Source organism: Fictibacillus sp. S7, from assembly GCF_004127935.1.
GTDB classification, from domain to species: domain Bacteria; phylum Bacillota; class Bacilli; order Bacillales; family Fictibacillaceae; genus Fictibacillus_C; species Fictibacillus_C enclensis.
In genome coordinates this window covers 474514-530867 of record NZ_QJKL01000001.1, presented here as the reverse complement: position 1 = coordinate 530867, position 56354 = coordinate 474514, and the positions used below count along the sequence as shown (strand labels likewise).

Annotated in this window: 66 protein-coding genes and 1 riboswitch (2 of these 67 only partly in view); of the genes, 12 read left to right on the top strand and 54 right to left on the bottom strand. The window is 45.9% G+C overall.

Annotated features, from left to right (window positions below):
- From resB to DMO16_RS02700, 11 genes are all read right to left on the bottom strand, one after another.
- Positions 1-620, bottom strand: the start of a protein-coding gene (gene resB / locus DMO16_RS02750; protein ID WP_129475211.1) for a cytochrome c biogenesis protein ResB. Its footprint begins 994 nt before the window's first position; only the first 620 of its 1614 coding nucleotides appear in the window; the start codon lies at positions 618-620; its stop codon lies off the left edge, out of view.
- A gap of 14 nt (positions 621-634) precedes the next feature.
- A complete protein-coding gene (gene resA, locus DMO16_RS02745) occupies positions 635-1162 on the bottom strand; it encodes a thiol-disulfide oxidoreductase ResA (RefSeq protein ID WP_061970767.1) in 528 nt (175 codons plus the stop codon).
- Between the two features lie 58 nt (positions 1163-1220).
- Complete coding sequence (locus DMO16_RS02740; RefSeq protein WP_061970769.1) at positions 1221-1970, bottom strand: pseudouridine synthase; 750 nt, start codon at positions 1968-1970, stop codon at positions 1221-1223.
- A gap of 113 nt (positions 1971-2083) precedes the next feature.
- A complete protein-coding gene (locus DMO16_RS02735) occupies positions 2084-2614 on the bottom strand; it encodes a spore maturation protein (protein WP_061970771.1) in 531 nt (176 codons plus the stop codon).
- Positions 2615-2617: 3 nt separating this feature from the next.
- On the bottom strand, positions 2618-3211 hold the full coding sequence (locus DMO16_RS02730) for a nucleoside recognition domain-containing protein (protein WP_129475209.1): 594 nt from the start codon (positions 3209-3211) through the stop codon (positions 2618-2620).
- On the bottom strand, positions 3204-4373 hold the full coding sequence (locus DMO16_RS02725) for a D-alanyl-D-alanine carboxypeptidase family protein (RefSeq protein WP_241840422.1): 1170 nt from the start codon (positions 4371-4373) through the stop codon (positions 3204-3206). Before DMO16_RS02725 ends, DMO16_RS02730 begins: the two co-directional genes overlap by 8 nt.
- Positions 4374-4447: 74 nt before the next feature.
- On the bottom strand, positions 4448-5005 hold the full coding sequence (locus DMO16_RS02720) for an isoprenylcysteine carboxyl methyltransferase family protein (RefSeq protein ID WP_061970777.1): 558 nt from the start codon (positions 5003-5005) through the stop codon (positions 4448-4450).
- 16 nt (positions 5006-5021) lie between these two features.
- Positions 5022-6110 (bottom strand): type III polyketide synthase, encoded by a 1089-nt coding sequence (locus DMO16_RS02715; RefSeq protein ID WP_129475207.1) that lies wholly within the window; start codon positions 6108-6110, stop codon positions 5022-5024.
- Positions 6111-6193: 83 nt separating this feature from the next.
- Entirely contained in the window at positions 6194-6583 is a 390-nt protein-coding gene (locus DMO16_RS02710) for a hypothetical protein (protein ID WP_129475205.1), read from the bottom strand.
- A gap of 15 nt (positions 6584-6598) precedes the next feature.
- Entirely contained in the window at positions 6599-7186 is a 588-nt protein-coding gene (scpB, locus tag DMO16_RS02705; protein WP_061970783.1) for an SMC-Scp complex subunit ScpB, read from the bottom strand.
- A complete protein-coding gene (locus DMO16_RS02700; RefSeq protein ID WP_129475203.1) occupies positions 7183-7935 on the bottom strand; it encodes a segregation/condensation protein A in 753 nt (250 codons plus the stop codon). Before DMO16_RS02700 ends, scpB begins: the two co-directional genes overlap by 4 nt.
- Before the next feature lie 126 nt (positions 7936-8061).
- Here DMO16_RS02700 and DMO16_RS02695 point away from each other — a divergent pair, with 126 nt between their 5' ends.
- Positions 8062-8580, top strand: a complete 519-nt coding sequence (locus DMO16_RS02695; RefSeq protein WP_129475201.1) for a DUF309 domain-containing protein — start codon at positions 8062-8064, stop codon at positions 8578-8580.
- Positions 8581-8631: 51 nt separating this feature from the next.
- On the opposite strand, the gene DMO16_RS02690 is transcribed toward DMO16_RS02695, so the two are convergent.
- The 23 genes from DMO16_RS02690 to DMO16_RS02580 all read right to left on the bottom strand — a co-directional run bounded on the left by DMO16_RS02690 (position 8632) and on the right by DMO16_RS02580 (position 27547).
- Positions 8632-9066, bottom strand: a complete 435-nt coding sequence (locus DMO16_RS02690; RefSeq protein WP_061970789.1) for a peptidylprolyl isomerase — start codon at positions 9064-9066, stop codon at positions 8632-8634.
- A 72-nt stretch (positions 9067-9138) separates the two neighbouring features.
- Positions 9139-10464, bottom strand: coding sequence for a diaminopimelate decarboxylase (gene lysA, locus DMO16_RS02685; protein ID WP_129480288.1), 1326 nt, complete (start codon positions 10462-10464; stop codon positions 9139-9141).
- A 103-nt stretch (positions 10465-10567) separates the two neighbouring features.
- Positions 10568-10746: riboswitch (Lysine riboswitch) on the bottom strand.
- Between the two features lie 69 nt (positions 10747-10815).
- Entirely contained in the window at positions 10816-12297 is a 1482-nt protein-coding gene (locus DMO16_RS02680) for a spore germination protein (RefSeq protein WP_061970792.1), read from the bottom strand.
- Complete coding sequence (locus DMO16_RS02675; RefSeq protein WP_074440493.1) at positions 12257-12856, bottom strand: stage V sporulation protein AE; 600 nt, start codon at positions 12854-12856, stop codon at positions 12257-12259. The genes DMO16_RS02680 and DMO16_RS02675 overlap by 41 nt, the downstream gene beginning before the upstream one ends.
- A 5-nt stretch (positions 12857-12861) precedes the next feature.
- Positions 12862-13212, bottom strand: coding sequence for a stage V sporulation protein AE (gene spoVAE / locus DMO16_RS02670; RefSeq protein ID WP_061970794.1), 351 nt, complete (start codon positions 13210-13212; stop codon positions 12862-12864).
- Positions 13212-14231, bottom strand: coding sequence for a stage V sporulation protein AD (gene spoVAD / locus DMO16_RS02665; RefSeq protein WP_061970796.1), 1020 nt, complete (start codon positions 14229-14231; stop codon positions 13212-13214). The genes spoVAE and spoVAD overlap by 1 nt, the downstream gene beginning before the upstream one ends.
- Positions 14232-14244: 13 nt before the next feature.
- The gene (spoVAC, locus tag DMO16_RS02660; protein WP_061970798.1) at positions 14245-14700 is read right to left on the bottom strand and encodes a stage V sporulation protein AC; all 456 of its coding nucleotides are present in this window, start codon (positions 14698-14700) and stop codon (positions 14245-14247) included.
- Positions 14701-14720: 20 nt separating this feature from the next.
- Positions 14721-15143 (bottom strand): stage V sporulation protein AB, encoded by a 423-nt coding sequence (locus DMO16_RS02655; protein WP_061970800.1) that lies wholly within the window; start codon positions 15141-15143, stop codon positions 14721-14723.
- Positions 15133-15756, bottom strand: a complete 624-nt coding sequence (locus tag DMO16_RS02650; protein ID WP_061970802.1) for a stage V sporulation protein AA — start codon at positions 15754-15756, stop codon at positions 15133-15135. The genes DMO16_RS02655 and DMO16_RS02650 overlap by 11 nt, the downstream gene beginning before the upstream one ends.
- Before the next feature lie 144 nt (positions 15757-15900).
- A complete protein-coding gene (sigF, locus tag DMO16_RS02645) occupies positions 15901-16659 on the bottom strand; it encodes an RNA polymerase sporulation sigma factor SigF (protein WP_061970804.1) in 759 nt (252 codons plus the stop codon).
- A gap of 12 nt (positions 16660-16671) precedes the next feature.
- A complete protein-coding gene (gene spoIIAB / locus DMO16_RS02640) occupies positions 16672-17112 on the bottom strand; it encodes an anti-sigma F factor (protein WP_061970806.1) in 441 nt (146 codons plus the stop codon).
- A 2-nt stretch (positions 17113-17114) separates the two neighbouring features.
- Positions 17115-17465, bottom strand: coding sequence for an anti-sigma F factor antagonist (spoIIAA, locus tag DMO16_RS02635; protein WP_061970808.1), 351 nt, complete (start codon positions 17463-17465; stop codon positions 17115-17117).
- Between the two features lie 110 nt (positions 17466-17575).
- Positions 17576-18739, bottom strand: a complete 1164-nt coding sequence (locus tag DMO16_RS02630) for a D-alanyl-D-alanine carboxypeptidase family protein (RefSeq protein WP_129475199.1) — start codon at positions 18737-18739, stop codon at positions 17576-17578.
- A 139-nt stretch (positions 18740-18878) separates the two neighbouring features.
- On the bottom strand, positions 18879-20180 hold the full coding sequence (locus DMO16_RS02625) for a pyrimidine-nucleoside phosphorylase (protein ID WP_061970812.1): 1302 nt from the start codon (positions 20178-20180) through the stop codon (positions 18879-18881).
- Positions 20181-20261: 81 nt separating this feature from the next.
- The gene (locus DMO16_RS02620; protein ID WP_061970814.1) at positions 20262-21092 is read right to left on the bottom strand and encodes a purine-nucleoside phosphorylase; all 831 of its coding nucleotides are present in this window, start codon (positions 21090-21092) and stop codon (positions 20262-20264) included.
- Positions 21093-21106: 14 nt separating this feature from the next.
- Complete coding sequence (locus DMO16_RS02615) at positions 21107-21925, bottom strand: purine-nucleoside phosphorylase (RefSeq protein WP_129475197.1); 819 nt, start codon at positions 21923-21925, stop codon at positions 21107-21109.
- Between the two features lie 11 nt (positions 21926-21936).
- Positions 21937-23121, bottom strand: a complete 1185-nt coding sequence (deoB, locus tag DMO16_RS02610) for a phosphopentomutase (protein WP_129475195.1) — start codon at positions 23119-23121, stop codon at positions 21937-21939.
- A 115-nt stretch (positions 23122-23236) separates the two neighbouring features.
- On the bottom strand, positions 23237-24127 hold the full coding sequence (xerD, locus tag DMO16_RS02605) for a site-specific tyrosine recombinase XerD (RefSeq protein ID WP_061970821.1): 891 nt from the start codon (positions 24125-24127) through the stop codon (positions 23237-23239).
- An 11-nt stretch (positions 24128-24138) separates the two neighbouring features.
- Positions 24139-24378, bottom strand: a complete 240-nt coding sequence (locus DMO16_RS02600; protein WP_061970823.1) for a YqzK family protein — start codon at positions 24376-24378, stop codon at positions 24139-24141.
- Positions 24379-24520: 142 nt separating this feature from the next.
- Positions 24521-24985 carry a Fur family transcriptional regulator gene (locus DMO16_RS02595; RefSeq protein WP_061970825.1) on the bottom strand — a complete coding sequence of 155 codons (465 nt, stop codon included), beginning with the start codon at positions 24983-24985 and terminating at the stop codon, positions 24521-24523.
- A 118-nt stretch (positions 24986-25103) separates the two neighbouring features.
- Complete coding sequence (gene spoIIM / locus DMO16_RS02590; RefSeq protein ID WP_061970827.1) at positions 25104-25742, bottom strand: stage II sporulation protein M; 639 nt, start codon at positions 25740-25742, stop codon at positions 25104-25106.
- Positions 25743-25812: 70 nt separating this feature from the next.
- Positions 25813-27000 (bottom strand): endonuclease Q family protein, encoded by a 1188-nt coding sequence (locus DMO16_RS02585; RefSeq protein ID WP_061970829.1) that lies wholly within the window; start codon positions 26998-27000, stop codon positions 25813-25815.
- Complete coding sequence (locus DMO16_RS02580) at positions 26993-27547, bottom strand: NUDIX hydrolase (RefSeq protein ID WP_061970831.1); 555 nt, start codon at positions 27545-27547, stop codon at positions 26993-26995. The genes DMO16_RS02585 and DMO16_RS02580 overlap by 8 nt, the downstream gene beginning before the upstream one ends.
- 90 nt (positions 27548-27637) lie before the next feature.
- On the opposite strand from DMO16_RS02580, the gene mciZ reads away from it, so the two are divergent.
- Both mciZ and DMO16_RS02570 read left to right on the top strand, forming a co-directional pair.
- Positions 27638-27775 (top strand): Z-ring formation inhibitor MciZ, encoded by a 138-nt coding sequence (gene mciZ / locus DMO16_RS02575; protein ID WP_074440495.1) that lies wholly within the window; start codon positions 27638-27640, stop codon positions 27773-27775.
- A gap of 82 nt (positions 27776-27857) precedes the next feature.
- A complete protein-coding gene (locus DMO16_RS02570) occupies positions 27858-28775 on the top strand; it encodes an aldo/keto reductase (protein WP_061970833.1) in 918 nt (305 codons plus the stop codon).
- Between the two features lie 194 nt (positions 28776-28969).
- On the opposite strand, the gene DMO16_RS02565 is transcribed toward DMO16_RS02570, so the two are convergent.
- From DMO16_RS02565 to DMO16_RS02550, 4 genes are read right to left on the bottom strand one after another with little or no spacing between them, the layout of a single operon-like run.
- On the bottom strand, positions 28970-30154 hold the full coding sequence (locus DMO16_RS02565; RefSeq protein WP_129475193.1) for a thiolase family protein: 1185 nt from the start codon (positions 30152-30154) through the stop codon (positions 28970-28972).
- A gap of 24 nt (positions 30155-30178) precedes the next feature.
- A complete protein-coding gene (locus tag DMO16_RS02560; protein WP_129475191.1) occupies positions 30179-30829 on the bottom strand; it encodes a CoA transferase subunit B in 651 nt (216 codons plus the stop codon).
- Between the two features lie 22 nt (positions 30830-30851).
- Positions 30852-31541, bottom strand: a complete 690-nt coding sequence (locus DMO16_RS02555) for a CoA transferase subunit A (protein ID WP_129475189.1) — start codon at positions 31539-31541, stop codon at positions 30852-30854.
- 15 nt (positions 31542-31556) lie between these two features.
- Entirely contained in the window at positions 31557-32753 is a 1197-nt protein-coding gene (locus tag DMO16_RS02550; protein WP_129475187.1) for an acetyl-CoA C-acetyltransferase, read from the bottom strand.
- 138 nt (positions 32754-32891) lie between these two features.
- On the opposite strand from DMO16_RS02550, the gene DMO16_RS02545 reads away from it, so the two are divergent.
- Positions 32892-33806, top strand: coding sequence for a hydroxymethylglutaryl-CoA lyase (locus tag DMO16_RS02545; protein WP_061970843.1), 915 nt, complete (start codon positions 32892-32894; stop codon positions 33804-33806).
- Here the strand turns inward: DMO16_RS02545 and DMO16_RS02540 are convergent.
- Both DMO16_RS02540 and DMO16_RS02535 read right to left on the bottom strand, forming a co-directional pair.
- Positions 33803-34138, bottom strand: a complete 336-nt coding sequence (locus tag DMO16_RS02540) for an iron-sulfur cluster biosynthesis family protein (RefSeq protein ID WP_061970845.1) — start codon at positions 34136-34138, stop codon at positions 33803-33805. The two genes, DMO16_RS02545 and DMO16_RS02540, sit on opposite strands and share 4 nt — an antisense overlap.
- On the bottom strand, positions 34135-34695 hold the full coding sequence (locus DMO16_RS02535; protein WP_129475185.1) for a PadR family transcriptional regulator: 561 nt from the start codon (positions 34693-34695) through the stop codon (positions 34135-34137). The genes DMO16_RS02540 and DMO16_RS02535 overlap by 4 nt, the downstream gene beginning before the upstream one ends.
- 153 nt (positions 34696-34848) lie before the next feature.
- Between DMO16_RS02535 and DMO16_RS02530 the strand changes: the two genes are divergently transcribed.
- Entirely contained in the window at positions 34849-38052 is a 3204-nt protein-coding gene (locus tag DMO16_RS02530; protein ID WP_129475183.1) for an efflux RND transporter permease subunit, read from the top strand.
- A gap of 81 nt (positions 38053-38133) precedes the next feature.
- A protein-coding gene (locus DMO16_RS02525) for an IS3 family transposase (RefSeq protein ID WP_129474832.1) occupies positions 38134-39482 on the top strand; the annotation gives its coding sequence in 2 pieces (ribosomal slippage) (positions 38134-38593 and positions 38593-39482; 1350 coding nt in all).
- A gap of 98 nt (positions 39483-39580) precedes the next feature.
- On the opposite strand, the gene DMO16_RS02520 is transcribed toward DMO16_RS02525, so the two are convergent.
- Entirely contained in the window at positions 39581-40174 is a 594-nt protein-coding gene (locus DMO16_RS02520) for a DedA family protein (RefSeq protein ID WP_061970851.1), read from the bottom strand.
- Between the two features lie 136 nt (positions 40175-40310).
- Between DMO16_RS02520 and DMO16_RS02515 the strand changes: the two genes are divergently transcribed.
- Positions 40311-40595: an HPr family phosphocarrier protein gene (locus DMO16_RS02515; protein WP_129475181.1), complete on the top strand. Its 285-nt coding sequence runs from the start codon at positions 40311-40313 to the stop codon at positions 40593-40595.
- A 46-nt stretch (positions 40596-40641) separates the two neighbouring features.
- Here DMO16_RS02515 and DMO16_RS02510 read toward each other — a convergent pair whose 3' ends face one another.
- On the bottom strand, positions 40642-41268 hold the full coding sequence (locus DMO16_RS02510) for a TVP38/TMEM64 family protein (RefSeq protein WP_061971680.1): 627 nt from the start codon (positions 41266-41268) through the stop codon (positions 40642-40644).
- A 171-nt stretch (positions 41269-41439) separates the two neighbouring features.
- Here DMO16_RS02510 and DMO16_RS24105 point away from each other — a divergent pair, with 171 nt between their 5' ends.
- Complete coding sequence (locus DMO16_RS24105; protein ID WP_061970856.1) at positions 41440-41685, top strand: HPr family phosphocarrier protein; 246 nt, start codon at positions 41440-41442, stop codon at positions 41683-41685.
- A gap of 67 nt (positions 41686-41752) precedes the next feature.
- Here DMO16_RS24105 and DMO16_RS02500 read toward each other — a convergent pair whose 3' ends face one another.
- Together DMO16_RS02500 and DMO16_RS02495 are read right to left on the bottom strand one after the other, a co-directional pair.
- A complete protein-coding gene (locus tag DMO16_RS02500; RefSeq protein WP_129475179.1) occupies positions 41753-42088 on the bottom strand; it encodes a YolD-like family protein in 336 nt (111 codons plus the stop codon).
- Between the two features lie 21 nt (positions 42089-42109).
- Positions 42110-43369 (bottom strand): DNA polymerase thumb domain-containing protein, encoded by a 1260-nt coding sequence (locus DMO16_RS02495; RefSeq protein WP_129475177.1) that lies wholly within the window; start codon positions 43367-43369, stop codon positions 42110-42112.
- A 176-nt stretch (positions 43370-43545) separates the two neighbouring features.
- Here DMO16_RS02495 and DMO16_RS02490 point away from each other — a divergent pair, with 176 nt between their 5' ends.
- Positions 43546-43731: a hypothetical protein gene (locus tag DMO16_RS02490; protein ID WP_129475175.1), complete on the top strand. Its 186-nt coding sequence runs from the start codon at positions 43546-43548 to the stop codon at positions 43729-43731.
- A 44-nt stretch (positions 43732-43775) separates the two neighbouring features.
- Here DMO16_RS02490 and DMO16_RS02485 read toward each other — a convergent pair whose 3' ends face one another.
- From DMO16_RS02485 to DMO16_RS02470, 4 genes are all read right to left on the bottom strand, one after another.
- Positions 43776-44522, bottom strand: a complete 747-nt coding sequence (locus DMO16_RS02485; protein WP_129475173.1) for an HAD-IIB family hydrolase — start codon at positions 44520-44522, stop codon at positions 43776-43778.
- Positions 44485-45729 carry a glycosyltransferase gene (locus DMO16_RS02480; RefSeq protein ID WP_129475170.1) on the bottom strand — a complete coding sequence of 415 codons (1245 nt, stop codon included), beginning with the start codon at positions 45727-45729 and terminating at the stop codon, positions 44485-44487. The genes DMO16_RS02485 and DMO16_RS02480 overlap by 38 nt, the downstream gene beginning before the upstream one ends.
- 209 nt (positions 45730-45938) lie before the next feature.
- Positions 45939-46727, bottom strand: a complete 789-nt coding sequence (locus DMO16_RS02475; RefSeq protein WP_129475168.1) for an SDR family NAD(P)-dependent oxidoreductase — start codon at positions 46725-46727, stop codon at positions 45939-45941.
- Positions 46728-46738: 11 nt separating this feature from the next.
- Entirely contained in the window at positions 46739-47695 is a 957-nt protein-coding gene (locus DMO16_RS02470; RefSeq protein ID WP_129475166.1) for an MBL fold metallo-hydrolase, read from the bottom strand.
- 406 nt (positions 47696-48101) lie between these two features.
- Here DMO16_RS02470 and proC point away from each other — a divergent pair, with 406 nt between their 5' ends.
- The 3 genes from proC (at position 48102) to DMO16_RS02460 (ending at position 50025) form a co-directional block, all read left to right on the top strand.
- Positions 48102-48950: a pyrroline-5-carboxylate reductase gene (proC, locus tag DMO16_RS02465; protein ID WP_129475164.1), complete on the top strand. Its 849-nt coding sequence runs from the start codon at positions 48102-48104 to the stop codon at positions 48948-48950.
- Positions 48951-49008: 58 nt separating this feature from the next.
- Positions 49009-49167, top strand: coding sequence for a hypothetical protein (locus tag DMO16_RS24100; protein ID WP_156412564.1), 159 nt, complete (start codon positions 49009-49011; stop codon positions 49165-49167).
- Between the two features lie 99 nt (positions 49168-49266).
- The gene (locus DMO16_RS02460; protein WP_129475162.1) at positions 49267-50025 is read left to right on the top strand and encodes a glycerophosphodiester phosphodiesterase; all 759 of its coding nucleotides are present in this window, start codon (positions 49267-49269) and stop codon (positions 50023-50025) included.
- 40 nt (positions 50026-50065) lie between these two features.
- Here the strand turns inward: DMO16_RS02460 and rnz are convergent, their stop codons facing one another.
- The 6 genes from rnz to DMO16_RS02430 form a co-directional block, all read right to left on the bottom strand.
- Entirely contained in the window at positions 50066-51016 is a 951-nt protein-coding gene (gene rnz, locus DMO16_RS02455; protein ID WP_129475160.1) for a ribonuclease Z, read from the bottom strand.
- Positions 51017-51019: 3 nt separating this feature from the next.
- A complete protein-coding gene (locus tag DMO16_RS02450; RefSeq protein WP_061970880.1) occupies positions 51020-51673 on the bottom strand; it encodes a phosphatase PAP2 family protein in 654 nt (217 codons plus the stop codon).
- A gap of 44 nt (positions 51674-51717) precedes the next feature.
- Positions 51718-52908, bottom strand: coding sequence for a DNA polymerase IV (locus tag DMO16_RS02445; protein WP_061970883.1), 1191 nt, complete (start codon positions 52906-52908; stop codon positions 51718-51720).
- 111 nt (positions 52909-53019) lie between these two features.
- Complete coding sequence (locus DMO16_RS02440; RefSeq protein WP_061970885.1) at positions 53020-53526, bottom strand: winged helix DNA-binding protein; 507 nt, start codon at positions 53524-53526, stop codon at positions 53020-53022.
- Between the two features lie 156 nt (positions 53527-53682).
- Positions 53683-54804 (bottom strand): tripeptidase T, encoded by a 1122-nt coding sequence (locus DMO16_RS02435; protein WP_129475158.1) that lies wholly within the window; start codon positions 54802-54804, stop codon positions 53683-53685.
- 15 nt (positions 54805-54819) lie between these two features.
- Positions 54820-56354, bottom strand: the 3' portion of a protein-coding gene (locus tag DMO16_RS02430) for an acyl-CoA carboxylase subunit beta (RefSeq protein ID WP_061970890.1). Its footprint extends 16 nt past the window's final position; the window shows 1535 of its 1551 coding nt (coding positions 17-1551); its start codon lies beyond the right edge, outside the window; the stop codon is at positions 54820-54822.

Genomic DNA, 56354 nt, shown 5'->3' with positions numbered 1-56354 from the left:
GAAAAACGATTTTTCTCAGCAAGGATATTGCCGTTGTCTTCCTTGATTTTATAATGTTTCTTCGCCAGCACACGTTTCACACGGTCCATGGAAATTCCGCTGTCGGACACGGCAAAAAGCCTCTGTCTTTTCATAAAGCTCTCATGCCTGGTCACCAGCTGGTATTTAAGGGCTCTGTAGAGAGGAAACCCACGGTCAATGCTCACAATAATGAGCGAGATGCCAAGCGCTGCAAGCAGCAAAAGAAACCACCAGGAACCATAAAGATTATGAAAACCCAGCAAATAGAAAATCTGGCCCGGTGTTCCGTATTCCTCTTTGTAATAAGTTGTCGGGTCCACATTAGGTGGTATGTACATTTCTTGCGGAAAGATGGTCCCAATCGCTGCAGCAATTAAAATCACAATAATGATCCAAATTCCCACTTTAACGGATGAAAAGAAATTCCAAATTTTATCAACGATCGTTTTATTGTAGGTTTGAGAACGCACGGCGCTTCCCTCATACCTCATGTTGATCAATTCGCGCGAATTTTCATTGGTTAACGGCTTTCCGCACGATTCACAGATTTCGGTTCCGAACGGATTGCTATGGCCGCATTCACATTTGATTGTTTTCAATTTTGCACACCCCGTTACGGCTTGATTTTTTCCATATACGATTTAATGGTCTCATTCGATAACGACTCACTCGTTATTTCGATGACTTTTCCGTTTTTGTCCACCAGGAACGTGGTTGGGATTGGCCCAATGCCATACGCTTTGGTGACTTCCCTGGATCCATCAAGTGGAATAGGAAAAGACAAATGAAAGCGGTCAGCAAAATTCTTAACAGAAACGCGGGATTCCCCCACATTAACGGCGAGAATCTCTACTCCCTGCTTCTTATAATTTCTGTATTCCTTTTGCATATACGGCATTTCCCTCTGACAAGGCTTGCACCAGGTTCCCCAAAAATTCAGGAATACACCCTTTCCTTTGTAATCTGAAAGCTGTACCTTGTTTCCCTGTAGATCCGTCAACTCAAAATCGGGTGCTTGATCTCCTTTTTGAACACTGCCGCTTTTATCGTTAAATACATTATTATATAGGGTGTAGCCTACCGCAACGGCAACGATGACAAGGAGAATCGAACGAAACACCAGTCTTTGCTTTTTCTTCACGTGCGACGCTCCCATCTTCTGCTTCTAGGTTTCCATCTTAACTATAACGCCTTGTATTTTAGTTATGGCCCCTCTTTTTTGACGGTTGTGTGACAGCTTGGTTTCGCAGTTGCTTCACTTCATGAGGCGTCAGCTCTCTAAATTCCCCTGGATTTAGGCCTTTCACGTCCAAAAAAGCATACCGTTCCCTTTTCAGCTTCAGGACCGGATGCCCAATGGCTTCAAACATTCGCCGTACTTGACGGTTTCTTCCCTCATGGATAGTGAGCTCAATAATAGCCGTCTGCTTTTTCTTGTCTCCCGAAAGGAATTTAACCCTTGCCGGAGCCGTTTTTCCGTCATCCAGCATGATTCCTCTTTCAAGCTTTTTCAGAACTTCCCGTTCCGGAATTCCTTTTATCTTTGCAATATAGGTTTTATCCACTTTATATTTCGGGTGCATCAACTCATTGGCAAATGTACCGTCATTGGTCATAATCAGGACACCAGATGTATCATAATCCAGCCGTCCGACAGGAAAGATCCGCTCCTCGACGATATCTTGAAAATAATCGGAAACCACCTTTCTTCCTTTATCATCCGAAACTGCCGTAATCACTCCAGATGGCTTGTACATTAAAAAGTAAACCGATTGTTCCCTTTCGATTTGCACGCCATTAACTTCAATCCGGTCTTTTCCTGTAACTTTTGTCCCAAGCTCCCGGACAACGGTTCCGTTGACTTTAACTTTTCCTTCCGTGATTAACTCTTCTGCTTTTCTTCTTGATGTAATGCCGCTTTGGGCAATTACCTTTTGTAAACGTTCCATGATTTCACCTCTTTTAACATCATACTCTCTCGCCTTCCATTTCACAAGGTCGCAACAGAAAAGCCGGTTTATAAACAAAAACACACCGGATGTTTGGTTCCATCCAGTGTGTTCTATGAAAATACGAGACTGACAACCACAATTGAAGCGATAAAACCGACAAGATCAGCCAGCAAACCAACCTTCAGAGCATAGCCCATTTTCCGGATGCCCACCGCCCCAAAATAGACGGTCAACACGTAAAAGGTTGTATCGGTGCTCCCTTGAATCGTTGAAGCAAGCCGGCCAACAAAGGAGTCAGGGCCATGGGAAGCGATCAAATCAGATGTCATGCCAAGCGCCCCGCTTCCGGAAATGGTTCGCATCAGCCCGAGTGGAACAACTTCCCCAGGTACATGCATCCAATCAAACAGCGGCTTTCCAAAATCGAGAAGGAGATCAAGCGCTCCTGAAGCCCGGAAAACGGATATCGAAACGAGCATGCCGACCAAATATGGAATCATAGAGACAGCAAGAGAAAAACCTTCTTTTCCACCTTCCACGAAGGCTTCATAGGTTGGCACCTTCTTGCAGGTGCCGTATAGCAGAATGAATCCGATCAAAAAAGGAATAAACCAGATGGAAAATGAATTTATGAAACTCATACTCTATTTTTTCCCCTTCCGGACGGACCTGTAATAGAAAAAGCGGTCAATAGAAAGTGAGAACACGGTGGAGACAGCCGTAGCCATCAGTGTTGTCCCTACTATGTCCGTAGGGTTTTGCGAGCCGTAGTTCATCCGGATGGCAATAATAGTCGTAGGAATGAGCGTAATGCTCGAAGTGTTAATCGCCAGCAGGGTAATCATGGAGCGGCTCGCTTCGTTTTTCCCCCCGTTTAATAATTTCAGCTGTTCCATAGCCTTGATGCCCATAGGAGTAGCAGCATTCCCAAGGCCAAAGAGGTTTGCGACCATATTGGATAATATATAGCCAAGCGCCGGATGGCCTTCTGGCACATCTGGAAAAAGCCGTTTAACGAGCGGGCGGAACAAAAGAGCCAAAAACTCCAGCAGCCCGCCCTTTTCCGCAATTTTCATCAATCCCAGCCAGAAAACAAGGATACTGATCATGCCCAGACTGATGGTGACTGCTTCCTGTGCGCTTTTAAAAACGGCTGCATTCACCTTATCCACATTGCCGCTGAAAATCGCGACAATAAACCCGGTCACCATCATCCCCACCCAGATGTAATTAACCATGACGAGTACCTCCGTTTATCGCGAACAATGAGGCAACCATCTGTTTAAACACATTCCAGATACTCCTGTCTTCCTTCACCAGGCCTTTCCCTTCATAAAACAAAGGAAGATTACCAATGATTTGGTCTCCAAGCATCACCTTCATTTTGCCAATTGGTTTAGGCACTGCTCCCTTTTTCCATTTTCCTCCTTTTGGCGGCTGATACAGATTCACCGATTTTTGGATCTCCCTTTTCTCCCCCTTCATCAAGGGGTAATTGAGGTCCCTTGCCGCTTCAATTTTATTTTCATACGCTTTAAGCTTAATCCCGTCTACAACCCCTTTTTTAACGAGGCTGGTCAGCTTGAACGTCCGGTACCCCCAGTTAAACATGGCAGCGTGATCTTCCCAGTCATTGGGATCATTCAACGTAACGGCGATCAGCCCCATGTCGTCCTTTTTGGCGGTGGATACAAGGGTGCGTTTAGCAAGCTTTGTATAGCCCGTTTTTCCGCCAGTGGAATAGGGGTACAGCTTCAGCATTTTATTTTTATTCCTCCAAACCCGTTCCCATTTCTCGCCTTCTTGTGGCGACCGGTACATAACAGAGGAGGAAATCTCCCTGAACTTTTCATTTTCCATCGCATACCGGGTAAGCAGCGCCATATCATAGGCGGAGGAATAATGGTCATCGTGGTCATCAAGACCATGCGGATTTCTGAACAGGGTGTTCTTCATTCCGATTTCACGGGCTTTTTGATTCATCAGATAAACGAACCCATCCATACTGCCGCCCACATATTCGGCGATGGCCACAGCTGAATCATTGCCTGAACGGAGAATCAATCCATATACGAGATCATTCAGGGAAATATGCTCCCCCAGTTTTAAATAGAGAGAAGAACCTTCCGTCCGTGTCGCCCTATCACTGATGGTGACACGGTCAGATAGCTTGCCCGATTCAATGGCAAGGATCGCTGTCATGATCTTGGTAATGCTTGCAATGCGCATGGGACGGTGTTCATTGCGGGCATAAAGAATCCTTCCTGATTCCTGTTCCATTAAAATAGCGGCCCTAGCTGATACACCAGGCCCTGCAGCTTTTACTTGAGGAAGCATGCAGGTCATCAGAAGTGCAGCCACTATAATAAGCATTGTCCATTTTTTCGTTGAATAGCGCATGGTATCCCGTCCTTAGTTGTTTTGTACAAGTTTATGCAAAAAACGGACGGTTATGATTGGTAAATTCTTTCCAGTCAGCGATCATCGCCTGGCAGGAACCGATGCTTCCCCTCAAAATGGGCGTTATAATTGGTTGCCTTCTGCAATGCCTTTTCTTCTTCCGGTATTCGGACAGACAGAATAACCGCATTTAAAATGAGAAAGAGCACCATTGTGAAATAGGCTTGAAACACTAAAGGAATCGTAATAATTTCAAGGGTAACGATGACATAGTTTGGATGTCTTATATATTTGTATGGTCCTTTGGCCACCACATGAGCACCGGGCAATATAATGATCTTCGTATTCCAGAAATGGCCTAAAGAGGAGATGCACCAAACACGAGCGCATTGGGCAAGAAGAAATAGTGAAAAAGGGATCCACCACCAAAATGCCGGTTGTTTATTAAACAAAAGTACTTCCACTAAAAACGAAATAAAAAAACACGTATGTATGCCGACCATCCATTTGTAGTGTTCCCGTCCTGCTTCAAAAGCTCCTTTGGAAAGCAGGTATTTTTCATTTTTTCTGGCAATCAAAAGTTCTGCAAGCCGTTGAATCACCAGCACTGCAAAAAAAATCCAGAACAGCATGGATCCGCCCCCTTTTTTATCTCCATTGTATATAAAGCAATTCAGATGAAAATCCCGGTCCCAGCGCAGCCATTAGACCGGTATCCCCTCTTTCAGGCATTCTTGCCATAAAACGTTCCATCACATAAAAGACCGTAGCGGATGACATGTTCCCAAATTCCTGAAGGACAGCCTTGGAGACATCCGATTTCTCAAGAGGCATGTCCAAAGCATCCACATAGGCATCCAGCACTTTCTTTCCGCCGGGGTGAGCAATAAAATGACGAATATCACGGCCGGTAAGGGCATTGCGTTCAAGAAATTGATCCACGTTGGGCTTCAGCCAGCCACGAATGATGTTAGGAATGTCACTGGAAAACACGACATACAATCCGTTGTCTTTCACATCCCATCCCATCACCTCTTCAGAGTTTGGCATGAGGGTTGACATGGTATCTCTCACTTCCGGCACAGCGTCCAGAGATGAGGCGCTCCTCGCCTCAGATTCATCCCCGCAAAGCAAGGCGCAGCCTACTCCATCCGAAAATAGTGACGTGCCCACCAGGTTGCTTTTACTTTGATCATCATGCTGAAACGTCAGACTGCAAAGTTCCACACTCAGCACAAGCACGTTGGCGTCCGGAAACGCTTTGCAATACTCATAAGCTCTTGAAAACCCGGAAGCCCCGCCTGCACAGCCAAGACCCCAGATGGGGATTCTCTTGGTATGCGGGGAAAACGGCAATTTATTCATAATCCTGGCCTCGATGCTCGGTGTGGCTAAGCCTGAACTGGAAATAAAGAAGATGGCATCAATTTCATGATAATCAATCGGACGGTTTAAAAACGGAGATTCCTGCAAGCACTTTCGAATGGCCCGGCCGCCAAACCGGGTCGCACTCTCGATATATGAGTCATTTTTCTCCTGCAGAGAGTGGGGTTCGGCAAACCATTCGATCGGCTTGGCGAAATAGCGCGTTTTGATTTCTCCATTATGAAAGACTTTCAAAAGCCGTTCAATGTCCTTAAACGAGCGGCGAAATAAGCCTCTTGCAAATTCAAGTGTTTGTTCCTGTTCCAGTTTGTGGGGCAGGTTTGTTGTTTGGACGGATAGAATTTTAGGCATGAACGAACCTCCGAATAAGTAGTTATATGAGTTTTCCCTTTTTCCTTTCCTTTTACGCTTGTAAATAGAAAAAAGCCCCCTGTTTAAAGGAGGCATTCTTTAGGATTTGACTTATGCTGTTCCAACTGGACCCAGATCTTTTTCACTTTGTTCCAGTCAAGATTCTGAAACAGAATAGAGAATTGATCCTGATTATTGATATATACTTTCCGGCGTTCAAGATAGCCATCCGCCTGCATCAGGCAGGCAAGAGCAGCAATGTCCTTCACAGCGAGCTGCTCTCCATTTTCCATCGTGAGCTGCTCTGTGAGATCCGGCAATTGTTCTTCTAGAAATCTCACATACAGCAACTCAAAGGAACGGTCCTTCCCCTGATGGGTATACTTGACTTCCGAACGGTTAAAAAGGTCCTCAGGGGAATTAGACTTTGCTTTTTGCAGCTCATATCCGGCAAATGATCGAATTTCCAACAAATCCTCAGCTCCTTTTCATTCATCCATGGTTTCCTGAAACTTTGAAAAAAACAAGTCTGCTTCCTCTTCAATGGACCCGTCATTGACCTGCTCAGGAAGTGGGGGAAGTTCTTCGAGGGACTTCAAGCCGAAATGTTCAAGAAAACTCTTGGTCGTTCCGTACAAAATGGCACGCCCTGTTCCCTCAGCCCTGCCCATCTCGGCGATCAATCCCTTCGATGAGAGAGTCTGCAGCGGTTTTTCAGTTTTTACCCCTCTTACTTCTTCAATCTCTGCCCGGGTGATGGGCTGCTTATAGGCGATGATCGCCAGTGATTCAAGGGCGGCCTGGGATAAACTGGTGTGTGACGGAGCTGCGACCAGCCGCTCGTAATAAGATGCATGCTCACGCTTTGTCACAAATTGATAGGAACCGGCGATTTCGATAATTTCCATTCCTCTTGAGCCCGACCGATAGTCATTGAGCAGTTCTTCTAGCAGTGCTTCAACTTCTGTCAAGCTAACCTGCAGAACATCTGCCATCTGCTTTTTGTCAATGCCCTCCTCTCCGGATACAAAGATCAGTCCTTCAATGACTGCTTTCTGTTCTGCTGATTGCTTCAAACTTCATTCTCCTTTGGTGCATAAATAAAGATTTCGCTAAAGTTATCTTCTTGCTCGCATTCTACTTCTTTCATTTTCATAAGCTCCAGGACAGCGAGAAACGTAACAACAAGGTGCTCCCTGCTCGAAGTGGTAAACAGCTCTGAAAATTTCTTTCTGCCCGAGGTTCTGATGTCCTGAATGATTTGCTGCATCCGCGTTTCAATCGGAATTTCCTGACGCTCAATGGTCGTCTTTCTTGGAACCCTCTCCATTTTTTTCGCAAAGATTTTCTGCATGGCCGCCAGCATATCATAAATCGTTACATTGGCAACAGGATTCAGGGCTTCCTCCTCATTTTCATAGGAAGTGAGATCCATTGGCTCTCTGGTGAAAATCATGCTTCTCGCCGTTTCCTTTTCTTTCAAATCATGCGCGGCCTGTTTAAATTTCCTGTATTCCACCAGTCTTCGTACCAAATCCTCCCGCGGGTCGTCATCCTCATCCAGATCAAGCTGATCATCGGAATCGAGAACTTCCTGTTTGGGAAGAAGCATTTTGCTTTTGATGGCAAGCAGTGTAGCAGCCATTACCAAATATTCGCTGGCTACATCCAGTTTTAATTCCTGCATGGTATGTATATAATTCATATATTGTTCCGTTATGACCGCGACCGGGATATCATAAATGTCAATTTCATACGTACCAATAAGATGCAGAAGCAGATCCAGAGGACCTTCAAATGCATCTATCTTCACGCTGTATTTCATTCTCGCAACCTCTGTTTCTACAATGTATCTTGTATCGGAATTATACCATATTTTAAAGGGAGTTCCTTTTTTGCTTTCTCTTTTTTTAGTAGAATAAAGAAGAACCTGTCCGAAGGAGGACCTTCAATGTACCCTGAAGCTTATATTGACTTTCTGGCATACTTTCATGGAACAAGGGATTATTTCGAGTGCCATGAAGTCCTCGAAGAACACTGGAAAAAAGAAGGCATGCAAAATGACGTCTGGGTGGGCCTGATTCAGATTGCTGTCTCCCTTTATCATCAACGAAGGAGCAACTATGAAGGGGCGCGCAGAATGATGGAAAGTGCTATTAAACGCCTTAACAGCCAAAAAGAGAACCTTACAGAACTGGGTCTTGATCATTCCCTGTTGCTTGATCAGTTAAAAAAACGGCTCAGTGATATCTCCACCCGCAGCCCCTACACCGACATGAATCTTCCTGTTACAGATGAGGGTCTTCTTGATGTGTGCTGCCAATCCATAATGAAACATGGTTCCTTATGGGGAGCTGTGAGCGATATGGATAATGACCAGATTATCCATAAACACCGGACCCGGGACCGCAGCGAAATCATTCGTGAGCGGGAAGCACAAAAAAAACGAAAAAACAAAACAGCGGAATAAGAAAATGGAAACAAATAAAAAAGCCTCCTAAAATGGAGGCTTTTTCTGCTATTATTCTTCCCAGACTTTGACTTCTTTCATGACATCGCCTTGCTTGATGCGAAGCACGGTATCCATGCCTTCTGTCACTTGTCCGAAAACGGTATGAACACCGTTCAAATGAGGCTGCGGCTCATGTACAATGAAGAACTGGCTTCCGCCTGTGTCTTTTCCTGCGTGCGCCATGGATAATGAACCAGCGACATGCTTGTGAGGGTTTCCTTCGGTTTCACATTTAATGGTATACCCAGGGCCGCCTGCCCCTGTTCCCGTAGGATCTCCGCCTTGTGCTACAAAGCCGGGAATAACACGGTGGAAAGTTACCCCATTATAAAACCCTTCGTTTGCAAGCTTTTCAAAGTTTGCTACCGTTCCGGGTGCTTCTTCCGGAAACAGCTCGATTGATATTTTTTCTCCGTTTTCAAATTCAATTGAACCTTTTTTCATGTATATTACCTCCTGAATTCAGCATACTTCCCTATTTTATGCTTTTTTTGGCCGAGCGTCCAGTGAGCTTGATTAATTACCGGCCAATACGCCGTTTTTTAACGGCAGGTCCAGCCTTAGCAGGTCTTCATAGGTTTCTCTTTTGACGACGAGCTGTTCTTCTCCATTTTCCGCAAATACAACCGCAGGCCTTGGAATACGATTGTAGTTGTTGGACATGGAATAGCCATAGGCCCCTGTACAGAATACAGCAAGGTAATCACCGGTTTGCGCTTCGGGCAGAAGAATATCCCATATGAGCATATCCCCGGATTCGCAGCATTTCCCTGCAATAGACACCTTTTTTGTTCCTTTTTCTCGCGCCCGGTTGGCAAGTGCCGCTTCATATTGGGCCTGATATAGTGCAGGTCTGATATTATCGCTCATCCCTCCGTCTACTGCCACATAATGCCTGACCGAAGGAATATCCTTTTGTGAGCCGACCGAATAGATGGTGGTTCCTGCGTCACCAACGAGCGAACGGCCGGGTTCAATCCAGATTTCAGGTACTGAAACTGAATTTGAAGCAGATAGTCGTGTCACTTCACCGATCATCGCTTCAATGTATTCTTTGGGCTCGAGCGGTTCATCTGCCTCTGTATAACGAATCCCAAATCCACCACCAAGATTTAAAACTTTGGGAAAAAAGGACAATTCATTGTTCCATTTGGCAAGGTAATCATACAGTTTCTGAATGGCCAGAATGAAACCCGCTGTTTCAAAAATTTGCGAACCGATATGAAAATGAACCCCAAGAAGGGTAATTGCTTCTGAATCCAGTGCTTCAATCACTGCTTTTTCCGCCTGGCCATTCTGAAGGTCGAAACCAAACTTTGAATCTTCCTGTCCCGTTAGAATATATTCATGGGTATGAGCCTCGATACCAGGAGTGATTCTAAGAAGAATGGACGTTTGTGTATTCATTTTGTCACAGAGCTCATTAAGCATGCGCAGCTCATGAAAATTATCCACAACAAAGCATCCGATTCCGGACTTCAAGGCATATTGTAGCTCATCATAGCTTTTATTGTTGCCATGAAAATGGATGCGTTCTGCAGGAAATCCAGCAGCAAGAGCTGTATAAAGCTCTCCCCCGGAAACAACATCCAGGCTTAAGCCTTCCTCTGCCACCAGCTGGACCTGCGCAAGGCAGGAAAATGCTTTGCTCGCATAAGCCACTTGGGCTTTTATGCCTTGTTCCTCAAACGCTTTTTTAAACGACCTTGCGCGTTGCCTGATCAATTCCACATCGTAAATATAAAGCGGTGTTCCGTATTTTTGTGCCAGCTGAACCGTGTCCAGCCCGCCGATCGTCAAATGATTATCTTCATTAATCGAGCTTGTGCCATGTAAGTACATCATAATCTCCCCTTTTCTATCCTGCAGAGATTCTTTTCCGACGAAAAAAACAAAGACAGCCCATGTATAAGGTACACTGGCTGTCTACTACCGTACCCCCATTTGCCGGAATAGTTCTCCACTGCAAGCATTGCAGTGACAGTCCGCTGTCTGTTCGGCAGCGGCCCAGCATGAGAATGGATGGATCATTCCCACACTTCGGCAAATTGGCCTTTAAAATGATTTCATCATGTCCATTCACTCCATCATCCTACTCATCCGCTTTGCGCCTCTACCCCATTATTTATAAATGAGGCATATCCAATTGTTATGAACAAATTTATCACAAATTTTGATAATCGGCAACACTTCTTAAGAAGTTGGCTGCTTTTTGCTGTTTTGCGGATGAACGATGCTCGGCCGGACTTTCGATAGAGGCACAGCGAGCCGGATCATGATCTGCACAAACGCCTTGGCGTTGAATGGGATAAAAGGCCACAGATAGGGCGTATTTAAATTTTTCACAAAAGCAAGATACAGAAGCAGCAGAGTGGCGCCTACGACAAGCCCGGGCACATGGAAGATGGCCGTTAGCACCAGAAGGACGAGCCGGAGCATTTTGTTGGCAACACTGAGTTCATAGCTTGGGGTAGAAAACCCTCCGATCGCTGAGACTGATACATATAATATGACTTCCGGAACAAACAGTCCCACATCGATGGCGATCTGGCCAATGAGCACCGCTGCGATCAAGCCCATCGCCGTCGAAAGCGGGCTGGGGGTATGTATCGCGGCTACTCGCAGGATTTCAATCCCGATTTCCGCAAAGACAATTTGCAGGAACAAAGGGATATTCGTCGTTTTGTTTGGTCCGATAAAATCGATATTCGATGGCAGCAGTCCTTCCTGTGTAGCATAAAGGTACCAGAGCGGCAGGAGGAGAAGCGAGGCAATGATGCCGGTAAACCGGACCCAGCGGATAAAAGCCCCGACCATCGGCGTCTGACGGAATTCCTCTGCATGCTGTACATGGTGAAAATAGGTTGTCGGTGTAATGATAACACTTGGGCTCGTATCGGTGATTACGAGAACATGGCCTTCCATTAAATGCTGGGCCGCAACATCCGGCCGTTCGGTATACCGGACAAGCGGAAAAGGATCCCAGCCTTGTTTCACAAGAAATTCTTCAATGGTTTTATCGGCCATGGGGATACCATCGATATCAATACTCTGAAGTTCTTGTTTAACAAGATCGACAAGCCCTGGATCAGCTATATCCTCAATATAAGATATACAAATATCCGTTTTGGAACGCTTTCCGACTTGCATTATTTCATGACGCAGCCGCTCGTCGCGGATACGCCGGCGGGTCAGAGCTGTATTAATGATGATGTTCTCGGTATATCCGTCCCTTGAGCCACGGACCACTTTCTCAGTGTCCGGTTCTTCCGGCTGACGGCCAGGATAGCTTCTTACATCAACGATGAATGCCTGGTCTTCGCCTTCCAAAAATACAGAAATCAGTCCGGAAAGCATTCTGTCTATGGCAATCTCCAGGTTATCCGTCAACTCCACCTGCTGATGGGAAAGGTGATCGTGCAAAATTTCTTTGACATTGGAAGGCGCACGGTGCCCATGATCCATGTCCATGATCTCCCGCATAATTTCAATGATAAAGAGACTGTCGCATAGCCCCGTGCAATAGTAGATCTGAACTTCCTTTTTCAAGACATGAAGCTTTCTGACTCCTACATCAAAACTGACACCAATCCCGAGCCTCGATTTCAGCTCATGTTCGTTTTCCTGGATTTTTTTACTGATTGGTGTCTTCTGTCTTTCCTTTGATTCCTGCATTAAATCCGCTCCTTTCCAGGATGGTCGCCACCGCCAGGCTGGTGACGGGTGCCCCCTTTTCCACCGCATCATGTCCAGCCATTTTTCCGATATCACCGATCCCAATGACGATCGGCAGGTTTAATTCATCAAGAATGTAAACCGTGTCACCGTTAATCCTCCCTGTTTCAAGATCAGGGAGCCCGCTCTTATCAATGCCAAATTCCGTAAAGTTTCCATAGCGGTCAATGGAGAAGTGGACTTTTGTCCATTCGGAATGACGTGTTTTTGAAGCAACTGCTATGGCCCCGAGAACTTCAATTCCCGGATGTCCGCATACTGCGCGCATAGCCAGTTCCCCCGGTCCTTCCCCACGGAATCCGCAGTCATCAAACATGACGAGCACGGGATCATATGGCGTTTTTAAGATCAGGGATACAAGCTGTTGGCCGGTTAACCTTGAAGGATTGCCCCATGAGTGGGAAATACAGCGTCCTCCAATTTCGCGGGCGACATGCTCTACCGCACGCAGTGCATAAAGATCCCCGTCTGTTATCAGAATGACGCGTTTTTTTCCCACCAGATTCACCCCTTCGGCTTAAATATCAAGGCCACAAGAAAACCGAACAAAATCGCGGATGAAATCCCTGCTGAAGTGAGCTCGAATATTCCCATGGCAATTCCGATAAAACCATGATCCTCCGCTGAAGCCATCGCTCCATGAAGGAGGTTATGTCCGAAGCTTGTAATGGGGACAGTTGCCCCGGCTCCGGCAAACTTGATCAAATTATCATAAATGCCAAATGCATCAAGCAATGCACCAAGAACAACAAAGGAGGTTGTTACGTGGGCAGGGGTCAGTTTAAAAATGTCGATCAGCAGCTGGCCCACCACACAAATAGCACCACCCACAAGGAATGCCCATAAATAATCCATCAGTTGCTTCCCCCCTTGGTTCCTTCAAGAGCCACCGCATGAGCAATGGTAGGGATGGATTCTTTTTGCTGGATCATCGTCGGGTTTAAGAGGGCTCCGGTTGCCACTACAAGAATCCGCTTCAGGCTGCCGGAATTCAGTTCTTTTATCAAATGGCCATACGTGACCACCGCTGAGCATCCGCAGCCGCTTCCCCCTGCAAATACTTCCTGGTCCGGCCGGTATACCATCAATCCGCAGTCTCTGTGATTACCCGAGACATCAATTCCTTTTTCCTTCAAGAGCATCTTTACAATGGGGGCTCCCACCCCTGACAGGTCACCCGTCACAATCAGATCATACTCTTCGGGGGCCATGCCGGTCTCTTTCAAATGCGCCATAATTGTGTCTGCTGCCGCTGGAGCCATGGCCGAGCCCATATCAAATGGATCTTTTATGCCAAGATCATGAACCTTTCCGATCGTGGCAGATGTGATTCTGACCGATGAGGGTTCACTGCTGATCAGTGCAGCCCCGGCCCCTGTGACCGTAAATGTGGCGGTATCCGGTTTCTGACCGCCGTATTCCGTCGGATAACGGAATTGCCGCTCAGCCGTTGCATTATGAGAGCTGACAGCCGCCACAACCCTTTGGGCAAACCCGCCATCTACCAATGCCGCACCCACGGCCAGGGATTCCATTGATGTGGAGCAGGCGCCAAAAACGCCCAGAAATGGAATCTCATTGCCGCGCGCCACATAGTTTGCCGTAACTACCTGATTCAAAAGATCACCGGCGAGAAAAAAGTTAATGTCGTCATTCGTCAGTTTGGCCTTGTTAAGGCAACTTGCGATGGAGTCTTCCATCAAACGCCGTTCCGCAAGTTCCCAGTTTTTTTCATTACAGTGCAAATCATTGTATCTTACATCAAATAAAGAACCGAGCGGCCCTTCACTTTCCATCGGGCCAACTGCTGTCCCTGTGGAATTCAGGAAAACCTTATCTCCAAATTTCCACGTCTGTCTTCCTTGCAGCTTCATGTTCCTCACTCCTTTACATTAGCGTTTTGAACGCATATCGTATCATTCCGAAAATATAAGCAGACACAGCTCCGAAGACGATAACAGCACCTGCCAATTTAAATAAGTTGGTTGCGATCCCAAGCACAATGCCTTCACTTTTATGCTCCAGTGCAGCACTAGTTATGGCATTGGCAAAACCGGTTACGGGTACGGCTGATCCCGCTCCTCCAAACTGTCCGATCTTGTCATACACCCCAATGCCCGTCAACAGGGCAGCAATTAAAATCAGTGTGGCCGCGGTCGGATTACCGGCAGTTTCTTCATTAAAATTAAAATAGGTCATGTAAAATTTCATAAGTGCCTCGCCAATGACACAAATCAGCCCGCCGACCAAATACGCCTTCAGGCAATTGATAAAGTATGGGGGTTTAGGCTGAAGAGGTTTGATTTTCTTTGCATATTCTTGTTGTTGTTCTTTATTTGACATTACCTGTTACTCCTTCTTTTTTATTGGTTAACGTAAACCATCCAGTGGAACAAAGAGCCCAGCACTTTTCCTAAAACAATCGCCATGAGGATGACCAGCAGCCTTTCGCCCATTCCAATCCGTTTCGCAAGAATCGGCATGACATTCAAGACCTCAGTCAGCGCTGCTGCCAGCATACCGACAAAGACTCCGCAGAAGGCACCTATCGGCACGAGCAGCAACGGGGAAAGGTGAAAGGATATATCCTTTAAATTTACCCATCCGCCAAGGACAGCACCGAGGATGACACTCCATTCGTACGCCCTGATATAACAAAAGGTTTTACTGAGCTGCATCAGGCGGGGAATAATGCCAAGCACCGTAAGAAAAGCCACAAACCCCGATCCTACCGCAATTCCCCCGCCAAAACCGATAAAGGCCAAAAACACGCTCTTAATCACCATGAATTTTTTTCTCGGTTTCCTTATTTTCATGAATGACGACGTACTGATCCAAATCCTGCTGGTATTTAAACATCTCTACTTCAAGCGGGCTAGGTTCTTCATTCAGTCTCTTCTTAAAGACATGGTTAAAAAAAAGAACCATTCCAATCCCAAGTCCCAAGGAATAGGGGATTTGCAAAATCAACGGCTGGTTATCATAAGTGCCCGTCACCATGTAATAAATTTTTTGGTGGACCACCTGCATACTTACATCCTCATGAAAGTTCATGATGGCCAGTGCGGACCCAATAAATAATAGCAGCCAGACCAGCACAAAATAGACAGGCGCAAGCTTCTTTTTTTGGTACTGGATCTCCAGAATCGATTGAGCGGGACCTACTGTTTGGATTTCAATGCCCGGACATACGTGCTGAATATGCTGAACAGCTTTCATCACATCAAGGACGATTAAATGCTTATCGGCTGGCTTTACCTGGTAAATGACCAGCATTTGCAGCTTTTTTTGCAGGGCCGGAGGAGCCACTATCTGGGCAACCGTTCCAAGTGTCACGGGCTGCTCAAGCACAACCTGAACCTTTTGTCTCATCCTTATGTAAACAGCAGATTCTTTCATGGCTGCACCTCCTGATATTCAACATTCTTGTTTAGTATGGATTTGATAAAGTTATATCATTCTTCTTCCAAGAATTATCCATCAATTACCATAGCAAAAACCTGCATTCACATTTAAGCTTCCACACAAAAAAGCCAGATGGATTCATTCATCCATCTGGCTTTTCATCTGAGCTAAAATTTTCTTTTCAAGCCGGGATACCTGCACCTGCGAGATTCCCAGCCGCTCAGCGACTTCCGATTGTGTCTGGTCCTTATAATAGCGAAGGTAAACAATAAGGCGTTCTCGTTCATCCAACGATTCAATGGCTTCCTGCAAGGTAATTTTGTCAAACCACTTATTTTCGGTGCTGTCTGCAATCTGATCAAGCAGAGTAATCGGGTCTCCGTCATTTTCATATACGGTTTCATGGATGGAAGTCGGTGCCCGTACGGCCTCCTGTGCCAGCACAACATCTTCCACACTGATCTCCAGCTTCTTAGCGACTTCGTTGACCGTCGGGGTTCGACCAAGTACTTTGGACAATTCATCCTTCGCTTTTCTGACTTTGTTTCCCATTTCTTTCAACGACCGGCTGACCTTTACTGTTCCATCATCCCGAATGAATCGCTGGATTTCTCCTATGATCATCGGAACGGCATACGTGGAAAAACGAACATCATAGCTTAAATCGAATTTATCGACCGACTTTAAAAGCCCAATGCTTCCGATTTGGAAGAGGTCATCCGGTTCATAACCGCGGTTGATAAACCGCTGTACGACCGACCAGACCAAACGCATATTTTTTTCTATGATCAAGTCCCGGGCCGACTGATCGCCTTCCTGGCTTCGTTTAATCAAAAGCTTGATTTCCTCATCCTTAAAGTACGATTCGTTTTTACCGCCTTTAACCTCGACATCCATAAGGCATACCCCTTAATTGATAACCGCTTTATTTTTTGCCAAAAATTTTGTCAAGTGGATCGTGGTGCCATAGGAGGGTTCGGAAATCACTTCAACCTCATCCATAAAATTCTCCATAATCGTAAAGCCCATCCCGGACCTTTCGAGCTCCGGCTTTGAAGTGAAGAGAGGCTGCCTTGCTTCATTCAAATCAGATATGCCAACGCCTTTGTCCCGAATGGTCAGCTTTACAGTATCCTCATCAAGCAAGACTTCAATGTAAACAATGCCATCGGACGAGTTTTCATAGCCATGGATAATAGAGTTGGTCACAGCCTCTGAAACCACCGTTTTAATTTCGGTCAATTCATCCACGGTAGGGTCCAGCTGTGCAATAAAGGCTGCAACCGTAACCCGCGCAAATGATTCATTCTGGCTTAGTGCTGAAAACTGAATTTTCATTTCGTTTTTCATGATTAAGCCACCCCCAGGGTTTGTAGGGCATATTCTTCATTTTCTTCCAGTCTGATAATCTTAAACAGACCGGACATGTCGAATAACCTTTTTACTGCAGGAGAAATGGCGCACACCACCATTTCGCCGTTATTGCTCTTGATTTGTTTATACCTCCCAAGGATTACGCCGAGGCCCGAGCTGTCCATGAAGTCCAGCCCTTCAAGGTTCAGCATGATATGTTCAATTTTCTTATTCTTTAAAATATCATCTACCTTTGACCTCAATTCATCAGCCGTGTGATGGTCAAGTTCCCCATCCAGGCGAATACATAATACTGTATGCTTGATCTCCAGCCCGATGTTAAGACTCAAACGTCTCTCCTCCTTCTTCTTGATACGCAACTGTTTCGATAATAAAAGGACGAATTCCTCCACTATTACAAAACTAGTGCGGATTCGTCCCATTTAGTCAAAACATGAGGTTATGACGATTTCGCCATATGTCCAAGCGTACGTTTAAACAAACTCCACCAAGACGCGTTCTTTACATTCTCTGAAGCAAGAAGCGGACTTTTTGTTACGGTCTTTCCGCCTTTCATAATGCTCAGCGTTCCGACTTGCTGCCCTTTTTTAATCGGCATTTTCAAATCGGGATTCACCTGAATGAGCGGTTTCACGTTGTTTTCTTTTTCTCCTCGTTTAGAAAGCAGGGAAATGCTTTCGGATGTCACAACGGCCAGCTGCTGCTTGTTTCCTTTTTGAATCTTTACCTGCTTTACAATCTGATGGCGGTCATATAATTTTTTGGTAGCATATTGAGAAAAGGCATAATCAAACATTTGCGTGACTTGTTGATTGCGCTGTTTTGGGTTGGGTGCACCCATCACCACAGCAATCACCCGCATATCATGTTTTTTGGCAGTAGCAGTAAGACAATACTTGGCTTCTTGTGTAAAGCCGGTTTTCAGGCCATCTGTACCTGGATAAAACTTCACAAGACGGTTGGTATTCACCAGCCAAAATTTATTCGGCGTATTTTGACGGAGATATTCCTCATACAGGCCGGTATATTTAGTAATTTCTTCGTGCTTTAACAGTTCTTTCCCCATAATGGCCATATCATTAGCGGAAGAGTAATGTCCCGCAGCAGGAAGCCCGGTAGGATTTTTAAAAAATGTGTCCTTTAATCCCAGCTGTTTCGCTTTCTTGTTCATCATATCCACAAAGGATGCTTCAGAGCCTCCGATTTTTTCTGCCATCGCCATAGAAGCATCATTTGCGCTTCCAATCGCAATTCCCTTCATCATGTCGTGAACGCTCATTTCTTCACCGGGTTCTAGGAAAATTTGAGATCCTCCCATAGAAGCAGCATATTCACTGACTCTTACAGGATCGGTCAGTTTGATCTTTCCTGTATCAAGGGCTTCCATGATCAGAATCATGGTCATAATTTTGGTCATACTCGCCGGCGGCAATTTTTTATGGCTGTTTTTATCAAAAAGAACAGTTCCCGTATCACGCTCAATCAAAATAGCCGAGGATGCATTTGGAGCAAGACTTTGTGTTTTTTCAGAAGCAAATGTCCGGCCTCCGCCCGTAGTCAGCAGAAGCGCGAGCGCAACAGCAGCCACTATGTATCGTTTCATTCCATTTCCCTCCAATCATGATACCCCTATTTTTTCCATTAATTTTTGGTTTATACAGGAATATCAGCGGGAGAGAAAAAAAGGGAGCTTCTTGCTAAAGAAGCTCCCTTTACGTCATGCTTTTATTCAATTATTTCTTTTATTTAATAATATCGTGAATTAGTTTAGGTGCTTCCACGGATTGATTTGTAAATGTGTAAGCGTTCTTCAATGTTTTCTCTGCTTCACCAATATCCTCAAAATTAGCATGGAATACAGCAAGTGTTTCTCCTTTGGCAACTATATCCCCTACTTTTTTCTTCAAGGTAATACCTACTGCATAATCAATGTTGTCTTCTTTCGTCTTTCTTCCTGCGCCCAATAGCATCGCAGCAATTCCAACCGATTCAGCATCAATGGTTTGAACATTGCCTTCTTCATCTGACTTGATTTCCATGTGATATTTAGCTTGAGGCAATGTTTCAGGATTTGTAATTTGATTACCGTTTCCACCTTGGGATTCAACAAATTCTCTCATCTTTTCTACAGCTTTGCCACTTTCCAATATCTTCTGCAACTCACGTTTTGCTTCATCAAAGTCAGAATAAGCCCCGCCTAATACAGCCATATTACCTGCGAGTGTCAAGCAAACCTCTGTTAAATCCTTATCACCTTTACCACTTAAAACGGCAATTGCCTCTTGAACTTCATTTGCATTCCCAATTTCATGTCCTAAAGGCTGGTCCATATCTGTAATAATGGCAACTGTTTGACGGCCTAGTTCGTTACCGATTCCAACCATCGCACTTGCCAAAGCTTTGGCATCTTCCAACGTCTTCATGAACGCACCGGAACCAAACTTAACATCCAATACAATAGCGTTGGATCCTGAAGCAATCTTCTTGGACATGATGGATGATGCAATCAACGGAATAGAGTCCACGGTGCCTGTAACGTCTCTTAACGCATAAAGTTTTTTATCCGCAGGAGTTAAGTTGCCACTTTGGCCAACAACCGCAATCTTGTGTCTATTAACATTCTCAATAAATTGCTGAGTCGTTAATTCTACCTGAAAGCCTTCGATGGATTCTAATTTGTCAACAGTACCTCCAGTATGACCTAAGCCCCGCCCGCTCATTTTCGCCACAGGAACGCCTACTGAAGCCACAAGAGGAGCAATAATCAGGCTTGTCTTGTCGCCCACTCCTCCAGTAGAGTGTTTATCGACTTTAATACCTTCAATTTTGGAGAGATCAATCTCGTCTCCAGACTTAACCATAGCGTTAGTTAAGTGAGCCGTTTCTTCTTTTGTCATGCCTTTAAAGTACACGGCCATTAGGAAAGCGGATACCTGGTAATCAGGAATGTCACCGTTTGTATAGCCTTTGATGAAGGTATCAATTTCTTCTTTTGTTAATTCTTTTCCGTGTCGTTTCTTTAAGATAATATCGACAGCCCTCATTTATGTCCACCTCATTGAGCTTTCTATTTCTTTATTTTTGTTCAAGTAACCAGAAGCGGTCTACTTCTGAAAATCTGTCCATTACAGAGTTACATTTTTTACGATTTCTTTTACCAGGTTGATGAATTTTGGCTTTGTGCGGTTCGCCACTGCCACTACTTGTTCGTGAGTAAGCGGCTCAAGCTCGTCCGCGATCGCCATGTCTGTGATACAGGAAATTCCGATCACTTTCAGGCTCATATGGCTTGCCACGATAACTTCCGGCACAGTTGACATCCCGATTGCATCTCCGCCTACTGTACGAAGCATGCGAAGTTCTGCTTTCGTCATATAGGTTGGCCCGGTAATACCTGCGTATACACCCTCTTGAACATTAATTCCCAGAGAAGCTGCTGTTTCTTTTGTAAATTGAACAAGTTCTGGTGTATAAGCTGTGCTCATATCAGGAAAACGCGGCCCGAGTTCTGCATCGTTCGGTCCGATCAGCGGATTGGCACCCGTCATATTCAGGTGATCGTTAATAATCATAAGGTCTCCCGCTGAAAATCCCGGGTTCATTCCACCGCATGCGTTAGTCACAACCAGCAGCTTAACTCCCAGACCTTTCATGACACGCACGGGAAACGTTACATCCTGCATGCTGTAACCTTCGTAATAATGAAAACGGCCCTGCATGGCTAAAACGGTCTTTCCGTTCAATGTGCCAATGACCAGTTTACCTGCATGTCCTTCTACCGTTGAGACGGGGAAATGTGGGATCTCACTGTAATCGATTTGAACGGCATTTTCAATTTCATCAGCCAGTTCACCAAGGCCTGAGCCAAGGATTAAACCAATTTCAGGTTGAATTCCTTCTATTTTGGATTGAATCAGCGTTGCTGCTTCATTCATATTTGATAAAAGTGTAGCCATCTTTTCTTCCTCCCTTAAATGGTTTTAACAATGCCTTTGACCAGGCCAAGAAAATTCGATTTTACCCGTTCAGTGGTTTCCATCACTTCATCATGGGTTAGCGGCTGATCCAGAATCCCTGCAGCCATATTTGAGATGCACGACAATCCCAGCACCTTCATACCGGAATGACGCGCCACAATGACTTCGGGAACAGTGGACATGCCAACTGCATCTCCGCCAAGAATACGGAGCATGCGGATCTCAGCCGGCGTTTCATAACTTGGGCCAGAGTTCGCCACATAGACTCCTTCTTTGAGGGAAATACCGATCGAGGATGCAGCCTGGCGGGCTGTCTCCTGCAGCTCTGGCGTGTATGCATCCGACATATCCGGGAAACGTACGCCGAACGAGCTGTCGTTTGGCCCGATGAGCGGATTGTCACCCAAGTTGTTGATATGGTCGGTAAGCAACATAAGGTCCCCTGCCTGAAACGACATGTTAATTCCGCCTGCAGCATTCGTTACGATAACACTGCTTACGCCTAGTTCCTTCATCACGCGCACCGGAAAAGTAACCTTCTCCAAAGAATATCCTTCATAATAATGAAAGCGTCCCTGCATCGCGATCACTTGCTTGCCCTCAAGTTCCCCGATGACAAGCTGTCCGGCATGACCCTCAACCGTTGAGACCGGAAATTCAGGAATATCACTGTACGGAAGAACCACAGCGTTTTGAATTTCATCGGCAAGAATTCCAAGACCAGAGCCCAAAATCAAACCGATTTCAGGTTGAGAAGAAAGTTTGTTTTGTATAAAATTTGCAGCCGTTTGAATCGGTTTCAATTCTCCCATTTCATTTCCCCCTAGTTTAATTGATCTAAAAAGCTTTCGCCGTGCTCCGGCAGCTTCACATGATAATTATCGGCTACTGTAGCTCCGATGTCAGCAAAAGTTTTGCTCACTTTCAGCGGTTTTCCTGATTCGATGCCCTTGTAATAAACAAGAAGAGGCACGTATTCGCGTGTATGGTCAGTACCATGGTGAACCGGATCGTTTCCATGGTCAGCAGTGATGATTAAAACGTCATCGTCATTTAGCTTTTCAAACACTTCCGGTAGCCGGGCATCAAACTCCTGAAGGGCTTCTCCATAACCTTTTGGATCGCGTCGGTGTCCAAATAACGCATCGAAATCAACCAGATTTAAGAAGTTAAGCCCTGTAAACGACTGGTCCATGGACTTTACAAGCTGATCCATGCCATCCATATTGGATTTCGTACGAATCGCCTGAGTCACTCCCTCACCATCATAGATATCAGAAATTTTCCCCAGCGCAATCACATCATAGCCACCGTCCTTCAGCTCGTTCATCACAGTTCTACCAAACGGTTTAAGCGCATAATCATGGCGGTTTGAAGTCCGCTGGAAATCTCCAGGTTTACCGACGAACGGGCGGGCAATAATCCGGCCGATCATGTATTTGTCGTTCATCGTCATTTTTCTGGCCATTTCACAGATGTTGTACAACTCTTCAAGCGGAACAACGTCTTCATGGGCAGCAATCTGAAGAACAGAGTCAGCGGATGTATAAACAATAAGCGCACCGGTGTTCACATGTTCCTCGCCAAGCTCTTTCATAATTTCCGTTCCTGATGCCGGCTTGTTTCCGATGATTTTGCGGCCAGATTTCTCCTCAAGCTGCTGAATCAGGTCGTCCGGAAATCCTTCCGGGAACGTCTGAAAGGGCTGGTCAATAAAGAGACCCATGATTTCCCAGTGGCCGGTCATCGTGTCTTTTCCGTTCGACGCTTCCTGAAGCTTTGCATAATGGGCTTTCGGCGCTTTTGCCGCTTGAACTCCCTGGATTTTACGAATGTTGCCAAGACCCAGTGCTTCCATGTTCGGCATTTGAAGTCCATTCATTTCCCGTGCGATATGGCCAAGCGTATCTGAACCTTTATCGTCAAATTTTTCGGCATCAGGTGCTTCCCCGATCCCGACGGAATCCATCACAATTAAAAATGTGCGTTTGAACCGTTTATATTCCATTCCTAATGACCTCCAGTACAAAATAATTCATCTTTAGATACTATATCCTACCATCACTGACAGCAAACTAAGATCGAATGATGTCAGAAGTCAGACCTCTCAATTTAAAAAAGGCTTACGCCCTTGGATGATAGGCAGCATAAATATCTTTCAATCTCGTTTTTGACACATGGGTATAAATCTGTGTGGTTGAAATATCCGCATGGCCCAACATTTCCTGAACCGCCCTTAAATCTGCTCCATTCTCCAACAAGTGAGTGGCGAATGAATGCCTCAAAGTATGAGGTGTCAGTTCTTTTTCAATATTTGCTTTTTGCGCAAGGTGTTTCAGGATTTTCCAGAATCCCTGCCGTGACAAACGGTTGCCATGATGGTTCAAGAACAGAGCATTGCCGCTTTTCCCTTTTTGGAGAGCCGGTCTGCCGGACTCCAAATACACCTGAATGGCACTTGCCGCCATCTTGCCGAGAGGAATGATCCGTTCTTTGTTTCCCTTTCCGAGGCAGCGCAAAAATCCCATGGACAGATGAACATCGGACTGATCCAGGCTTACCAGTTCTGTCACCCTGATTCCAGTAGCATACAGAAGTTCAAGCATAGCCTTGTCCCTCATACCAAAAGGATGGTATGAATCCGGAACATCTAAAAGCGCTTCCACTTCCTTCATCGAGAGGACCTTGGGCAGCTTGCGTTCGGTTTTTGGTGTTTCGATATGTACTGACGGATCGGCGTCGCTGATCTTTTCCCGAAGCAGGTACTGATGGAACGACCGGATCGATGCAATGTTTCTGGCTATGGTGGTCGCCGCTTTCCCATTTTCCTTCAAATGGAGCAGATAGCCTACAATGTTGGCACGCTGAATCTTGCCGATCGCATCGATACGTTCGACCTTTTCCATATACAGCGCATACTGTTCAAGATCGCGGCGGTAAGAATCAACGGTATTTTTCGAGAGACCACGTTCGACGATCAAGTAATGTATAAAATCCTGGACATGATCTTTCATATCTGCACTCCTTATTCACTGGATTCGTAAAAAAACAGCAGTCGGATGAGCCAATTGCTCTCGTCCACACTTTCAGCGGCAGAATCGTTTTGGAATACCTTCACTGCTTTTCCTTTTGGCACGTCGTATCTATGATAATTCTGATATTCCTGATTGATCCAAAGCAAGCCAAAATAGAATAATAATGTGCAGGCCGTAAATGAAAAAAATATTTTGAATGCACTCCAGCATAATTTCAGCCAAGATCCCATGTCTTTAAGCCTCCCCGTACACTTATTAGTACAGGTTATGCCAAAGAATTAAAGGATTATACACATTTTCTATTTTCACTGTAACTTTACGTTAACTTATTCCTTTGAATTTGTAAATAAATAAAAAAATGATGAGCATCATTCATTCGGATGTCTCATCATTTTTTTCCTTTACGTGACAGCGGTGGCAGATCCCGTGAAAGGTCAGGCGATGGTCTTTAATTTTAAAATTCCATCCTTCTTCCACTACTTTTTCTACATCTTCCAGAAGATCCTCCTGAATTTCATCAACGGCTCCGCATTCGAGGCAGACGAGGTGATGATGAAAGTGAGCGGCTCCTTCTGTTCGGAGATCATAGCGGGAAACCCCATCTCCAAAATTTATTTTATCGACCACTTTCAATTCGGTTAATAATTCCAATGTACGGTATACGGTTGCGAGACCTATCTCCGGCGCTTTTTCCTTCACGAGCAAATATACGTCTTCTGCACTTAAATGATCTTCCTCATTCTCCAGGAGGACTCTAACGGTTGCTTCTCGCTGGGGAGTAAGCTTGTAGCTCTGGGAATGCAGCTGTTTTTTGATACGGTCAATACGGCTTTCCATACCTGATCCTCCCTTATGTTTCACATCCATATTATAAGTCATGAGAAGAAAAGGTGTCAATTTAAAATGATTATAATATACAGTTTAAAATAATTATTATCTGATAATTTATAGGGGTTTATTTTTTGGTCAAACTCATCACGCCTTCCATTAAATGGGGAGAGAGATACGCTTCAAACAAAGACGCAAGCCCCAGAAACAACCCCACAGCAAGAATAAGCGCCGAGTACTTGAAGAACTTTGGAAAAAAAGGATCGCTCGATTTTTTTAGAAACTGCTGCCTGATCATTTTGATTGAAAATAGAATGGAAGCGGCAGCGGCAATAATGATGCCGGGAACCAAAATAATGTTTTGTGGCAGCACCGATACAAAAGCAAGCAGAAACCCATGCCATCCCATTTGGTTCACCAGGAATCCGACCGTAAACCCAATCACCACACCTTTAATAAACAGCATGATCAAAATGACCGGCAGACCGATGACGGACAGGCCTAGAATCCACATGAGCATAATGTATTTAATATAGTGGCTGTAGCTTTGCGAAAACATATCCTGTGAATTGGCAAAACTTCCATTGGAGACTTCACCAAAGAACCGCGACAGGTAATTCAGCAGATCTTGTTTTTGCCCAAGGGTCAGACTGTTTACAATTACAGCGCCAAAAATGACTCCCATCAGCAGCAGGACGGAAACAAATACATAAAGCGAATAGTGTTCCTGCAAATGGAACCAAACAAATCTTTTAATTGAAGCCATCTCTTTTTCCTCCCTTACTCTCTTAATTCATTCTATGAATCAAAAAGGGAGGTATGTCTATTTTTATTTACTAGATTTGCTGTTGGGCAACCTTTCCGTATGTTCCTCCCCCTCCGGCCTTTAGAGACAGTTTCCCCTCTCTTGCCAGAAGGATATGGCGGACGACAGCTTGCGGAGCTACGGTTCTTAAATCCTTTTCTTCAATATCATGAAGCACCGCCATGTCCGTCCCAAAATGATCCCTAAGTTTCTGCAGCGTTTTCGGGCCCAGAGCCGGAATAAATTCCAGCGGCACTTGATGGATATAAGGCGGTCTTTCTCCCCTGTCAGTCGGAGTCACCGGTTTGGCTGACAGTTCGTTGATTCTGTTTCGTACACCACGGATGACTGCGGTGCTCTTGCACTCGGCACATTTCATTCCTTTTTCTTCATAAATAAATGCAGAGCATTTGGCACAGGTGGTTTCGTAATATTTTCCAAGCCTCGGATCGAGCCCGTAATTGGCTGTTATCCTTCGTCCTTCTTTATTTATCAGCGCCAGTTTAAACTCTGCAAATGTCGGTTTTTCCATTTGTATCGTCTGGTATTCCCGCCCGATTTTCTCCAGTGAATGGGCATCCGAATTCGAGAGGAACGGAAATTGCCGAAGCTCCTCGATCCCGTCCGCCATATTCGTATCCGAGCTTAAACCAAGCTCGATTGCATCGATGAGTTCAGGCAGGAATATTTCAGAAAGCGAGCTCTTTACACCTTTTCCGTACACACTTTTATGAGGCGTAAACACATGGGCAGGGATGAACAGGCCACCCAGCTCTTTGGTGACACGCTGCAGGTTGTGTGCCGATTCATAGATTCGCTGGGAGCTCAATGTCACGTTTTTCATTCTTCCGCGCAAATACAGGCTGAAATGCTTCATCTTTTCCACGGTAGGAAAAAATGAAAGAACATGTACGGGTCCCTTGCAGTTTTCATCGTAAATTTCGATTTCGGACCCGGGAAGAAGACAAACATTCTGATACCACAATCCGCCTTCCGGATGTTCTATCATTTCGCCCGCCGCCAGCATTTCTTCCATCTCATCAATGACTTCCGGCACATGGCAATCTATGATTCCCAGAAGATTGATGCCCTTAACCGAGGACGCCATCTCGAGAATATTGGATAAAGTCAGCGTTCTTGCTCCAGTAATTTTCACCGGTTTCCCTGAACGGGATCTGCCGATATGTACGTGAAGATCGGCATAATAGGTGTTAAGCATGATTCTCCATCTTCCTTTTTAGTTGTTCATATTGCACCGCATAGGCTGTTTTTGCATCATGAATCTGCTGGTCGTTTACAAGCTCAAGCGCTTCTTCAAGCGTTACTTCCATCACATCCAGAAATTCATCTTCATCCGGCTGCTGTTCTCTGCATTCCTTCAGAGAGTCTGTATAAAACAAATGAATCAATTCATCAGCAAATCCCGGTGACGTGTAAAACGAGGTGAGGTATTCCAAGTTTTCACACTCATATCCGGTTTCTTCAAGCAGCTCACGCTCTGCACACTTTTTCGGATCCTCATCCTTTTCAAGCTTTCCTGCGGGAATTTCCACAATAATTTTATCCAGCGCTTTGCGGAACTGCCGGACAAAGAGAAGTTTATTTTCCGGGGTGATGGCAATAATAGCTACTGCACCCGGATGTCTGATGATTTCGCGCTTGCTTTTATTTCCGTTTGGGAGCTCTACTTCCTGAATTTCCAAATCTATAATTTTCCCTTCATAGACGGATTCAGTAGAAAGGGTCTTTTCATTTAAATGTTCCATACTGATCTCACTCCTGGTTCTAAATCTTGTTTGGCTACATAAGTCTACCATAAGGAAAAGCGTAACACACATTTAAAAGGAGCTGTTCAAGTGAAGATCTATATTAAGCCCAAAAGCGTGACCCTGGTGGGAAAAGCGTGGCAAATACGGTACATGCTCAAGCGTTATATGAAAGAACATACCACAGTGCAAGAGTGGATCTCTTCCGCCCCGGGGCCAAAACAGTGACCCTGCAGGCTGGAAGTTTTTTTTTTGCCCGTTTTCATGCTACCCTTTTTTTAAACCTATCAAATAAAGGAGCTGGTACGTAATGAAGCGCAACCAACTTGGATCGTCAGAGCTGCGAGTCAGTGAAATTGGACTGGGCTGCATGTCCCTTGTGCCGGAAAATGAGGCGGAAGGAAAAGAAATTTTAAAGCGTGCGTATGAAGAAGGCATTACTTACTTTGACACAGCCGATCTCTATCAATTCGGTTGGAATGAGAAATTCGTAGGAAAAAGCATTCGTCCCTTCAGAGATAAAGTCGTTCTGGCCACGAAGGTTGGAAATCGCTGGACAGCAGATAAAAAAAGCTGGGACTGGGATCCTTCGAAAACATACATAAAACAAGCCATAAAGGACAGCCTGCACCGATTGGGAACCGATTATATCGATCTATACCAGCTTCACGGAGGAACGATTGAAGACAACATGGATGAAACGATTTCAGCGTTCAACGAATTAAAACAGGAGGGCTTGGTTCGTGAATATGGCATTTCGTCCATCCGGCCAAACGTGATTTCATATTACGCTGAGCATTCAGAGATTGTCAGCGTCATGATGCAGTACAGCATCCTTGACCGGCGACCGGAAGAAGAAATGCTTGACTTCCTTCATAACAAAAAGATCAGCGTGATTGCCCGTGGGCCTGTTGCCAAAGGCTGGCTTTCCGAGCGGGCGTTGAATCGCAGCGAAAGTGATCAGTATCTTGAATATGAAGGAAAAGAAATCCATGAACTTGTGAAAGGGCTGCAGGACAAATTGGCCAGTGAACGGACATTGAGCCAGACGGCCATCCGTTATTGCCTGCATCATCCTGCGGTCGCAGCCGTTATTCCAGGAGCAAGCTCCGTTGATCAGCTGCTGTCGAATGTAGGAGCTGCTCACACACCTGAACTTTCGGCAGATGAAGTTGCCGTGATCCAGTCCCTTTCAAAAGCTTCTGTCTACAATCAGCACCGGCGTTAAGATAAGCTTTGTTGCTCTGGAGTGGTTGATTTCCGTTCCAGGTTGCTCGCTTTTACCGGCGTAAACGCCTCCTTAGTCTCACCTGTCACGCACCTTGCACTTCAATCAACGTTTCTTCCGAAGCCACAACTTCCAGAAAGAACTAAGTTAAAAAAGCTGCCATCGCCTGAAAATGGCGTTTGGCAGCTTTTTGGTTATGAAGTTACATTTTCGATAATCATGGCAATCCCCTGGCCGCCACCGATGCAAAGGCTGGCCAATCCATAGCGCAAGCCTCTGTTTCGGAGTTCGTACGCAAGGGTAAGGAGCAAACGGGATCCGCTGGCACCGACCGGATGGCCAAGCGCGATTGCACCCCCGTTCACGTTCGTCTTTTCACGATCCAGACTCAATTCTTTTTCAACCGCCAGGTATTGGGAGGCAAACGCTTCGTTAATTTCTACAAGATCCATGTCTTCAATGGAAAGGGTCGCTTTAGCAAGGGCTTTTTGGGAAGCTGGAACCGGGCCGATTCCCATGATATTAGGATCAACGCCGCTGATTCCCCAGGATACGATCCGTGCCAGCGGTTTGACTTGCTTGCTTTTAACGGAGTCCTCACCTGCGAGCACCAAAGATACCGCACCATCATTAATTCCGCTTGCATTTCCCGCCGTTACGGTTCCGTCTTTTTTGAAGGACGGGCGCAGGGCGGAAAGCTGCTGAAGGGTGGATTCAGGCTTTACCAGTTCATCCACCGTGAAGGTAAGGCTCTTTTTTTCCTCAATGACAACTGGTATTGTTTCCTGTGTGAATCTTCCTTCACGAATCGCTTTAGCCGCTCTTTGATGGCTAAGAAGGGCGTATTCATCTTGTTCTTCCCGTTTGATACTGTACTTCTCTGCAAGATTTTCTGCGGTAATTCCCATTCCGCAGCCGATATACTGATCGGTCAGCGTATGAAGAAGCATATCCTCGAACTCAAGGTTCCCAAACTTTTGGCCTTGAAACCGCTGATTAAAGGTAGAATGCGGACTTTTGGACATGTTTTCAACCCCGCCACATAATGCCAGATCCGCATCACCTGTTTGAATGGCAAGTGCACTGCTTATGACTGCCTGAAGCCCAGAACCGCATAAACGGTTTACCAGCATGGCCGGAACGGTCTCGGGAACCCCTGCTTTTAAAACGACATGCCTCGCCGCATAGGCAGCGTCTATGCTGGAATGTATGACATTTCCGTATACTACATCCCCGATTTGCGCCGGGTCGATATTCGCCCTTTTCATCGCTTCCAGCGCAGTCAGGGTGCCCATTTGGATCGGCGAAACATTTTTCAATGATTTCCCAAAGCTTCCAAACGGCGTTCGCGCCCCTTCTACCACATATACTTCCGTCATGTTTCCTCCCCCGCTCTCTTTGCCTTAATAAACGCCCAGCGTTACTTCATCGGTGATCAAATCCGGCTCGGTGCAGTTTTTAATATCCTCAATACTGTACCCATTAGCTACTTCAATCAGCTTCAGTCCCTGATCCGTTACATCAATAACCGCTCGGTCCGTAATGATTCGGTCCACTACTCCCTTTCCTGTCAGCGGCAGACTGCAATTTTTCAGGATTTTGCTCTGTCCGCTCTTGTTGACATGCTCCATAATGACAATGATTTTTTGCGCGCCATGAACAAGATCCATGGCACCGCCCATTCCTTTGATCATTTTCCCCGGAATCATCCAGTTTGCCAAATCACCGGTTTCTGATACTTCCATACCACCCAGGATGGCAATATTCACATGTCCTCCCCGAATCATGGCAAATGATTCTGTGCTGTCAAAATAGGAGGCTCCCTTGATGGCAGTCACGGTCTCTTTTCCGGCATTGATCAAGTCGGGATCCACTTCCGTTTCTTTAGGATAAGGGCCAATTCCAAGCAGCCCGTTTTCCGACTGCAGCACCACACTCTTATTCTCGCTTATGTAGTTCGCGACCATAGTCGGCATACCGATGCCGAGATTTACATAAAAGCCATCCTCTATTTCTTTTTCTGCTCTTCTGGCAATTTTCTCTCTGCTATTCATAGCCCATCCCCACTTTCTCTCTTTATGATTGAACAGTCAGTCGCTCAATGCGCTTTTCCTGAGGCGCAACAATCATTCTCTGAACATAGATTCCAGGCGTGTGGATGCAGTCTGGATCCAGCTCACCAATCTCGCGCAATTCTTCGACCTCTGCAATGGTCACCTTGCCCGCTGCAGCCATCATTGGATTAAAGTTTCGCGCTGTTTTATTAAAAACGAGGTTGCCTGCTTTGTCGCCATGTGCTGCCCGAACGAGGCTGAAGTCCGCCGTCATCCCATGTTCCAGCACGTATTCCTTCCCATCAAATGTACGCACTTCTTTGCCTTCAGCAATCGGCGTACCTACGCCGGCCGGGGTATAAAAAGCGGGAATGCCCGCACCGCCTGCCCGGATGCGCTCAGCCAATGTGCCCTGGGGGGTGAGTTCAACCTCCAGTTCACCGGAAAGCACCTGGCGCTCAAACTCTTTGTTTTCTCCCACATAGGAACCCACCATTTTCTTGATCTGTTTATTCCGCAAGAGAAGGCCGAGCCCCCAGTCATCGATACCGCAGTTGTTAGAGATGACCGTCAGATCTTTTGTACCTGTTTCCACAAGAGCCAAAATCAATTTCTCCGGAATTCCTACCAGGCCGAATCCACCGACCATCAGTGTCGCACCATCCGGAATATCCTTCACTGCATTCAATGCACTGCTTTCCACCATTTTCATAATATGCCGTCCCCCTTATTTCCAATTTTCATTTTCAATAATGGTGGCTACACCCTGTCCGCCCCCGATACAAAGCGTGGCAAGCCCCAAACGGTTATTCCTTTTTTTCATCTCGTGAAGCAAGGTGACAAGAATCCTTGCGCCGCTTGCCCCGATTGGATGTCCAAGGGCGATGGCTCCTCCGTTCACGTTTAATTTTTCTGTTGAAAATTGAAGTTCCCTGCCTACAGCCAGAGCTTGTGCGGCGAACGCTTCGTTCGCTTCAATCAAATCAATGTCTTTTAGGGTGACTCCGGATTTTTCAAGCACTTTTTTCGTGGCATCCACCGGCCCGATTCCCATGATGCTTGGATCCACTCCCGCGCTGGCATTTGCAACGATTTTGGCAAGCGGTATCAGACCGAGCTCCTCGGCTTTTTTCCGCGATACCACCACAAGAGCAGCCGCTCCATCATTGATTCCCGATGCGTTCCCGGCTGTTACTGTGCCATCCTTTTTAAACGCTGGTCTTAACTTGGCAAGCCCCTCAGCCGTGGTTCCCTTTTTCGGATATTCATCTTCTGAGAATTGAAGCGGCTCTCCTTTTCGCTGGGGGATTTCAACAGATACAATTTCGTCTTTGAACTTTCCTTCATTGATCGCTTTTTCGCATTTTTGCTGGCTATCTGCTGCGAACTCATCCATTTCCTCGCGGCTGAGTCCATAGGCGTCACACAGGTTTTCCGCTGTCATCCCCATATGGTAATCGTTAAACGCACACCAGAGACCGTCATGGATCATGGAATCTGTCATTTTTCCATCTCCCATGCGCAGTCCTGTTCTTGCGTTATCCAAAAGGTACGGTGCTCTGCTCATGTTCTCCATCCCGCCGCAGACGACGATGTCCGCCTCTTCAAGCATGATCGCCTGGCTTGCCAGGTGCAGCGCCTTTAAACCCGATCCGCATACCTTGTTAATCGTCATTGCTGAAACAGAATTCGGGAGCCCTGCCTTAATCGCAGCCTGCCGCGCGGGGTTTTGCCCCAAACCGGCCTGAAGAACATTACCCATGATCACTTCGCTCACATCATCAGGAGAAACATTGGCGCGCTCCAATGCCTCTTTAATTACAATCGCCCCAAGTTCGGTGGCTGGTATATTTTTCAAAGCGCCCAAAAAGCTGCCAATCGGTGTTCTGACAGCGCTTACAATCACTGCTTCCTGTATGGCCATAAATTTCTTCTCACTCCCGTATTTTTTTCTGAATTTTCCCTTTTATCATATCATATTTCCTCTCCCTGTATTGCATCTTAACTGGCCAAAACGTAAAATAAAGAAGAATCAATGACAGATATATACATAGGAGGAAGCATGGAATTACCCCAAAGAGTCTCGATCATTGAGGTTGGACCGCGCGACGGGCTTCAAAATGAAAAACAGCTTGTTCCTGCCCAGGAAAAGATTAAATTCATTCAAAAACTGAAAGCCTCGGGAATTCAGGAAATGGAACTCACCTCTTTTGTTTCACCAAAATGGGTTCCGCAAATGAGTGATGCAGAACAGATCATCGAGCACTGCCTGGATGACAGCACGCGCAATCTTGTTCTCGTCCCCAATGAAAAAGGCGTTTCCCGCCTGCTTTCTTCCGGCTGCAAAAATGCCGCATTTTTTGTCGGTGTAAGCCACACCTTCAACCAAAAGAACATAAACAAAAGCACCAGAGACAGCATGGAAGAGCTTGCTCCGCTGATTAAAGATTTGAAACGAAACGGCTTCTTTGTCCGCGCTTGCCTTTCCACCGCTTTTTATTGTCCGTATGAAGGAAAAGTGGATGAACAGGAGGTTCTTGCTCTTTCTGAGGAATTTGCGGCGCTTGGCGTGGATGAATTAAGCGTGGCAGATACCATTGGCCTTGCCAATCCGCAGGAAGTGTTCGAACTGTTCAGCCTTCTTAAGCATCATCTTCCTTCCACACTTTTGATTGCTGCCCATTTCCACGATACAAGAGGAATGGCCCTCGCGAATATCTTCTCCGCACTCCAGGCCGGTATCGACCGTTTTGATACATCTGCAGGCGGACTTGGCGGATGCCCGTTTGCTCCGGGTGCAACTGGAAACGTCGCAACTGAGGATGCTGTTTTCATGCTTAATCGCATGGGGATCAGCACCGGAATTCAGCTGGAGCCCCTGCTGGAGGCTGTGGAATTTATAGCTCCCTTCGTTTCCCGCGGCCTTCAAAGCCGGCAATTTTTGCTATCCAAAACAGGAAAGAGCGCTTTAAGTTAAGCGCCCTTTCCTGTTTCTATTTTATTTTCAAACCGAAGATTCGGATTAAGCATCTGGTTTGGACTTTTTAGTTGAAATGTATTTTGTTCTTCTTTGTAATCAATCGTCATCTTTTCATCAAAAAATACCAGTTTGCTTTTTTCCATATATACGGGAAGAAAATTGGTATCCATCCTCACTGTCCCATCTGGCTGCTCATCGACCAGCCAGAGTGCAGACACACCACTTACCACGCAGCCGCAGCCATCCGTATCGTATTTCAAAAACAACTGTCCCCCCTGCACCTTGTGCTCTATTTTCTCTATTGCTTTTTCTGTCCATTCCAGAATCATTCTTCATCACTGCCCTTCTCTTTTGTACGCTTGATCACATGAATTGCCCAGTCGCACCAGTCAATCCAATGCTGCATATAACGTTTTCCAAATTCAGATGTTAAGTATTCTCCTAAATCTCCCTGGTTAAACTGCCCTTCTGGAAAATGACTGTCTCTCCATTTTTCCATTAAGCCATGGCCAAACATATGCTGTTCCTTTGCCCGCTCTAAAAAGGCGATTGCTTCATCGGGCGGGATTAACTGAAACAGCGATACCCGGAGCAGCAGATCGTCCTTTAAATTGGACGGGAGAATCTCCTTGCTCAGCAGCCACTGAAGCAGCGTATCATAGCCTTTATCTTCAAGCCGGTATATTTTTTTATCTGGATAATCCACCTGATGAACCACCTGCGAGGAGACCAGTCCTTCTTCCTCCATCTTAACAAGCTGACGGTAGATCTGCGTATGATGGGCACTCCAGAAATGAATCATGGTTTCTTTAAACTGCTGCTTCAGTTCGTATCCGGTTGCTTCATTTTTGGTCAATAAGCCAAGAAGCGCATATTTCAACGCCATCTTTTCATTCCTTCTTTCCGTATCTGTATGTCATTTTAACACATTCTTCACAATTAACTATGGTTAATGCTTGATATATTTATAGTACTTTTATTATACTAACCTTGAACATATGTGAAAATACACATATAAACTACTGAAGGAGAGTGAAACATGAACTGGCTAACGAAATTCAGCTTAAAGAACCCCGTCGCTATTTTTATTTTTTCTTTCTTGCTTATCCTGGGCGGCTTGTTTTCTTTTAGCTCCCTGAAAGTTGACCTGCTTCCGAATGTGGATTTCCCGCAAATCACCGTGCAGACCACCTACCCGGGCGCGTCTCCACAGGATGTCAACAAGCAGGTAACGGATGAGCTTGAAGAAAAATTAAAAAGCCTTAACAACGTAAAGTCGGTAAAAAGCACTTCACTTGAAAGTGTCTCAATCATAAACCTTGAATTTCCTTTTTCCGTAATCATGGATGATATAGAGGATCAAATTAACACGATCACTAAAGAAGCCGACCTTCCCGATACGGCTAGTGTTGAAGTGAACCGCTTTTCATTCGGAACCATCCCCATCTACAATATCTCTCTATTCCCTAAAGAAGAAGAGAACATTCAGCCCTTTGTTGAGGATGAGCTGGTGCCTGAACTGAAAAAAATTCAGGGAATCAATAACGTCTCAGTTGGCGGTGTGAAAGAAGATTTCGTATCCATTAAGGTCGACCAGAAAAAGGCGCAGCAGCTAGGATTATCATTGAGCACCATCAAAGACGAGATCAATTCTAAATTTCTCTCCTTCCCTGCAGGCAATGTGACCTCAGGTGACATCTCCGTGCCAGTGCGTGTCGAGGAACAACTAAAAACAATCAAGGAATTAAAATCCCTTGATCTGACTCCTTCGTCTCAAGGAACAGCCCAAAAATCATCTGGTCAAGGATCAGGAAGCAGAGCCCCTTCTGCCGGAGGACCACCGGCCGGAGCTTCACAAAGCGGTGGAGGCACAGGTGCGCCTTCCGGCCAAAGCGCACAGCAAGTTGGTGCAGGTGGTGGTGCTCCATCGGGTGCTGCAGCTCCACAAAGTGTTCAGCTTGGGGACATTGCCACCATTAAGCAGTCCGAAGATGTGAACGAAATTACCCGTTATAACCAAAAACGTTCCTTATCCATGGCGGTTACCAAAAAACAGGATGCCAATACCGTCGATGTCGCCGATAACGTCATGTCTGTTCTAAACAAAGACAAATACAAAGACAAAATGGACCATGCCATCGGTTTCGACCAGGCAAGCGGGATTAAGGAATCCGTGAATTCCCTGATCAAGGAAGGATTGTTCGGTGCACTCTTTGCTTCGTTAGCCGTTCTCTTGTTCTTGAGAAACATTCGTGCAACGATTATTGCGATTGTTTCCATTCCACTTTCGATTCTCATATCCGCGATTTTCCTGAATCAGCTCGATATCACGCTTAATATCATGACGCTAGGCGGAATGGCTGTAGCAGTGGGCCGGGTCGTGGATGACAGCATCGTCGTCATTGAGAACATCTTCCGAAAGATCCGCAAAAGCAGCGGAGAATACGGCAAAAACGAATTGGTCATCGATTCGACCAAGGAGATCCTCCGTGCGATTGTATCCTCCACATTGACGACCGTGGTAGTGTTTCTGCCGCTCGGGTTTGTCGGGGGTATTACCGGAGAATTCTTCCTGCCGTTCGCTTTAACCGTCGTCTTTGCCCTTTTGGCTTCCTTGCTTGTAGCCATTACGATCGTGCCGATCCTGGCCAAGTTCGCGTTCAAAAAAGTGAAACCGGAAAACAACGATGGTCCTCTTCAGCGGGCGTACGCGAAAGTGATCCGCTCGTCCCTGAACCATAAATTCATCGTCTTGTTCGTTTCCATCGTTCTTCTCGCAGGCTCTCTGTTCCTGTCTACAAAGCTTGGAGCTGTCTTCCTGCCGAATGAAGAACAAAAGACCATTACGGCAAACATTGAACTTCCTGCCTCCACCACTGTCGAAAAAACAAATGACGTGTCACTGAAGGTGGAGAAGATGCTCGATCAGCGGGATACCGTAAAAGAGGTAACCGCCGGCATTGGCAGCCGTGACTTCCAGTCCGGGTTAAAACGCGAGAATGTAGCCAACTATTTTATTAACCTTAAAAAGCATACCAATGTGGATAAAGAGATCAAATCTCTGGAAAAAGAAATCCAGACCATTGTGGACGAGGACAGCAAAGATGCTGTGGTCAGCCTGCAGGAAGCGCAGTCGGGCGGGCCGCCGTCTAACAATGAAGTGAACATCGATTTGTATTCCAACAATCTCGATGACCTGCAAAAAGGTGCTGCATCCGTTGAAAAATACATGAAATCACGTAACGACCTTAAATATGTATCCAATAACTTCAAAGATACCCAGCGTCAGTGGATCGTAAAAATTGATACGAAAAAAGCCGCAGATGCCGGAGTCTCAGGCTATACGGTGCTCGGCATTATCAATGATGCCACCAAGCCTGTCTCTGTCGGTAACCTTGAACTGAACGGAAAAGAAAGTGATGTCCGGCTTGCCTATAATAAAGCGCCGAAATCCCTTGATGAAGTTAAGGACCTTAAAGTTTACGGCACCAAAGGCCCGGTTGCCCTTTCAGAAGTGGCAGACATTCAGGATGTAGAGGCTGTAACCGCGATTCAGAAACTCGATGGAAAGGTTTATGCTCAAGTGTCTGCACAGATTCCGGGCAATGACGTCCAAGGTGTCACACAGGATGTCATCAAGAGCATAAATGATAAAGTGGACCTTCCAAAAGATGTGTCGACTGAAGGTGGTGGCGGAAGTGAAGAAACCACCCAAACCTTTAAAGAGCTTGGCCTGGCCATTGCTGTAGCCATCGGCCTTGTCTACTTGACGATGCTCATCACCTTCGGCCGTGCACGGATCCCATTTATTATTCTGTCATCTCTTATTTTCGTTCCGGTGGGTGCAATAGGCGGTCTGTACCTGGCGGATGAGCCGCTTTCAGTCAGTGCGATGATCGGCATTCTCATGCTGATCGGTATCGTAACCACCAATGCCATCGTTCTCGTCGACCGGATCGGACAAAACCGCGATCTGAAAGGCATGACAATCCGAGAAGCATTGCTTGAAGCCGGAAAAACACGACTTCGACCAATTTTGATGACGGCATTTGCCACAATTGCTGCCCTCTTTCCGCTGGCCCTGACCTCTTCATCGGGTACGTTGATTTCAAAAGGGCTCGCCGTGGTGGTAATCGGCGGTTTGACGACCTCCACCCTGCTCACATTACTTATTGTTCCTGTACTATATGAACTCTTTTTCAGGAAGCAGGCGAAAAGAGAACAACGGGAATCCAAAGCCTGATCTCCAAAATAAAACGGCGGAACCTGTTGAACTGCACCCCTTTTGTTAGACACATCTAACAATAGGAGGTGCAGTTTTTTCATGACCAAGTATTCTTTGGAAACTAAATTAGCTGCTGTTCATGCTTATCTTCAGGGGGGAGATTCCTTTAAAGAAACCGCTTATAAACACAGTGTGACTTCATCAATGTTAAAAGAATGGGTGGCCAAGTTTCGAAAACACGGAGAAATGGCTTTTCAAGAATCATATACAAATCATTCTATCGAGTTTAAAATGGACGTACTTCACTATATAAACGAAACGGGAGTATCTATCTCAGAAGCTGCCGCCCATTTCAACGTGGCTTCTCCCAGCACCGTTTGGAATTGGTATCAACTTTTTGAAACGCAAGGGATTGAGGCTCTTCGATCAAAGATAAAGGGGCGTTCATCCATGAAAAAAGATTCAAAAAGAAAGCAGCCATCAGAAGGATCCGTCGAAGCTCTACGAGCTGAAAATGAGAGATTACGTATGGAGAATGCATACTTAAAAAAGTTACAAGCCTTAATTCAAGAAGAGGAAAAATCACAGAACAAGTCAAAGCGGAAGTGATTGATGAGTTAAGGCATGAATATAAAGTCATTGACCTCGTTGAGGTCGCAGGCATTCCACGAAGCACGTATTATTACTGGATGAAACAAAAGAATCGTGCAGATAAATATCATGAAGTGAAAGCTGTTATTCAACAGATTTTTAATGAGCACCAAGGTCGATATGGCTATCGTCGGATCCGATGGGAATTACAAAATCAAGGCTATTCACTTAATCATAAAACTGTCCGTCGCTTAATGAATAAAATGAAGATCAAGTCTCTGGTGAAGGTGAAGAAATATCGCTCCTATCGTGGAAATGTTGGAAAAATCGCTCCAAATGTTATAGCACGTAAATTCCAAGCAGCGAAACCGAATGAAAAGTGGGTAACCGATGTGACGGAAATTCAATTACATGGTGAAAAGCTATATTTATCGCCAGTTCTTGACCTATATAATGGAGAAATCGTTGCCTATCAGATGGAACACCGTCCGGTTTACTCTTTGGTTTCAAAGATGCTGGATAAGGCATTCAAACAATTGAAAGAGAACGATGCCCCCATCCTTCACTCTGATCAGGGATGGCATTATCAAATGAAACGGTACCAGCATGCATTGAAAGAAAAAAATATAACACAAAGCATGTCCCGTAAGGGCAACTGTCTTGATAACGCCGCCATGGAGAGTTTCTTTGGCTTATTGAAAAGTGAATTGCTTTATCTCAAAGAATTTGAAAGTATGGAACACTTTAAAAAAGAATTGGAACAGTATATCGATTACTACAATAAAAAACGGATAAAAGCAAAATTAAAAGGCATGAGCCCGGTTCAATACCGGACTCATGCCGAAGTAGCTGCTTAAAATTTCGTGTCTAACTTTTTGGGTTCAGATCACTGTTGGTTCCGCCGTTTTTCCTATATGAAGAACGGGTTCAGCCGGTCAAGTAGGCGTCCAGCCGGTCAGCCGGCAGCCCTCCGTTTCCGTTTTTTGTACAAAAACTTGTAGAGCAGGTAACAAAGTAGTAAAGTGCCTGCACCAATCAGAATGTATGTCTGTGACGCTTCGAGAATGGAGTTGACGGTTTTTATTTCACCCAGCCTGCCCAAAAAAAGCATGGCAATCGCCAGGGGGAAAACACCAATAAAGGTTAATATTCCAAACTTCCAGCGGTTTACCTTGCTCATTCCTGCCGCATACGAAACATAGTTTCCTATACCAAACGGGCGCGAAAGCGCGATGCTCCACTCACCGTATTTTTTGAAAACCCTTTTGGTTTTCTCTACCTTTTTCTCATCAAACTTCTCTCTCATCTTGCTTTCCAGCTTATAGCCGATCATGTACGGCACATAACTGAACAATGTATAAACAGCACTTACCGCTAATGCCAGCAGCACCGTCTCCATTGGACTTGGCTTCAGCAGAAACCCATAGATTAAAATAACGAGCGCTCCGGGAAAGGGAACGGAGGAAGCTTCCAGTGCCGTTCCAATAAACAGGCCTGCAGCCCCCAGCTCTCGTAAAAAATGAAAAATGATTTCAAACACAACATTCATTCTCCTTTCCTGTCTTATCCTCCTCTTTATTCCCTTTCCCGCCAATTTCAATCTCTTTGGTTTAATCGCCTCGGGTATGGGGTAGATACGTTTTAAGTCGACGATTTATACAATCCACTTCAGGAGGATAACATACATGAAAAAGATTTGTTCAAAAACCGTTTCCATGACACAGGATGCTTCTAAATTTACCATTCAAAAGATAACGAATTTCGTTAATATATCACGTTCTTATCAATCCAACGTGTTTCTTTGCAAAAACGGCGTTACCCTTCAAGCAAAAAAATTATCTTGCCTGGTTACTTTCTTTATGATGCTTCGCAAGGATGAATCCTTTGTCCTTATTACTGAAGGCGCTGATGCAGACTCCGCGATCCAGCAGCTGCTTCAACAGCTTACACCATCACAAGCGACTACATAAAAAAAAGCGCTGAATTGTGTCAGCGCTTTTTTCTTTGGTTTTTGCCTTAAAGGCCAAGCTTTTTTTGCCACCTTTTTCTTGTGACCACCGGCAGGACAATCAATATGATCAGAATGATCGATGAGATTAAGATTTCCTTCATGCCGGTATGAGCCACCGAAGATCCGATATAGGTATACGCCAGCGTTCCCGGTATGATGCCAATGGCCGTTGCTGCCGCATAATCTCTGAATTTCACATTTGCCGCTGCTGTAAGATAACTTACAAGGTCGTAATTCAGGATGGGCAGTAACCGGAGAATCAGCACATATATGAAGCCTTTCTCTTTGATGCCCTCCTGCACTTTCTGATACTTGCCCTTCCATTCTTTTTTCATCGCTTTTTTTCCAATCCACCTGACCGCCAGATAGGTCATCAGCCCTCCGGAAAGCGACCCTATGTAGGTATACAGACAGCCATAGTATAATCCGAAGGCCAATCCACTTGTAATCGCAAACACAGAGGACGGAAACAGCACAAAGGGTCTCAGGCCGTACAGCACAATAAAAACAATGGGTGCCCATACGCCCCAGGAAAGAATCCACTCCCTTAATACTTCCGGTGTTAAATTCAAATACTTGTGGTTGAAATACCATAGCAGTGCCACGCTTATAGCGATTATTAAAATTTTCATCCGATTTTTTTTGCTGCGAATCAATCGATGTTTCACCTCTCTCCTGTCTTACCTTTATATTTTCCATTACTTTCCGATAGAAGTCACTTTTATTTTCATTATATTTATGACATTTCCTCCTTACCTCTTCATAAGCTGTATAAAAAAGGAGATACAAGGGAGAGAAACGATTTGAAAGTCATTGCGAAAAAACCCATCTATTCCAAAAATGCCGGCCAATTTGTGCAGTTTACCAGTCGTTTTGAGGAACCAGTGTATGTAAAAAAAGGAGAGAAAACGGCTGACGGCAAAAGCCTTCTCGGATTGATTGCATTATCCATCCAGCCGGGACAGGAGATCGAAATAACAAGCAGTGCCGATTTATCTGGTCTGCAGAACCAGCTGTTCCAATCCGATCTGTTTGAAAATGCCGAATAAGCCAGCCGGTAATGACTGTCCCCTGAATGTCAGTGGGGCAGTTTTTTCATACCGGCCGGCATTGTCCTTATAAATGGGTAATGGCGAGGATTGTCTGCAGGTAAACGTCCTGCCGCCCTCCTGCTTCATCCACCATCCTGAGCATACGGCGGCAGGGATCGTAATAATGGATGCGTCCCCTCACTCGTTTGCTCGTGAGAGCGCCGCCCCGGCACATAATCTCCACCTGGCTTGCCTCTTCCATAGCCAGAAGAATCTGCTGATTCATCTCCTCCAGCAGCTGCTCATCCCATTCATGGTCTTCAGCTGCATCTCTGTCTTCCTGTTCCCATTCCCTTAAGTGCTTCACATGCTCCGGCAGCATCATGGAGGTCCATTTCAGGCTTCCTCGGTCTTTGATCATAGGTGAGACGTCCTCCTTTCTCTATGCCTTATGGCCGCCCAGGAGGGTACTGCGGTGCAGTGCTGTCCCCCCGCTCGTATACGACACGGCCCGAAGAAGAGCAGTTGATCCGTACTTTTTGCGGATATCATCCATCACATACCCAAGCTTTCGTTTTTTGGGATGCTCTAGCGTAAAGATGCTTAATTGAGTCTCATTGTCCTCGCACACATTGGAAAGGCAAATCGAAATCTTTCGGACGGTCTTTCCTTCATAAAACGCATGAAACAACTCCAGGCAGATCTCATAGATCTCCATTGTAATATTGGTCGGTTCCGGAACGGTTTTTGAGCGGTAAAACCCCCCTCCCCATTCCTCCTTGCTGTAGCCGATTCCAAGGCTGACCGTTCTCCCTGCCTTTTTGGCTGTCCGGGCCCTCCTTGCCACCTCTTCGCACATTTCGAGAATGACATGCTGTACCTCCTTCGGGTCCGTATAATCCCTCAGCAGAATCTGGCTTTTGCCATAGCTGATCTGTCCCTGCATAATGGGCGCCCCGACCTCCGAGAGGTCCACACCCCAGGCATGATAATACAGCTGGTTTCCCATAATGCCGAACTTTTTTTCCAAAAGCGCCAAAGGATAGTGGGCGAGATCCCCGACCGTCGTGATCCCCATCAGGTTGAGCGTCCGTTCCACCCGTGACCCAATGCCCCACATCTTGCTCAGGGGCGAAAGAATCCATAGTTTTTTCGGAATATCCTCATACGTCCACGTGGCCACCCCTTCCTTTTTCGCCTCCAAATCAAGACAGAGTTTCGCCATCAGCATATTGGGGCCGATGCCGATCGCGCAGGGCAGGCCGAACTCTTCCTTGATGGCGGTGCGAATGGCTGTTGCCAGCTGCATCGGCCCTCCCCATAACCGTTCGGTGCCGTCCGCCTGTATGAAGCTTTCGTCCACACTGTACGTATGAATGGCTTCCTTCGGGACGAATCGGTTAAGCAGACGCGTGATCTCCATGGAGCGCTTTAAAAAGAAGGACATTTGGGCGTCCACAATATGAATGCGGCTGTCTTTGGGAATTTCAAAAAGCCGGTTTCCCGTCCGGATACCAAAGTCCCTTTTTAAACAGGGAGAAGCAGCCAGGACCACGCTTCCCTGCCTTTCGGTGTTTCCGACGACGGCAAGGTAACAGTCCAGCGGATCCAGCCCTAAACGCACAGCCGCACAGCTGGCGTAAAAACTCTTCATGTCCATGCACAAAATTGAACGATTTTGAACCTTGGAATAATCGATCAACTTCCTCACTCCTTCAAAATGCAAACGTTCGTTCCCTTTATTATGTATACCCATTTTAACCGAATATATGTTCTGTTCTCAATGGAAATTTTTTCAGGTACTTTTCCACCCTTAAAAATCCTTGACCACGGATGGCAGGTAAGCTAAATTGTGTACAAGAGGAAAGGGTAAAGATAATGGAAGAGCATCTGCTGCGCAAATGGCTGGAAAAAGCCTTGTTAACCTATTTTAACGATAAAAAAACCATCCCGTATACGGAAAAGGAATATGCCTTGCTTTTGGAGCACATCCAAAAGGAATGGCAAACCGCAGAGGATCGGACCCTTACCTCGCCGTGCAGGATGTCGTATATGATTTTGTGACCCAACAATAAAAACCCTCTCTTGTCTTTAAGAGAGGGTTTGCGTTATCCGTTGCTTTCCACCGTTTCCTTTTCAAAAAAATGTTCCCATGCTTCCCGGATCCCTCCGGCGCAGTGGTTTTCTGCCCGGAAAATAAGCGGATGTTCAGGAAGCTTTTTCAGTTCATCCTGGCAGTTCCCCACCACAACGGCAGGATAGCCCATTGTAATCATGTCACGATCATTTCCGGAGTCGCCGGCTATAAGAACATTGGCTTTCTCCCACCCCTTTTCACGAAGCAGAAAGGAAAGGGCTTCACCCTTGCCAGCATTTGGCGGAAGAATGTCCACATCTCTGCCCGAGCTAAAAATCAGCTTGTGCGGCACTCCGTTTTCTTCCAGTTTTTGTTTTACTTCTTCAAATGCTCCTGCATCCTCGGCAAAGTAAGAAAGACGGTGTGTAGAGGGAATGGATTGAGGCGTAAGCCCGCTGCACTGGGCGGCAATCCGGGAAATTTTCTCGGGCCACCACTGCTCCTCCAATGTTTTCTTCCATCGCTCATGAAGCTCCGAATCATCAAAATCATACATTTCTGTCCCAACATCGGAAATGAGGATGGATGGCATAGGGAGGTTTTCCGCCTTGATCAGTTCCATCGTCGAATCATGATGCCGTCCGGTCACATAGACGAGTTCAACCTCATAGGTTCGTTCCCCGTAATATTCAAATAAGGCAGAAGTCAGTTCCTTTTCTCCTACAAGCGTTCCATCAAGATCAGTAGCTAAAAGATGTGTAACGTTTTTTTGTTTCACCTTTCAGAACCTCCTCATATACCTGCTCGACTCTCGCTGCCACATTTGGCCAGCGATAATCGCGTTCTGCAAGAGAGGACGCCTGTTTGCCAAGCCTTTGTGCGATAATGTCATTGTTTAAAATAATTTCAAGGGTCAAAGCCAGATCCTGCGGGTCTTTTGGTGTAACAAGCAAGCCGGTTTCCCCTTCAACGACCACGTTTTGCAGTCCGCCGACACGCGATGCAATCACAGGGCAACCGCAAGCCTGGGCTTCTGCCGCCACCATACCGAACGATTCATAATAGGACGGCACCACCGCCACATTCGCAGCATTAAAGTAGGCTGCCAGTTCTTCCTGGCTTTTTGGCCCGATAAAACGGACATAACGCTCGATTCCTTTTACCCATGAGCGCTGTTTCTCCGCCACCGGAAGCTGGTCGTCGTCGATCTCTTCCTTTTGTCCTCCGGCCAGAACCAGTTTGGTGTCGGACGGCACATCGCCCCATTGGATTAAATACCTGAAAGCTTGAAGCAAGGTTTCAACGCCTTTCGTTTCTTCGAGCCTTCCTGCATAAAATACCAAAGGTCCATGGACGCCAAGCTTTTGTTTGGTAGCTGATCGCTGGTTATATGGATAAAATGTAGGAGATACACCAATTGGAATAACATCTACAGGCGCAGGCTGTTTAGCCACTTCATGAATCAGGCTTTTTTCGCTGTTGGTGGTGGCGATCACACGGTTGGCGGAACGGAGAATGGTTCGTTCATACTGATATCTGCGATCATCCCTTTCTCCTGTAGCCCGTTCTTTTGCAGCGCCAAGGGAATGTGATGTATGAACAAAAGGTATGTTGTATTTTCTGCGGAGCTGGCGTCCGAGGATCCCGGAAAGCCAGTAATGAGTATGAATAATGTCATATTGGTCAAGAGGTGCAACCTCTTCAATTTCTTTAAAAAATGCCGGCAAGATTTGAAACATCTCATTTTTTGATACAAACCCTTTAATTCCGGCTTTGATGCGGATGACTTTTGCACGTTTTCCAAAGTTCTCTATCTGCGGGGCATCTTTATCACACCAATGGGTTATTACATCAACATCCCATCCCCTGTTTTCCATTGCCAGGGCCAGGTGGTATACATAATTATTTTGTCCTCCGGCTTGCTTTCCACCGAGTTTTGCAAGCGGATCCCCATGATCTGAAATAAATAAAACTTTTTTATTCATTGTCGTTACCCCTCTTTCTATTGTTGCGGTCGATAGCCTGTACTAGATATACCCCAGTTTTGGCCCGAACAAACCACATTCAGTACTTAAGCCCCAGTGAATTAAGACTTTTTACCTTTTATTGAGAAGTATGGAAATAAGGAACCCGAATAAATAATGAAAAATCATCATTTTTTTACAAAACTTTGTTTACATAATAATATTATCATTTACTTTTGTTTAAAGGCATTACCGCCCAGTTTTTCAACGAGCCTTGGAAACATTTGATACAGTTTACTTCCGGCATTCATCCAGCCGGGAAGATTGATTTCCCGGACCGGACGTCCCACGGCAAAGAGAATTTTCTTTGAGACATATTCCGGTGAGAGCATCCACTTTTTAATATTGGCTTCATAGGATCCGGATTTATCCGCGATTGAAAAAAAGTTGGTTTCAATCGGCCCAGGATTTACCGTGGTCACATGAATCCCGCTTTCGGCAATCTCCATCCTCAATCCGTTTGAAAAACCAAGCACCGCATGCTTTGACGCCGCGTAACCGCTGGATTTCGGGGTAGAAATTTTACCCGCCTGGGAAGCGATGTTAATGATATGACCCGATCCGCGCGATATCATTTGCGGCAGCACCGCCTGCGTGCAGGCCATAAGCCCAATCACGTTCGTCTGCATCATGCCTGAGAGGTCTTTAAGGTCGGCATCGACAAAATAGTCAAAAATTCCGAAGCCGGCATTGTTAATCAGCACATCAATCTGTAAATCAGAAGTGATTTCGTGAAACACTCTGCTGACGTCTTCGGTAATCCCGACATCCAGTTGATGGATGACCGGCTCACGGTTTCCTCCCGCCTTTATTTTTTCCTTTATGTGTTCAAGCTTCTCTTTATTGCGGGCAATCAGTACAAGATATGCTCCCATGCGGGCCGCGTCCAAAGCCACCTGAGCCCCCAGACCGCCGGAAGCCCCTGTAATCACAATCACTTTGTCTTTTACCTGGTTCATCGTTTTTACTCCTATTCTGCTTTCCTGTAATATAGAACATCCTGAATGTGCTCAATCCGCACTTTTCCCTCTGCCTCAAGCAGATCCAGATGCCCTACCGTTTCTGACAATGTGAGCCCGGGCTCTTTTTTATACACCCGCGGGAACAGCTGCCGGCTGAGTTCATAGGCAGTCATTTTTTCCGCAAGCATTGATCGAAGCACTTCTGCTCTGTTGTTCTGTTCCTCCAGCCTTTCCTGAATCAGCTCCCGGCAATTGGTAATGTCATCGCCATGTCCCGGCAGAATCCGCTTGACCGGAAGAACAGCAGCTTTTCGCAGCGATTCCCTGTATTGCAAGAGGGGTCTGGGCCGGCCGGTTTCTCCGGGCTCGGGAGGTTCTATGAGCGCATTGGAGGAAACACGCTGGAGAAGAAAGTCCCCGCCGACCATCATTCCGCTTTCTTGGTGAAACAATGAGAGATGGTCCGGAGAATGCCCGGGAGTTTTGATCATCATCCATCCCGGCAGGCCGGGAATCGCCTTCCCCTCTGATATCATTTTGTCCGGATGAACCACAGCAGAATACCCGAGATATCGCTGCAGCTTGTATTCCTCCAGCTGGGAAGCCTCTGCAGGCATCCCTGATTTACTATAAAATGACTCGTAAAATTGGTTTCTATGTAAAAAGTATGCCGGGTCCTGGCTGAGATACGGAATTTGCTCCTTGCTTGCCAGAACCGGCGGCGGGGATGTAAAGTACGCATATAATCCAACATGATCGGGATGATAATGAGTAAAAATAATCTGCTCAATATCGTTTACAGTAACGCCCCAATCGGGAAGCTTTTCCTGAAAAACCGACCAGGCCTCCGGCGTTTTCGGGCCGCAATCGACAAGAGTCAGCTTCTCTCCCGGAATAAGATACACATTGACATTTCCTACTGGAAAAGGGGTGGGAAGCTCGATGGCCATCATTTTTTCTTTCAAGGGTGCACCAGACCTCCTTACGTTGCATAGTATAATCAGTATAGCAAAACTTCCACTCTTTAAATAAATGAAAATTCCAAAAAAAGATGGAATAGCCTTGACATACTAGGGGTGTCCATTGCATAATATCTTTTAATAACTAAACGTTGAAACGGCGCTGAAAGGGACCAGTACTTCATAGAGCGGCTAAAAGAGAGCGGAATCCACCGGCTGAAAGATTCTGCAAGCACGTGATGAACGAACCTATCCCCCGAGCCATCAGGGATTGAACCTGATCGTATGCCTTCGATACAGGCAACAAGCTGGGCTTTATTATCAAGCCAATTAAGGTGGTACCGCGGATCGCACTCCTCCGTCCTTTTTCTAGGATGAAGGAGTGCGTTTTTAGTTTACCTAAATTGGAGGGATAGCCGTGAATAAAAAAATTGCCTTTATTGGAGCAGGCGCGATGGCTGAAGCCATGATTTCGGGTATGATTGCCAAAAAACTGGCTGACCCAAAAAATATTATTGTCACAAACCGAATCAATGCCAAAAGGCTGCAAGAGCTTCAAGAAAACTATAAAATTACCGTTTCGAAATCTGCTGGTGATGCCGCACACCACGCTGATATACTCATTCTGGCAATGAAACCGAAAGATGCAGAACAGGCCCTGCGGTCATTAAATAAAGCCGTTCATGCGGATCATATCATCATCTCGGTTCTCGCAGGTATTTCAACTGGCCTGATTTCGTCACTGCTTGATGCCCCGGTCCCTGTCATCCGGGCCATGCCAAACACTTCTGCAGCCATTGGGTATTCGGCAACAGGCATCGCCGGCGGGAAATTTGCCGAAGTTAAACACATGCAGCTCGCCGAAGAATTATTCAGCTGTATCGGCACCACAACCTGCCTTCGGGAAGAAAGTCTGCATGCCGTAACCGGTTTATCGGGCAGCGGCCCCGCGTATGTTTACTATCTGGTAGAAGCCATGCAGCAGGCCGCTTCTTCCATGGATATCAGTGAGGAGGAAGCGCGAGACCTCATCGCCCAGACACTTCTTGGGGCTGCACACATGGTGAAGATGAGCGGGGACCATCCCCAAAAGCTTCGCCAAAATGTGACCAGCCCGGGAGGCACAACCGAAGCCGGCATTCAGATGCTCGACCATTTCCAAGTGAAAAAAGCGATTGAGCAATGCGTCAAACGGGCGGCCGAACGATCAGAAGAACTTGGTAAAATGTACAGCCGGCCATCAACCCAAGGAATAGTTTGACAATTCTGTTATTTCGTTTTATAATAAAAGACCAAACGTCAGCAACGGGAGGTATAATATGCTTGATCAAGAAGAAGTCAAGCGGTACAATCTGTTGTTTAAAGAATTTCAGCAGTTCCTCACCCGGCCATTGACAAAAAAGGAAAAAGATTTTATAAAATGGATTGTAAAAAATGATATGAGCATCGAACACCGTTCTTCGGCGAATGCAACATAACCAAGCCTCCCGCCAGGAGGCTTTTTTTCTTGTAAGGCAGGCGGTTTATTCCCCGAGCGTTCTGGTAATGGTATAGGACAGAAAGGAGTTTTTCCAGATATGACAAAAATCTATGGACACCGGGGCGCAAGCAAAGTATGCCCGGAAAACACCATGGCGGCCTACATAAAGGCGTTGGAATTGGGGGCAGAAGGCCTGGAAATTGATGTTCATTTGACGAAAGACGGCATCCCGGTTGTCATCCATGACGAAACAGTAAAACGGACAACCAACGGAAAAGGTTATGTAAAAAACATCAGCCTTTCAGAAATTAAACTGCTGGATGCGGGCAGTTGGTTTTCTCCAGAATTTCAAAACGAACGAATTCCGACACTTGAGGAGTTTCTTCAGTGGATCCGCACGACTCCTCTTTTGCTTAATATCGAATTGAAGAACAACAAGGTGTATTACGAGGATTTGGAACAAAAGGTATACAACCTTGTGAATGCATATGGCATGAAAGAAAGGACCATTTATTCTTCTTTTAATCATTACAGCCTGGTTCTGTTAAGAAACATGGATCCTTCCATCGATATCGCTCCTCTTTATACGTCGAACCTGTATGAGCCTTGGAATTATGCAAAACGGCTTGGTGCCTGGAGCGTGCACCCTCCCTTTAAAAGCCTTCATCCCCCTATCCTCGAAGGGCTCCGCCAGCATAACGTCTCGGTCAGGCCATACACGGTCAACCAGGAAAAATGGCTCTATTATTTCTTTCAATACGAAGTGGATGCGGTGATTACCGACCAGCCCGATTTGGCGCGTGCCGTCCGAAATGGAGAAGTCACCGTGAAAAAAAGCTTTATGAAAAAAAAATGACCGCAAAGAAGTGATCCAAATGTGGGTCACTTCTCTTCGCTCATTTTTCCATATCAGCTGCTATGGGCTTTTCCAGCGGAAATACGGAAAAGTCATTTGCCATTGATGTATTGGGAAATACCTCCCGCGCTTCCTCCAACAGCAGATGTTTCTGTTCTTTATGATACCTGGAACTGATATGATTGATGATCAATGAGGAAGCATTCGCCTTCCTGGCGGTCAAGGCTGCGATTTTTGCAGAAGAATGGCCAAATTCGGCAGCCTGTTCAGCCAATTCATGAAGAAACGTCGCTTCATGCACAAGCACCGTAGCGTCTTTCCCAAGCTTTATGGCGTTGTCGCAAGCTTTGGTATCACCCAGGATCGTAATAATTCTTCCCGGAACGGGAGCGGAAAGAAAATCCTTGCTTTTAAGAACGGTTCCGTCTGGCAGCGTCAAATCTTTGCCTTTTTTCAGCTCCTGATACAAAGGGCCGGGAGACACTCCGCTTTTTTGCAGCAGCTCCGCTTTCAGTTTGCCGGGCTGTGTGGATTCTTCCACGCGGTACCCAAAACAGGGAATCACGTGATCGAGCAGACTGCTGTAAACGCAACGGCCATTTTCCTCACAAATCAGTCCTTCCGAGATTTCAATCACTTCAAAGGGATAGGTGAGGTAGGTTGAGCTTACCTTCAGGCAGATTTCCAAGTACTCTTTGATTCCCGGAGGGCCATATACCGTAAGCAGGCTATCTTCACCGCTTTGAAATGACCTGCTGCCAAGCAGCCCGGGAAGCCCAAAAATGTGGTCCCCATGAAGATGAGTAATGAAAATCTTAGTGATTTTACGCGGCTTAATGGCCGAAGTATGCAAAATTTGATGCTGCGTAGCTTCCCCGCAGTCAAAAAGCCAAACCTCTCCACCTCGTTGAAGAAATTTCAGCGCAACGGATGAAACATTCCTCTCTTTCGATGGCATTCCGGCTCCTGTGCCCAAAAAATGAAGTTCCATATCTCAACTCTTCCTTTCATGCCATAAAATAAAAACCGCCAGCAGCTGGTAGAGAATGATAAAAAGTAAAAGCAAACTTCCGCCGGCCAAAAAACCAGCCACCACATCGCTCGGATAATGCACGCCAAGATAGATCCGGCTCATACCCACAAGTAAAATATACAAAGAACCCAAGGCAGCCACCAGGCGCCTTGCCCACGTCCGCTTTATGTGGACCGCCAAAAAATAAAAAAGCAATCCGAAAAATCCGGCTGAAATCATGGCGTGTCCACTTGGAAAGCTGTACCCGCCAATCTCCACGAGCTGATGAAAGGATGGCCGTTCTCTTTCATACACATCTTTCAGAAAAAAATTCCCATAGCGGGTTGTAAATAGACAAATCGTTAAAACGAGGGGTTCCAGCCACTGCCGGCGCCAGATAATAAAAAAAACAGAGAAGACCAGCAACGAAAGCCATTCATTCGTTTTTGCGGCGCTGTTGGTAATCCAGATAAAAAGCCGGGTCAACTCCCCGGGCTGATAAGCGGTCAAAGCAGAAATAATCATGTGGTCCATTTTTTCCACTTCCGAACCGCTATACCCCAGGGCAAGCAGAACAAAGAAAGCCGCTAATCCTACCATTCCAATCAAGAGCCAGAGCTTGACGACTTTTCCCAAAATATGATCACCACCCGGGATTAAAAAGCTTCTATCTATAAAGGTTATGATGGACCTGCCTTCCATTTGCCTCTGATGATGGATTGCTGCCCAAACTTTTTTTGAAGGTCACTGACCAACCGGTTAACATCTTCTTGCTTTTTTTCCTGTTCGAACGTAAAAAGATCCATTTGTTTATAGGCATTTTCCCGGGGGATAACATCTGCTGCTGTAATGCCAAGAAGCCGAATGGGATCTCCATTCCAATGCTTTTTAAATAAATTCCATGCCATTTTAAGGATGATGTTCTTATCATGAAATGGGTTTTCAAGGGATTTACTCCGCGTCACCGTCTTTCTGTCTGAATACCTTATGACAATCTGCAGATTTTGCCCCACCACTTTCTTTTGCTTCATCCTCCGTTCAACCGACTCTGCAAGGCTTTCAAAGACCCTTTTAATTTCCGGTTCATGATCCAGGTCTTCTGCCAGTGTGGTGGAATTTCCAACGGACTGAAACTCAGAAGCACGCTCGGGATTAACGGGCCGGTCATCAATGCCGTTGGCACGCTCCCACATCTTTATCCCATTGATTCCAAAACGGTGCTTCAGGCTGTACGCATCTTCTTTTGCGAGGTCACCGATGGTATGAATGTTGAATGTTTTCAACTTCTCTTCCGTTGCTTGGCCAATGCCATGCATCTCCCCTACGCCTAGCGGCCAAAGGATGGTACTCATTTCCCTTTTTCTTAAAACCGTAATACCCATGGGTTTTTTCATGTCAGATGCCATTTTGGCAAGAAACTTATTGGGTGCGATTCCTATGCTGCAGGGCAATCCAAGCTCATGATAGATCCTGTTTTGTATTTCACCTGCGAGTTCAACAGGGTTCATGGATGAAGCTGTGACATCCAAATAGCCTTCATCAATGGATACAGGTTCCACGAGATTAGTGTACTCCTTCAGAAGTTGAAACATCCGGTTCGACATCATTCTGTATTTTGGAAAATCAGGCCTGCGTACAATCAGGGAAGGACACAGTCTTTTTGCCTGCCAGAGGGTCATGGTGGTTTTAACACCAAACTTCCTCGCTTCATAGCTGCATGTGACAATGATGCCCCTGCGTTCTTCGGGATTTCCTGCAATCGCAAGCGGCTTGCCTTTTAATGCGGGATCCATCATGCTTTCCACAGAAGCATAAAAGCTATTCATGTCCACATGCAGAATGAATCTGCGTTTATGAGTTGAACGATCCATGTGCTTCCCTCTCCTTTTCATGGATTCCATCATTATTATATGAAAAGAGAAACGAGAATAAAAGGCAAAAGCCGTTGAGACTCGGACACCGTCAAAAAAGACAAGGCGTATTTACCTTGTCTTCACCTCGCTCCTCAGCTGCTTCCCGGTGGCTTCAACCCACTCCACATACTCCGAGCCATGGAAATGCTGATTTATTTCTTTATGTAACCGGCCCAGCTGAAGCAGGAACTCCGCTTGATCTTCCTGCTGCCCCCATGTCCGCAAATATTCATAAATTGAATTTTTTCCTTCGGCGGACATCTCCTGTTTTTTAGCCCCTTCTTCAGTGAGACTAACATACGAAATTCTCCGGTCATGATCCTTTTTCAGCATCTGCACCAACCCTTTTTCTTTCAATCGTTTAATCACCTGCATTACGGTTGAAACATCCCATAATCCGAGTTGGGCAATACGTGATATGGTGGCTTCCTGTTCAAAGGATACAATCCACAAAATATGCTGCTCCGCTTGTGTCAGGCCAAGCGCCTTAGCAGACTTTTGCCAATCTTCCTCCAAAACTTTATAGACTCCCCGCACATAATTCATCATCATATGCATGTCCGCAACTTCACTCATCCTATCCCTCCGGCTCTTCATCCAATTTAAACATAATTTTCCACAATTAAACTACCACCAAATATACTAACAGCTGAGGTTCCTGTCAATTCAAACGTACAGCCTGCAATCAAGAAAAAAAGAGGGCCAACACAATTTCGTGGCTGGCCCTTTTTATTATTCTCCTGCAACCTCTTGAATAACTGCAACCACAATTTCAGCTGTTTTTACCAGTTCTTCAATTGGCATTTTTTCATTTTTGGTGTGAATGTCCTCATAGCCTACCGCCAGATTCACGGTTGGAATGCCATGTCCTGCGATCACGTTCGCATCACTTCCACCACCACTTTGCAGCAGGCGGTGAGGGCGGTTAACCCGTGCGGCCGCTTTTTTCGCAACTTCCACGACATGGTCGCCATCTCCGAATTTAAACCCTGGATACATCACTTTTACAGCAACATCTGCACGGCCGCCAAGGCTTTCTGCCGTGTTTTCAAACGCTTCTTTCATCTTTGCAACCTGCTGTTCCATTTTTTCTGCGATGAGAGAACGTGCCTCTGCCAGAATGGAAACATGGTCGCATACAATGTTGGTTTGCGATCCGCCTTCAAACCTTCCAATATTAGCTGTTGTTTCTTCATCAATGCGGCCAAGCGGCATTTTTGAGACCGCCTTGGCTGCAATGGTAATTGCAGACACACCTTTTTCCGGTGCTACACCGGCATGTGCGGTTTTTCCATAAATATCAACAATCAGTTTGGCCTGAGTAGGAGCAGCCACAATGATGTCACCCACCTTGCCATCACTGTCGAGTGCAAAACCGAATTTGGCGGTAATCTTGGAAGGATCAAGTTCTTTTGCTCCTACGAGGCCGGATTCCTCACCCACGGTAATGATAAATTGAATATCACCGTGCTTAATATTTTTTTCTTTTAAAATTCTCAAGGCTTCAAACATTGCCGACAGGCCAGCCTTGTCATCCGCTCCGAGAATGGTGGTTCCGTCTGTAACAACATATCCGCCCTTAATTGAAGGCTGGACGCCTACACCTGGCACCACTGTATCCATGTGTGATGTGAAATAAATCGGATCGATTCCCTCTTTATTCCCTTTCAGTGTGCAAATCAAATTGCCTGCTCCGTGTTCTGTTGTTGATTCGGCGTCATCCTCAAAAACTTCCACGCCCAAATCAGTGAATTTTTTAGTTAATACTTTGGAAATCTCTTTTTCAAATTTTGTTTCAGAATCGATCTGAACCAATTCCAAAAATTCATCCAGCAATCGTTGTTCATTTACCATTATGTCTTTCCTCCATTATAACGGGATATTGCCATGTTTTTTCCAGGGCCGTTCTTCCTGTTTTGTGCGCAGCATTTCAAGAGCCTGGATGCACTTGATCCTAGTGTCACGCGGATCGATTACATCATCAACCATGCCCCTTGCCGCCGCAACATAAGGATTGGCAAACTTCGTGCGGTATTCATCGATTTTAGCCTGTCTGGTCGCTTCTGGATTCTCACTTTGCTCAATTTCTCTTGCAAAAATAATATTGGCAGCTCCCTGAGGCCCCATCACGGCAATCTCCGCATTAGGCCAGGCAAAAACCAGATCCGCCCCGATCGATTTGCTGTTTAATGCCACATAGGCACCGCCATATGCCTTACGGGTGATTACGGTGATTTTCGGAACAGTGGCTTCGGAATAGGCATAAAGAATTTTGGCTCCGTGTCTTATGATTCCGCCATGCTCCTGTTTAATTCCTGGAAAAAACCCGGTGACGTCCTCAAAGGTGATGATCGGAATATTGAAAGCGTCACAAAACCGAATAAAGCGCGATGCCTTATCCGAAGAATCAATATCAAGGCCGCCAGCCATCACTTTTGGCTGATTACATACTAATCCTACCACTTCTCCCTTGATCCTTGCAAAACCAACGACTATATTTCTCGCAAAATGAGCGTGCACCTCCAAAAACGTATCGGAGTCAACCACCTGCTCGATTACTTTTCGTACATCGTATGGTTTGGTTGCATCCACAGGAACCACGTCAGCAATTTCAGGAAGGTCATCGCTTGCTTGCGGATTTCCTTCCTTGATGTCCGATTTTTCTTTATTATTCTGAGGAAGCAGTTCCACCAAAGCTCTCACCTGTTCGAGAACCTCAGCCTCCGTTTCGCCCATAAAATGAGCATTTCCACTTTTCGTGCTGTGAACTTTTGCCCCTCCAAGATCTTCAGAAGAAATCTTTTCACCCGTCACGGTCTCAATTACTTTTGGCCCCGTAATGAACATCTGGCTCGTTTTTTCCACCATGAACACAAAGTCGGTAATCGCCGGTGAATAAACCGCGCCGCCTGCACACGGTCCCAGGATCACCGAGATTTGTGGGATTACCCCCGAGTAGATGGAGTTTCTGTAGAAAATTTGCCCATAGCCATCGAGCGACACAACCCCTTCCTGGATGCGTGCTCCACCTGAATCATTCAATCCGATGAAAGGTGTACCGTTCTTGGCTGCAAGGTCCATGACATTGGCGATCTTATGGGCATGCATCTCGCCAAGCGCACCGCCAAAAACGGTAAAGTCCTGAGCAAACAAATATACCGGACGGCCGTGAATTTTTCCATACCCCGTGACCACACCTTCCCCGGGAGCTTTCATATTTTCCAGGCCAAAGTCGGTACATCGGTGTTCAATAAAGGGGTTCAGCTCAATGAAGCTGCCTTCATCAAGCAACAGGTCAATCCGTTCCCTGGCCGTTAATTTTCCCCGCTCATGCTGCTTGTCGATTTTATCATCTCCACCGCCAAGCTCGATTTCACGTTTTCTGTCATATAATTCATCCATTT

What these genes read in the sequence shown, in the direction of transcription:
- DMO16_RS02555 (WP_129475189.1), bottom strand. Translation starts at nt 31,541, where the DNA reads ATGAAAATGGTGGAAAGCAGTGCATTGAATGCAGTGAAGGATATTCCG.
- DMO16_RS02490 (WP_129475175.1), top strand. Translation starts at nt 43,546, where the DNA reads ATGGAAGAGCATCTGCTGCGCAAATGGCTGGAAAAAGCCTTGTTAACC.
- DMO16_RS02720 (WP_061970777.1), bottom strand. Translation starts at nt 5,005, where the DNA reads ATGCTGTTCTGGATTTTTTTTGCAGTGCTGGTGATTCAACGGCTTGCA.
- DMO16_RS02540 (WP_061970845.1), bottom strand. Translation starts at nt 34,138, where the DNA reads ATGATTCTGGAATGGACAGAAAAAGCAATAGAGAAAATAGAGCACAAG.
- DMO16_RS02585 (WP_061970829.1), bottom strand. Translation starts at nt 27,000, where the DNA reads ATGCTTAACACCTATTATGCCGATCTTCACGTACATATCGGCAGATCC.
- DMO16_RS02560 (WP_129475191.1), bottom strand. Translation starts at nt 30,829, where the DNA reads ATGAATAGCAGAGAGAAAATTGCCAGAAGAGCAGAAAAAGAAATAGAG.
- DMO16_RS02740 (WP_061970769.1), bottom strand. Translation starts at nt 1,970, where the DNA reads ATGGAACGTTTACAAAAGGTAATTGCCCAAAGCGGCATTACATCAAGA.
- DMO16_RS02650 (WP_061970802.1), bottom strand. Translation starts at nt 15,756, where the DNA reads ATGAAAGAATCTGCTGTTTACATAAGGATGAGACAAAAGGTTCAGGTT.
- spoVAE (WP_061970794.1), bottom strand. Translation starts at nt 13,212, where the DNA reads ATGGATTATTTATGGGCATTCCTTGTGGGTGGTGCTATTTGTGTGGTG.
- DMO16_RS02515 (WP_129475181.1), top strand. Translation starts at nt 40,311, where the DNA reads ATGAAAAAGATTTGTTCAAAAACCGTTTCCATGACACAGGATGCTTCT.
- spoVAC (WP_061970798.1), bottom strand. Translation starts at nt 14,700, where the DNA reads ATGTCAAATAAAGAACAACAACAAGAATATGCAAAGAAAATCAAACCT.
- DMO16_RS02630 (WP_129475199.1), bottom strand. Translation starts at nt 18,739, where the DNA reads ATGAAACGATACATAGTGGCTGCTGTTGCGCTCGCGCTTCTGCTGACT.
- DMO16_RS02625 (WP_061970812.1), bottom strand. Translation starts at nt 20,180, where the DNA reads ATGAGGGCTGTCGATATTATCTTAAAGAAACGACACGGAAAAGAATTA.
- DMO16_RS02620 (WP_061970814.1), bottom strand. Translation starts at nt 21,092, where the DNA reads ATGGCTACACTTTTATCAAATATGAATGAAGCAGCAACGCTGATTCAA.
- DMO16_RS02460 (WP_129475162.1), top strand. Translation starts at nt 49,267, where the DNA reads ATGACAAAAATCTATGGACACCGGGGCGCAAGCAAAGTATGCCCGGAA.
- DMO16_RS02595 (WP_061970825.1), bottom strand. Translation starts at nt 24,985, where the DNA reads ATGGAAAGCCGTATTGACCGTATCAAAAAACAGCTGCATTCCCAGAGC.
- spoIIM (WP_061970827.1), bottom strand. Translation starts at nt 25,742, where the DNA reads ATGGCTTCAATTAAAAGATTTGTTTGGTTCCATTTGCAGGAACACTAT.
- spoVAD (WP_061970796.1), bottom strand. Translation starts at nt 14,231, where the DNA reads ATGAAGCTGCAAGGAAGACAGACGTGGAAATTTGGAGATAAGGTTTTC.
- DMO16_RS02545 (WP_061970843.1), top strand. Translation starts at nt 32,892, where the DNA reads ATGGAATTACCCCAAAGAGTCTCGATCATTGAGGTTGGACCGCGCGAC.
- DMO16_RS02520 (WP_061970851.1), bottom strand. Translation starts at nt 40,174, where the DNA reads ATGAATGTTGTGTTTGAAATCATTTTTCATTTTTTACGAGAGCTGGGG.
- sigF (WP_061970804.1), bottom strand. Translation starts at nt 16,659, where the DNA reads ATGGATGTCGAGGTTAAAGGCGGTAAAAACGAATCGTACTTTAAGGAT.
- DMO16_RS02690 (WP_061970789.1), bottom strand. Translation starts at nt 9,066, where the DNA reads ATGAAAAAAGGTTCAATTGAATTTGAAAACGGAGAAAAAATATCAATC.
- DMO16_RS02580 (WP_061970831.1), bottom strand. Translation starts at nt 27,547, where the DNA reads ATGGAACATTTAAATGAAAAGACCCTTTCTACTGAATCCGTCTATGAA.
- DMO16_RS02550 (WP_129475187.1), bottom strand. Translation starts at nt 32,753, where the DNA reads ATGGCCATACAGGAAGCAGTGATTGTAAGCGCTGTCAGAACACCGATT.
- DMO16_RS02700 (WP_129475203.1), bottom strand. Translation starts at nt 7,935, where the DNA reads ATGAAATACAGCGTGAAGATAGATGCATTTGAAGGTCCTCTGGATCTG.
- DMO16_RS02570 (WP_061970833.1), top strand. Translation starts at nt 27,858, where the DNA reads ATGAAGCGCAACCAACTTGGATCGTCAGAGCTGCGAGTCAGTGAAATT.
- DMO16_RS02615 (WP_129475197.1), bottom strand. Translation starts at nt 21,925, where the DNA reads ATGGGAGAATTGAAACCGATTCAAACGGCTGCAAATTTTATACAAAAC.
- DMO16_RS02655 (WP_061970800.1), bottom strand. Translation starts at nt 15,143, where the DNA reads ATGGTGATTAAGAGCGTGTTTTTGGCCTTTATCGGTTTTGGCGGGGGA.
- deoB (WP_129475195.1), bottom strand. Translation starts at nt 23,121, where the DNA reads ATGGAATATAAACGGTTCAAACGCACATTTTTAATTGTGATGGATTCC.
- xerD (WP_061970821.1), bottom strand. Translation starts at nt 24,127, where the DNA reads ATGAAAGATCATGTCCAGGATTTTATACATTACTTGATCGTCGAACGT.
- DMO16_RS02530 (WP_129475183.1), top strand. Translation starts at nt 34,849, where the DNA reads ATGAACTGGCTAACGAAATTCAGCTTAAAGAACCCCGTCGCTATTTTT.
- DMO16_RS02475 (WP_129475168.1), bottom strand. Translation starts at nt 46,727, where the DNA reads ATGAACCAGGTAAAAGACAAAGTGATTGTGATTACAGGGGCTTCCGGC.
- DMO16_RS02735 (WP_061970771.1), bottom strand. Translation starts at nt 2,614, where the DNA reads ATGAGTTTCATAAATTCATTTTCCATCTGGTTTATTCCTTTTTTGATC.
- spoIIAB (WP_061970806.1), bottom strand. Translation starts at nt 17,112, where the DNA reads ATGAAAAACGAAATGAAAATTCAGTTTTCAGCACTAAGCCAGAATGAA.
- DMO16_RS02565 (WP_129475193.1), bottom strand. Translation starts at nt 30,154, where the DNA reads ATGACGGAAGTATATGTGGTAGAAGGGGCGCGAACGCCGTTTGGAAGC.
- DMO16_RS02440 (WP_061970885.1), bottom strand. Translation starts at nt 53,526, where the DNA reads ATGAGTGAAGTTGCGGACATGCATATGATGATGAATTATGTGCGGGGA.
- DMO16_RS02480 (WP_129475170.1), bottom strand. Translation starts at nt 45,729, where the DNA reads ATGAATAAAAAAGTTTTATTTATTTCAGATCATGGGGATCCGCTTGCA.
- DMO16_RS24100 (WP_156412564.1), top strand. Translation starts at nt 49,009, where the DNA reads ATGCTTGATCAAGAAGAAGTCAAGCGGTACAATCTGTTGTTTAAAGAA.
- DMO16_RS02680 (WP_061970792.1), bottom strand. Translation starts at nt 12,297, where the DNA reads ATGCAGGAATCAAAGGAAAGACAGAAGACACCAATCAGTAAAAAAATC.
- DMO16_RS02435 (WP_129475158.1), bottom strand. Translation starts at nt 54,804, where the DNA reads ATGGTAAATGAACAACGATTGCTGGATGAATTTTTGGAATTGGTTCAG.
- DMO16_RS02445 (WP_061970883.1), bottom strand. Translation starts at nt 52,908, where the DNA reads ATGGATCGTTCAACTCATAAACGCAGATTCATTCTGCATGTGGACATG.
- DMO16_RS02725 (WP_241840422.1), bottom strand. Translation starts at nt 4,373, where the DNA reads ATGCGCTATTCAACGAAAAAATGGACAATGCTTATTATAGTGGCTGCA.
- DMO16_RS02730 (WP_129475209.1), bottom strand. Translation starts at nt 3,211, where the DNA reads ATGGTTAATTACATCTGGGTGGGGATGATGGTGACCGGGTTTATTGTC.
- DMO16_RS02715 (WP_129475207.1), bottom strand. Translation starts at nt 6,110, where the DNA reads ATGCCTAAAATTCTATCCGTCCAAACAACAAACCTGCCCCACAAACTG.
- rnz (WP_129475160.1), bottom strand. Translation starts at nt 51,016, where the DNA reads ATGGAACTTCATTTTTTGGGCACAGGAGCCGGAATGCCATCGAAAGAG.
- DMO16_RS02600 (WP_061970823.1), bottom strand. Translation starts at nt 24,378, where the DNA reads ATGGGATCTTGGCTGAAATTATGCTGGAGTGCATTCAAAATATTTTTT.
- DMO16_RS02510 (WP_061971680.1), bottom strand. Translation starts at nt 41,268, where the DNA reads ATGAAAATTTTAATAATCGCTATAAGCGTGGCACTGCTATGGTATTTC.
- DMO16_RS02695 (WP_129475201.1), top strand. Translation starts at nt 8,062, where the DNA reads ATGTACCCTGAAGCTTATATTGACTTTCTGGCATACTTTCATGGAACA.
- DMO16_RS02500 (WP_129475179.1), bottom strand. Translation starts at nt 42,088, where the DNA reads ATGATCAAAGACCGAGGAAGCCTGAAATGGACCTCCATGATGCTGCCG.
- lysA (WP_129480288.1), bottom strand. Translation starts at nt 10,464, where the DNA reads ATGTACTTACATGGCACAAGCTCGATTAATGAAGATAATCATTTGACG.
- DMO16_RS02535 (WP_129475185.1), bottom strand. Translation starts at nt 34,695, where the DNA reads ATGGCGTTGAAATATGCGCTTCTTGGCTTATTGACCAAAAATGAAGCA.